At 38.1% G+C, this 51174-nt stretch carries 37 protein-coding genes and 1 pseudogene; 8 read left to right on the plus strand and 30 right to left on the minus strand.

Annotation, left to right across the window (positions count from 1 at the left end; genetic code table 11):
• The first annotated feature begins 144 nt into the window (after positions 1-144).
• Complete coding sequence (locus tag ACFOUY_RS14125; protein WP_378961481.1) at positions 145-1104, plus strand: HAD-IA family hydrolase; 960 nt, start codon at positions 145-147, stop codon at positions 1102-1104.
• 664 nt (positions 1105-1768) lie between these two features.
• Here the strand turns inward: ACFOUY_RS14125 and ACFOUY_RS21660 are convergent.
• The 9 genes and pseudogenes from ACFOUY_RS21660 to ACFOUY_RS14170 form a co-directional block, all read right to left on the minus strand.
• A pseudogene (locus tag ACFOUY_RS21660) lies at positions 1769-2017 on the minus strand (transposase); the annotation flags it as partial.
• Between the two features lie 587 nt (positions 2018-2604).
• A complete protein-coding gene (locus ACFOUY_RS14135; RefSeq protein ID WP_378961483.1) occupies positions 2605-3621 on the minus strand; it encodes a GntR family transcriptional regulator in 1017 nt (338 codons plus the stop codon).
• 46 nt (positions 3622-3667) lie between these two features.
• The gene (locus ACFOUY_RS14140; protein WP_378961484.1) at positions 3668-4483 is read right to left on the minus strand and encodes a phytanoyl-CoA dioxygenase family protein; all 816 of its coding nucleotides are present in this window, start codon (positions 4481-4483) and stop codon (positions 3668-3670) included.
• 6 nt (positions 4484-4489) lie between these two features.
• On the minus strand, positions 4490-5320 hold the full coding sequence (locus ACFOUY_RS14145) for a hypothetical protein (protein ID WP_378961485.1): 831 nt from the start codon (positions 5318-5320) through the stop codon (positions 4490-4492).
• A gap of 12 nt (positions 5321-5332) precedes the next feature.
• Positions 5333-6160 (minus strand): hypothetical protein, encoded by an 828-nt coding sequence (locus tag ACFOUY_RS14150; RefSeq protein ID WP_378961486.1) that lies wholly within the window; start codon positions 6158-6160, stop codon positions 5333-5335.
• A 54-nt stretch (positions 6161-6214) separates the two neighbouring features.
• Positions 6215-8746 (minus strand): right-handed parallel beta-helix repeat-containing protein, encoded by a 2532-nt coding sequence (locus ACFOUY_RS14155; RefSeq protein WP_378961487.1) that lies wholly within the window; start codon positions 8744-8746, stop codon positions 6215-6217.
• Positions 8747-9216: 470 nt separating this feature from the next.
• Positions 9217-11007 (minus strand): RagB/SusD family nutrient uptake outer membrane protein, encoded by a 1791-nt coding sequence (locus tag ACFOUY_RS14160; protein WP_378961488.1) that lies wholly within the window; start codon positions 11005-11007, stop codon positions 9217-9219.
• Between the two features lie 12 nt (positions 11008-11019).
• Positions 11020-14118: a SusC/RagA family TonB-linked outer membrane protein gene (locus ACFOUY_RS14165; protein ID WP_378961489.1), complete on the minus strand. Its 3099-nt coding sequence runs from the start codon at positions 14116-14118 to the stop codon at positions 11020-11022.
• Between the two features lie 72 nt (positions 14119-14190).
• Positions 14191-15879 (minus strand): CehA/McbA family metallohydrolase, encoded by a 1689-nt coding sequence (locus tag ACFOUY_RS14170; RefSeq protein WP_378961490.1) that lies wholly within the window; start codon positions 15877-15879, stop codon positions 14191-14193.
• Positions 15880-15997: 118 nt separating this feature from the next.
• Here ACFOUY_RS14170 and ACFOUY_RS14175 point away from each other — a divergent pair, with 118 nt between their 5' ends.
• On the plus strand, positions 15998-16828 hold the full coding sequence (locus ACFOUY_RS14175) for a hypothetical protein (protein WP_378961491.1): 831 nt from the start codon (positions 15998-16000) through the stop codon (positions 16826-16828).
• A gap of 140 nt (positions 16829-16968) precedes the next feature.
• Here ACFOUY_RS14175 and ACFOUY_RS14180 read toward each other — a convergent pair whose 3' ends face one another.
• The 7 genes from ACFOUY_RS14180 to ACFOUY_RS14210 all read right to left on the minus strand — a co-directional run bounded on the left by ACFOUY_RS14180 (position 16969) and on the right by ACFOUY_RS14210 (position 30738).
• A complete protein-coding gene (locus tag ACFOUY_RS14180; protein ID WP_378961492.1) occupies positions 16969-18960 on the minus strand; it encodes a glycoside hydrolase in 1992 nt (663 codons plus the stop codon).
• A 278-nt stretch (positions 18961-19238) separates the two neighbouring features.
• Positions 19239-22034, minus strand: coding sequence for an alpha-L-rhamnosidase (locus ACFOUY_RS14185; RefSeq protein WP_378961493.1), 2796 nt, complete (start codon positions 22032-22034; stop codon positions 19239-19241).
• A 60-nt stretch (positions 22035-22094) separates the two neighbouring features.
• Positions 22095-25337, minus strand: coding sequence for a glycosyl hydrolase (locus ACFOUY_RS14190; protein WP_378961494.1), 3243 nt, complete (start codon positions 25335-25337; stop codon positions 22095-22097).
• 130 nt (positions 25338-25467) lie between these two features.
• Positions 25468-26736, minus strand: coding sequence for a hypothetical protein (locus tag ACFOUY_RS14195; RefSeq protein WP_378961495.1), 1269 nt, complete (start codon positions 26734-26736; stop codon positions 25468-25470).
• Positions 26737-26814: 78 nt separating this feature from the next.
• Entirely contained in the window at positions 26815-28392 is a 1578-nt protein-coding gene (locus tag ACFOUY_RS14200; RefSeq protein WP_378961496.1) for a right-handed parallel beta-helix repeat-containing protein, read from the minus strand.
• A 218-nt stretch (positions 28393-28610) separates the two neighbouring features.
• The gene (locus tag ACFOUY_RS14205; protein WP_378961498.1) at positions 28611-29642 is read right to left on the minus strand and encodes a substrate-binding domain-containing protein; all 1032 of its coding nucleotides are present in this window, start codon (positions 29640-29642) and stop codon (positions 28611-28613) included.
• Positions 29643-29802: 160 nt separating this feature from the next.
• The gene (locus ACFOUY_RS14210; RefSeq protein ID WP_378961499.1) at positions 29803-30738 is read right to left on the minus strand and encodes a phytanoyl-CoA dioxygenase family protein; all 936 of its coding nucleotides are present in this window, start codon (positions 30736-30738) and stop codon (positions 29803-29805) included.
• A 493-nt stretch (positions 30739-31231) separates the two neighbouring features.
• Here ACFOUY_RS14210 and rhaT point away from each other — a divergent pair, with 493 nt between their 5' ends.
• From rhaT to ACFOUY_RS14225, 3 genes are all read left to right on the plus strand, one after another.
• Positions 31232-32278, plus strand: a complete 1047-nt coding sequence (gene rhaT / locus ACFOUY_RS14215; RefSeq protein ID WP_378961500.1) for an L-rhamnose/proton symporter RhaT — start codon at positions 31232-31234, stop codon at positions 32276-32278.
• A 24-nt stretch (positions 32279-32302) separates the two neighbouring features.
• Entirely contained in the window at positions 32303-33139 is an 837-nt protein-coding gene (locus tag ACFOUY_RS14220; RefSeq protein ID WP_378961501.1) for a sugar phosphate isomerase/epimerase family protein, read from the plus strand.
• A 69-nt stretch (positions 33140-33208) separates the two neighbouring features.
• Positions 33209-34654 (plus strand): PAS domain S-box protein, encoded by a 1446-nt coding sequence (locus ACFOUY_RS14225; protein WP_378961502.1) that lies wholly within the window; start codon positions 33209-33211, stop codon positions 34652-34654.
• Positions 34655-34788: 134 nt separating this feature from the next.
• On the opposite strand, the gene ACFOUY_RS14230 is transcribed toward ACFOUY_RS14225, so the two are convergent.
• From ACFOUY_RS14230 to spt, 14 genes are all read right to left on the minus strand, one after another.
• Entirely contained in the window at positions 34789-35103 is a 315-nt protein-coding gene (locus ACFOUY_RS14230) for a hypothetical protein (protein ID WP_378961503.1), read from the minus strand.
• A 461-nt stretch (positions 35104-35564) separates the two neighbouring features.
• Positions 35565-35885: an RNA polymerase sigma factor gene (locus tag ACFOUY_RS14235; RefSeq protein ID WP_378961505.1), complete on the minus strand. Its 321-nt coding sequence runs from the start codon at positions 35883-35885 to the stop codon at positions 35565-35567.
• Between the two features lie 61 nt (positions 35886-35946).
• A complete protein-coding gene (locus ACFOUY_RS14240; RefSeq protein ID WP_378961506.1) occupies positions 35947-36099 on the minus strand; it encodes a hypothetical protein in 153 nt (50 codons plus the stop codon).
• A 528-nt stretch (positions 36100-36627) separates the two neighbouring features.
• Entirely contained in the window at positions 36628-36885 is a 258-nt protein-coding gene (locus tag ACFOUY_RS14245; RefSeq protein WP_378961507.1) for a hypothetical protein, read from the minus strand.
• 167 nt (positions 36886-37052) lie between these two features.
• Complete coding sequence (locus ACFOUY_RS14250; RefSeq protein ID WP_378961508.1) at positions 37053-37991, minus strand: phosphatase PAP2 family protein; 939 nt, start codon at positions 37989-37991, stop codon at positions 37053-37055.
• Between the two features lies 1 nt (position 37992).
• Positions 37993-38613 carry a sterol desaturase family protein gene (locus ACFOUY_RS14255; RefSeq protein WP_378961510.1) on the minus strand — a complete coding sequence of 207 codons (621 nt, stop codon included), beginning with the start codon at positions 38611-38613 and terminating at the stop codon, positions 37993-37995.
• Between the two features lie 5 nt (positions 38614-38618).
• A complete protein-coding gene (locus ACFOUY_RS14260) occupies positions 38619-39893 on the minus strand; it encodes a DUF4833 domain-containing protein (RefSeq protein WP_378961511.1) in 1275 nt (424 codons plus the stop codon).
• A gap of 12 nt (positions 39894-39905) precedes the next feature.
• On the minus strand, positions 39906-42461 hold the full coding sequence (locus ACFOUY_RS14265) for a DUF5686 and carboxypeptidase-like regulatory domain-containing protein (RefSeq protein ID WP_378961512.1): 2556 nt from the start codon (positions 42459-42461) through the stop codon (positions 39906-39908).
• On the minus strand, positions 42462-42836 hold the full coding sequence (locus ACFOUY_RS14270) for a GtrA family protein (protein ID WP_378961513.1): 375 nt from the start codon (positions 42834-42836) through the stop codon (positions 42462-42464). It abuts the gene before it with no gap.
• A gap of 5 nt (positions 42837-42841) precedes the next feature.
• Positions 42842-43294, minus strand: a complete 453-nt coding sequence (locus ACFOUY_RS14275; RefSeq protein WP_378961514.1) for a phosphatidylglycerophosphatase A family protein — start codon at positions 43292-43294, stop codon at positions 42842-42844.
• 2 nt (positions 43295-43296) lie between these two features.
• Positions 43297-44622, minus strand: coding sequence for an inositol-3-phosphate synthase (locus ACFOUY_RS14280; RefSeq protein WP_378961516.1), 1326 nt, complete (start codon positions 44620-44622; stop codon positions 43297-43299).
• A gap of 22 nt (positions 44623-44644) precedes the next feature.
• On the minus strand, positions 44645-45616 hold the full coding sequence (locus tag ACFOUY_RS14285) for an NAD-dependent epimerase/dehydratase family protein (protein WP_378961517.1): 972 nt from the start codon (positions 45614-45616) through the stop codon (positions 44645-44647).
• Positions 45613-46734, minus strand: coding sequence for a hypothetical protein (locus ACFOUY_RS14290; RefSeq protein WP_378961518.1), 1122 nt, complete (start codon positions 46732-46734; stop codon positions 45613-45615). The genes ACFOUY_RS14285 and ACFOUY_RS14290 overlap by 4 nt, the downstream gene beginning before the upstream one ends.
• Entirely contained in the window at positions 46731-47936 is a 1206-nt protein-coding gene (gene spt, locus ACFOUY_RS14295; protein WP_378961519.1) for a serine palmitoyltransferase, read from the minus strand. Before spt ends, ACFOUY_RS14290 begins: the two co-directional genes overlap by 4 nt.
• A gap of 552 nt (positions 47937-48488) precedes the next feature.
• Here spt and ACFOUY_RS14300 point away from each other — a divergent pair.
• The 3 genes from ACFOUY_RS14300 (at position 48489) to ACFOUY_RS14310 (ending at position 50966) form a co-directional block, all read left to right on the plus strand.
• A complete protein-coding gene (locus ACFOUY_RS14300) occupies positions 48489-49397 on the plus strand; it encodes a helix-turn-helix domain-containing protein (protein ID WP_378961520.1) in 909 nt (302 codons plus the stop codon).
• Between the two features lie 162 nt (positions 49398-49559).
• Positions 49560-50390, plus strand: coding sequence for a carboxylesterase family protein (locus ACFOUY_RS14305; protein WP_378961522.1), 831 nt, complete (start codon positions 49560-49562; stop codon positions 50388-50390).
• Positions 50391-50417: 27 nt separating this feature from the next.
• On the plus strand, positions 50418-50966 hold the full coding sequence (locus tag ACFOUY_RS14310) for a GNAT family N-acetyltransferase (RefSeq protein ID WP_378961523.1): 549 nt from the start codon (positions 50418-50420) through the stop codon (positions 50964-50966).
• Positions 50967-51174: the final 208 nt, after the last annotated feature.

Raw genomic sequence — 51174 nt, forward strand, 5'->3', positions numbered from 1 at the left:
AATGAAAAAGCAGCTTAATATCCATTTTAGCGGAATCTAAAGTAATGCTTCTCAAAAAAAATAATCTGACAATAAAAAAACCTCTAGTATACTATTGCAATTCCATTCGTTGATTGCAACAAAATTCAAATCGGTAACAACGTAATGATTGCCTCCAATCTACAGAATTATACAGCTACGCATCCCGTAGAAACTTCTGAAAGGCTGGTTGAAGACTGGAAAGAAACAGATGAAATTCCTTATTTCCCCACTTATGCGCTTCCTGTCAAAATAGGGGACAATGTGTGGATCGGTGGTTGTGTGATTATTTCACCTGGGGTAATCATTAGCAAAAACTCTGTTATCGGGGCAGGGAGCGTTGTTACCCGCTCCATCCCTGAAAACTCTGTGGCATTCGTTAGCCCCTGCAAGGTAATTAGAAAAACAGTCCTAAATCTGACTAGACCAATAATAGAAATGAATAATATTAAAGCCGTAATTTTTGACCTCGATGGTACATTGAACAATACTCTACCATTATGCATCACTGCATTTAGAAAATCTATCGAGCCCCTGATCAATCAAACCCTTTCAGACGAAGATATTATTGCCACTTTTGGCCCATCCGAAGAAGGAACGATTATGGCACTGGTACCGGAACATTTTGAAAAGGGTGTTTCCAGTTATTTAGAATTCTACAAAGAGCTACATATAATGTGTCCTGTTCCGTTTGACGGCATTGAAGACCTCTTGATTGCTCTGAAAAATAAATCAGTGAGAATTGCGATGGTAACTGGAAAAGGAAAGCACAGCACTGAGATCTCATTGGAACAATTTGGTATTACTCAGTATTTTGAAGCAATCGAGACTGGAATAGCTTCTGGGCCAAGCAAAGCGGAGGGCATTCAAAGCATTTTGGATCTATTCAAGGATATAGATAAAAATGAAGTTATATACGTAGGTGATGCACCGAGCGATATCTCCGCCAGTAAGAAAGCAGGCGTTGCAGTAGTTGCAGCAGCGTGGGCTGAAACAGCAGAGTTTCAAACCTTAAAAAAATTACTTCCAGATATGTTATTCGATGATATCAAAGATTTTAGTGATTGGTTAATGTCAAGGGTATGATGGATCGCCACCTTCGATGATATCTTTTCGGCATAAGTTTCAGTAAAGACAATCCATAAGTCTTAAATTGCTATTATCTACCTCAATTCTCCAAAGTACCTAGCTATTAAATTATCGGATTTATCATATACGGCCGAATTCTTAGATACAAGTTTTACCGGTAATACATCTGGTCGGTCTATTCGAATGAATTAATTTTTTTGCAGCTCAATACATTTGCTTGGCGCAGCTTATCGTCGAATCAGAGTCTTTAATGAAATTTATGTACTGTGGCGTAGACATGTAGTTTGCAACCAAAGCTCATTGACATTGTTTCCTAGCATCTTGTTATACAGTGTTTTATAAGTTTGGCAGCAATCTCCAAACCGCAGGCATCAGATCTACAAATAGCTAACAAACTCGAAACTACTTTTATCAAGCCTTTTCAAAGGCGACTGTACCTTATGCATATATCCACCTGAATAGCAAAAAAACAAATCCAACGTTAAGCAAATAAGCTTGATCAGGATTATGGACAGTAAATTTATCTTCCGTTTCAAAAGTGTCCTTGAGCACCTCTGAAAGCCAGGTTTTAATAAATTAGTAAATGCACTTTTAACGATGACCGGGAATCTAAAATGTCTTCAGTTTTGATAATCGATTGGCATAATTAAATAGTCGAACCTTAAAAACCCAATTCGAATCTGATCATCCTATTAAAAATCCAATTTTTGCATTGGATGATCATATTTTGAAAAAGCACATAAAACGCTGTTTTCCATTTATTCATCATCCTCTTAAAATTAAATGCAGCTGCAGCAAGCATAATATTGATATTATCACCAATAATCCCTTTATAAAAGTTTCTTCCCAATCTGTGTTCTGTTTTTAAATGTCCTATTACGGGTTCTATTGCTGCTCTTTTGCAATTCAGGCAAGAGGTAAATTAACACGGACAATTGTTATTAGTGCGGTAAATGATTTCATGGTTATTCATTTGAAAGATAGTTAATTGATTCCGAGGAACACCTCCCACGCAATAAATAACTTTATATCAATGTTTTACAAGTAGTAAAACCCGAAAACTCATTGAATGACTCACTTATTTCTAAACTTGTAATTAGTTGCAATTGCTTATAAGATAAACTGTAGATAATGTTCGAATTCTCAAAGATTTTTCTGCGCAAAAACATTCACTCTATGGAATTTCAGCTAATTTATCAATAAGAAATTGATAACAATGTTCGCTAGCACGTGCTTGTATAGCTAATGTAAGTGGCTCTGTTTATTTCCAAAAATTTAACTAATTCAAAAAAGATGCGGCCACTTTTGGAATAACCTCCAATTTACCAATACGGCTTGCCAAGGTAAGATGATTAAAAGGACTAACATCAAAGTAAGTTAGCTACACCTCATCATCTAGCCGAGTTTACGAACCGCTGAAGGCCTTTTTCATTCGATCAATGAATCAGGTTTAAAAGAATCAGCCGACTGATTATGTCGCCATTTATTCCCATTACACTACAAAGAATTTCTCTTGATAAAACGAAATTCGTTTCTAATACTTTGAACACTTTTCCCCAAGATCATTTCTGCAGCAATACGGCCCATTGCAGAAAAATCAGTACTCACCACTGTAATACCCAGTAATTCTTTCAGCACTGTTTCGTTAAATGAAAGTATACCGATATCTCTCCCCAATTTATGTTTCGTCCCCTTGATCTTTTTGAGCGCCATAGCAAGTTCATCATCTGTTAGTGTAATGTAGGCAGTACCTTTTTTCAGGATTACCTTATCCGCATCTTCAATAACGTTGAACTCCTTCTCTTGCATTTCACAAAACGACCTCACCCCTTCAATTATCTCTTCGGGATGATTTGTCAATTTATTGAAGATTAAGGTAATGCCACTGTACTTCTCGAGGATTTCTTTTTCAACACTAAGCGCTTCAAAGATATCCCTTTCAAAATCCTGATATACGTTAACGACCTCATTTGCCAATTCCACCTTTTTATCCAGCACTATTAGCCCAGCATTTTGGATAGAATTCAACACTTCAAGATAACTTTGTTCTGAAGTACCCGCTGAGAAGTGGGGCATAACGACGTAATAATGGTATTCGCCCTCAGTTTCATGAATTATATCCTTAAAGAAGCTCACGTTATAATGATGGATTTGCATGTCAACTTTTGCCCGCCCCCCCATCGTCTCCAAAAACGCTTCATAAACCTCCTTTTTGAACGAACTTAGTTTGTTAAGGATAATCAAGATTTTCAACGTTTTCTGCGACTGATAGACCTTGGCCACAAAATTACCCTTGCCAGGAACGCCTTTGATATAGCCCGTTCGTTTTAAACTATTATAGGCCTTTTCAACGGTATCTCTTGCCACGATATGGCTTCTACTGAATTCATTGATCGAGGGTAATTTCGAGCCGTTCTCCAATCTTCCCGCCTCGATGTCCTTCTTGATAACCTCCGCGATTTGCACGTATTTTGCAATGCTCGAGGCCTTGTTAACAATGATCTGATATTTCATGCTTGGATAATTAAAAAACTAATAAAATACACCGTAGGTCATCACACTATTTGGAATAAATCAAAGGATTCTGTTCTTCATTGTTCAACACATCCCCAACCATAATCGTGTTGAGGTAACTTTCTGGAAGTATATTCCTCACCCCATTAAAAACATTCCCGTCTGGCATATAGGCACAAGTCATTGCTCGTCTAAAACCTGGTGTCATGTTCGCGTGCGCCCCATGGATGGTGAGCCCATTATGAAATGAGCAACTGCCAGCTTTCATGGGTGCAGCTACAGATCGAGATTGTTTAAATTCAGGGTACATCTCAAAAATTCCAGCCATATTCCTACCGAGTTCTACGTTCCGAAAACCTGTTGCCTGATGAGAACCTGGGATAAAGAACAGACAACCATTTTCTAAAGTTGCGTCATCAAGCGCTACCCAAATCGAGATGGCATTTCTATCCGAAAACGACCAAAAAGGTGTATCCAAATGCCACGCGGTGGGATTAGCCCAAGGCCTTTTGATTAATGCTTGATCATGCCAAATCCTAATACCATCAACACCAGCTAGTTCAGCTGCCATCTTACCAATAGACTTGTCTAGCATAAGGTCTTTGATTTGATCATTGGTTTGCCATAGGTTCAACAACTGGTCAAAAACGCTGTTAAAGTATTCAACGTCTTTATTAATCCCATCGTCTTCACCCATCTTAATCGCTTGTCCTGGCATCTTTTGACCATTTCTTTCCTTTACGGCGACTGTTAAAGCACTACGCCATCTTTCCAGTTCATCAGCATTTAAAAAGTCTTCTATAACAACGTACCCGTTATCTTGGTAGAAATAGATTTGGTCTTTTGATATGGTTGAGTTCATCGTAAACTATTTGTTTTTTATCTTCGTAAACTTAAATATCCCGCTTGCACTTCCTGTCTTACCTGGTAAGAGTTTTTTTGCAAGAAGAGGTGAGGCATGGACACAGCCATGGTCATCCTCGAAATTATTGAAGAAAAAGGCAACCTTGCCATCTACCTTGTTTTCGAAAAGCCATTTAGAGTCTGTTGAAATAATCGAGATGCACTTGCCGGTAAGACCTTGGGTAGAGATTACATTCCAATTCCTAATCCAAGGACTCTCAGAAAGGTTCACTTTGCTCTTGGCTACCGGATAATATTGCATATTTCTTCTTCCCGAGCCCTGTGTCTTGCGAACAGTAGCCAGTGTAATCTTATTACCTGCGCTATCAAGCACATAGGTTCTTTTCATCGACACATCTTTAAATAGCGGTGCGGAGTTCATGGTCCAGCAATTAAATGAAATTAAATCCTCCAAGGTTTCTTCACTATTATTCTTGAATGTAATCTTCCACTTTAATCCAATTGCATTTTTTGATATCACCTTATCAAGATGGATTTCATATGTATATTTTTCATCGCTGAGTTTCATGTCGGCGCCATCTTGGCGATAATTCCAAAATTGTTTGCTGTAATTGAAGTGTTCGCCCTTGCCAATCTTACTGGTAAATAATTCTGGTATTTCTAGCACAAACTTTTGGCCTGGCATTTCAGCCAGGGTTATGGCTATCGCAACTCTGCCTTGAGCATCGGCAGTTTCCATAGCGATAGCGCTTTGGGCAAAGGTAACCTGTCCAGAAACTTCATAAGCGAAAAATAATAAACCGAGCAGGCATAGCAAATATCGTATTCTCATCATCTGTTGTTATATTTAATTTTGTTGTTTAATAATGTTGATACTTCCACTTGCTACACCAGTTTTTCCAGGAGCAAGAACCGCAGCAATTAATGGTGAGGCATGGACGCAACCATGTGTTTTTTCGAAGTTATTGAAGAAATATGCTACCTGTCCATCAACCTCATTGCTCAGGACCCAATTCGAGTCATTGGACTTGATGTAGATCTTTTTCCCTGTCAGCATCTCCTTAGAATTAACATCCCATTGCTGAATCCATTGCGATTTGGACAAATCCTTGATTCCGCCCAAGGCAGGATAGAATTGCATCGTTCTTCTGCCTTCTCCCTGTGTCTTTGCCACGTTCTTGATCAGTTTTTTCTTTCCTTTCTGATCAGTTACCCATGTCCTGTCCAAGTTGTCGTCCTTGAACAAGGGAGCTAGCTTCATGCTGACGCAATTAAATGCTGCAAGATCTGCTAAGGCATGGTCAGAGTTGTTCTTGAACACTAATTTCCATTTTAAGGAGTACTTGTGTTTCGTTTCAACCAAACTGAGGTTAAGGGTATAGTTATAATTTTTATCAGACAGGGAAGCAATTGCTCCGTCGTTATTAAATTTCCATAACTGTCCGTTAAAATTACCTAAACCTCCTGGCCCACCTTCAAAACCCTGTAAGGTAAAAACCTCAGGCATGGTAAAAGTAAATATTTGACCAGGTAATTCATCTATCGTTAAGGCTATTGCTACCCTTGCATCATCAGTTGTATTAAGGTGCATTCTTTGCTTGGGTTTTTGCCCATAAGTATCATACTGAATACCTAAGAACAGTAGTATAATGGTTATTTTTTTGAGGAAATTCATGTTTTATTGTTTTTTGAATTGTTAAAGTTGAAATTTAAAAGTTTCTTAGGGCTATTATTTGACCAGTAACCTGGTCAAGTGCTTGAACTGGTTCGAACTGAAGCTGATTACGTATAATCCAGGCGTAATTTTTCTACTAAGTTCTATTTCGCTAATAAAGGCCTCTTTTCGGTATGGGATTACCGTTCGCTGCAATTCCCTTCCAGTAAAATCAAGCACGGAAATAACAATGTCGCGGTCGAATATCTTATTGAAATTAATATTGAACCGTTGGTTTAGCACAGGATTAGGATAGATCACTACTGGAAGTTCAATCTGTATATCCTTTTGATCTAATAATGTAGGTTGGCCACTGGAGTTATCAAGAGTTAGCCTATAATAATTATGGCCAACAACTGGATTCGGATCAAAATATTGGTATTTCATAGCTTCACTATTTATCCTAATTCTACTTAACTCCTTAAAATAAATGCCGTCAGCAGACCTATGAACAATAAAATTGCCATTATTATCTTTCGACGCTTCCCATTTCAGCTGATTCCCATTAATAGTTTGTGAAGCATCAAGTTTAACTGGACTTGACATCGCCATTAGCCCAGAACCAGATTCGTTTAAGGTGATTGCTGATGAATATACCGGAGAAGTTCCAGCTACATTCTTGATTTTAAAATAGACGATCTTTCCGCCATTACCTGCAGATAACAGATAATTAAAGTTAGGAGAATAGGCGGTCCATGCAGCACCCGTAAAGCTTGAACTTTCGCTTACCATATAACTCGCCGGTGTGCCATGAACCAATGAGTAGTCATTTTTTACTGGAATTGTCCTGTTAGTGGTAACCAAGTCACCATTTTTTAAAAGCAGGCTGGAAACCTGGGGTGCAGCTACCGAGCTGGCCAGTGCCATGTAGGTATATGGTAGACCCAGGAAAATAACCGTCAGGTTCGCATAGGTATCGTCTAAATAATACAGATCATTACTTGTGGCTGTGATATAGGCCCTGGTTGGCAAAAACGTGATGTTGATATTGTTCTTATTTTTCTTTCGCATGAACACCTGATTGTTCCTCACCTTAACATTGGAGTGCCCGTCAGAATCCTGCGAAAAAAGAAACTCCGTGGTAGAGGTACTATTTTTGACGTTCTTTGCAAAGAGGTTTTTCTGGATGATGATGTTCGAATTCCCACCAAAGGCCCCACCGTTCATTAAAAGGATAGAATGTCCATCATTGTTCAAGAACCTGGTGTTCTGTATGGTCACATTATCATTATTTGTCTCAAAGTCAAAGCCGCAACCATCCGGATTATTTTGATTAAGGAGCTCTGAAAATTCACAGTTATCCAAAACAATGTTCTTACTGTTTGAAAGGATGACCCCAGTAGTTCCATTTGGCCAGGTCCTGCCTGAAACGGCAGAGCCCATCGTTACGTTGACATTCTTGAATGCTCCCCAACCACTGGCATCAGGCTGCATCACGCCATTGGCATCCGCCACCGCGCCACCATTTACACAATCGAACCCAATAACACCATTAACGATTCCTGTAGAAGTTAAATTGGTGAGCTTAACCTTGTTTACCAGTTGTTGCCAGATGTTAGCGCCATCGGTATTGATAACTGGCCAATAAAACACTGACATGACACCAGCTATGGCTTCATTGAACTGGCAATTGGAAACCTCAAATTCGGCAAGTACGGTTGTGTGACTCCCAGATATGGTCTGTCCGCCTAAGGTCTGTCCACCCACAAATATGCCCGCAGGAAAAATATATTCACGTACCCCACCATCAGAACTACCAGAAACAGTTTCGAGATTCCCCTTGATGTTTGCAAGTTGTACACCGATCTCTACATCCTTATTGGGAGCAGAATTGATTGCGCTCATGACCGGATCGCAATTAATATTGGTGAAAGTAACGTTATTGACCAAAAACCCAGTGTTGGTTGTGCCGGTTACGCTTCGATAATATATTCCAAGCCGAGTATTGGCTATTTCGAGGTTCTGGACCTTAATGTAGCTGATGGATTGCGACCTGGTAGTTCCGGAGGTCTTATCCAGGTCGCAAATCAGTAAGCCGATATCATTTACGTTATTTGTCAGCGAAATTTTTGGTTTGTTCACACTTGTCCCATAGCTACCTACCTCAATCCAGTTAGCTATTGTTCCCGCACCTCTAATTTCTAGACGTTGATTCCAGGTACATCCCTTTTTAAGAAGCACCTTGGTACCGGCATTTTGAACGGTCTTGTTTACATTATCAAAAGTTCGCCATGCCTGAAGTTCCGACAATCCACTATTGAGATCACTCCCACTAACTGCATCGATATAATAAGTTCCCGCAAGTGGTACATAGGTCGTGAAATATTGCTTGGCAATCGACGATTTTTCAGCCTTTAGGTTCTTAAGTTTAAAACCGGTGAAACCTGTGCTGAAATAAGCGAAACGGGGGACTGGTGTAGTTGCCTGAAGAACACTTAAACCAGCAGAATAAGTTGTTGGACAAAAATATCCATTTACCGTAATGGAAATTACGCCGGTTGCATTCACCTGAATGATGAAAGAGTTATAAAGCCCAGGCTTAATCACCGTACTTTGATAATAGGATGCATTTGAGCTTAGAACTGTAGCTGGATAGACATAATTGGTGGCACATTGCACCTGCCACTTACTTAATTCGATAACGATTCCCTTCGCTCCCCATATCCCGTTGGAACTCAGCACCACAGTGGTATTTTCTCCACCAGATGAAATTATGGCATCAAACTTCAAAGTCAATCCAGCATAGTCATTTGACAGCAAACCACCAAATGTGGTTGCAACAGTAGCCAGACCAAAACCTGGCTGACTACCATCGAAACACAGTTCGTTATTGGAGTTTGTGGTCCATTGCGTGGTCTGTCCAGATTGCGGCCAAATATCAGATGGCAAAACAGCGCTGACCTCTTTGTTTCCAAACGTGAGGATAACCATTAAAATGGCTACAACCCTAAAAGCGAAATAGCTTTTCATACAATGTGGATTTAACTAAAGTGAATAGATTGAGCTATCAAACTAAGCTACCAGCCTGGATTCTGATGGAGGTCAAAATCTGGAATAATAGAAGCCTCACCCAATGGTATTGGGAAAATCAAGTATTTATCGGTCCAAGCATTACGTCTCTCAGTCACAAAACGATTGTAGGTAAATGCACCTGTAATAGGATCCTTAATAATTTCCATTCCCGTAACCACCTTATCTGTCTGGTCCAATATTTTCCATCTCCTCACATCCCAGAAACGGTGTTCTTCCATGGCAAACTCTACTCTTCGCTCCCTGCGCACCCTTACCCTGAACTGATCTTTATCTAATCCTACAGGAAGATTAGGCATTTGTGAACGATTTCTCACCACGTTAACTGCGGCATAAGCAGCAGCGGTAGGACCATTTGCCTCATTCTCGGCTTCTGCCAAGTTCAGGTAAATCTCCGCTAGGCGATATTTTTTCCATCTTGAATTATGCGGCTGGTTAGACTGAATCCTAGGATCTATAAATTTTCTTAAATAATATCCAGTATGGGTATTAGCCCTGTTTGGTGGATTTTTAATCAATTGGTCTGCTCCGCCCTGAAAAGTTTCAATAGTATGGATGGCGCCATTGATATTATCATACTGCGCCCCATTGAACCAAACTGTTGCATAAAACCTTGGATCTCTTCCCACATAAGGCCTAGCCCTTGCATAACCAGAAGCCGGTCCAGGACCAGAATTATTGATAATTGGCTGTAAGTGGTCCGCATCGGAATAACCCAAAATTGCTGGTTCCCCCGCAACACCACCAGCAATCGGATTGATTTGCATATCGTAAGCATCAACAAGTTCCTGTGATGGACATGAACCAGCCTTGAACATCCCTGGCTTACTTGGAATACTGTTAATAACTGAAAAAGTACCGTTAGACGCTTCATTAATTTCGAAAATAGTCTCTTTGTCACCCGGTGATGGGCTCAAATCTGACTGGTTCAAGAAATAATTCCCATAATTAGGATGAAGCGCAAATTGTCCAGTAGCAGCTAACGCAGCAATTGCCTCTTTTGAAGCATTTGCTGATGCCGTCCATTTTGCCACATCATTGGTTGGATTCCATAATGGGCTTGCATTGTAAAGCAGTGCCTGAGATTTAATTGCGTATGCAACAGCTTTTGTGAACCTCCCACGCTCGGTCTCTAAGGTTATCCTAAGTGGAAACTGAGGCTCTGCAATAGCTTCATCACAATTTTTTACAATAAAGTTCACGCATTCCTGGAAAGTAGGCCTTTTCAACGATGCATAATCAAAGGTAACTTCAAAAGGCTTGTCAACAATCGGCATTCCACCAAATTGTTTGATGAGTTCTAGGTAATAAAATGAGCGCAGCACTTTAGCTTCTGCAGTAAATCTTTTTCTATAATCCTCGTTAGCTACCGATGCCTTTGGGATATTCGCTAAGAAAACGTTACAGTCCCTTATGCCTGACCAATAGGTAACATACCTGCTGATTCCTTTACCTTGACCACCATAAGCTTCAAGTGGGTTGGTTGATAAACTTAGTGAACCCGTGTTCCAAAACGAGGCAATGTTACCCGCATTGTTACCTACGTCTGAGTCCTTGGCTTCATCAGTAATTCCAGCAAGAAAGGCGAAGAAACTATATTTCCAAAAATAATCTGGGATGCGGCTATATGCGGTGCTTAAGTATGCCTCTGTTCTATCCTTATCCGTAAAAACCTCTTCAAGGGTTATTTTTCCATCTGGTGTTTGATCCAATGGATCCTTCTTACAACTCACCACCATTAATAAGGCGGCGAAAGTTAAAAACAATATCTTTTTCATAATTATTAAATTTTAAAATGTAACATTAACGCCTAGATTATATACCCTAGTGATCGGATAGGTGAATTGCCCACGTCCAGATAAAGTTAGCTCAGGATCAAAGTTCTTGGTTGGCAACTTATCCCAAGTGTATAGGTTCAGTCCGTTAAAATATAACCTGATGTTTTTTGCGCCCACCTTTCCTGCCCAGTTCGTCGGTAGGGTGTAGCCTAACTCAACATTCTTTAATCGCACATAACTGGCATCAATCACAAAGAAAGAGTTGTAATTTTGGTTAGGAGACGTTTGGGTAGTCAGCCTTGGATAATTGATAGGAGCTCCACTTGCGAACCTTTCGGCTGTCCAGCTTTCTAAATGTTGACTATAGTAATTCGTACCCTCAAAAGTTCCGGCGCCAGCATAAAGATTGTAAATATTACTTACGCCTTGTACAAGTGCACTCAAATCAAAATTCTTGTAATTAATGCTGATTGCCCCTCCAAATTGATATTCAGGCACATTTGAATACCCTATAGGCCCATGATCCTTATCATCTATCACCCCATCATTGTTTAAGTCCTTAAACTTTAAATCCCCAGGACGAGACTCGTGGCCGCCAACACTTTGAACCGGAGAATTTGCAATGTCTTGTATACTTGTGAAATACCTATCTACAATATAACCGAACGGTTGTCCGATTCTATAGCCTGTTTGCCTATATCGATATGCAAAACTGGCAGGTAGCAGCGGTTCATCAGCAAATAATTGCTTGTTTCTCGCAAAGGAAAGATTCGCCCTTGTTAGGATAGAAAAGTCCTTGTTAAACACCTTCTTGTAGTTAAGTTCAGCTTCAAAACCTCGATTTTGAACCACGCCTATGTTTACGGGAGGTAACGCACTAATTGGTAATCCATTTAATGTAGGAATGGTTCCTCTTCTTCGTAAAATATTGTCCCTTTTCTCCGTGAATACGTCAACAGTTAAGTTGAGGGCATTAAATAAGCCAATCTCTAGACCAACATTCGCCTTCTTTGCGACTTCCCATGTCAGGTTCTCATTTCGAAGCCTATTGGTTACAATGGTATTTCCGAAACCTAGACTATTAGAATAGCCACCACCAGGTGCTACGATAATATCATCTAGGTACAAAAAGCGGCTTCCGCCAATCCTATCATTACCAACTTCACCATATGAGCCACGAAGTTTAAGTAAACTGATTGTTTTATTATCCTTTAAGAATGATTCATTTGAAATTACCCAACCTGCAGACAAGGCAGGAAAAAACCCAAACCTCTTGCCTTTTACAAATTGCTCAGAGCCATTATAACCTGCATTAAACTCAAAGAGATATCTTGAGTCATAAGCATAGGTTAAACGGGTTGCAGCACCTCTTAGATTAAATGGAAGTTGTGAGTCCACAATGTTTTTTTGTTGTTGGTACAGCACTAAGCCTGACACGGCATGCTTGCCAAACAACCTATTGTAATTCAAATAACCCTGAATATTGCTTAGCGTGGTAAAAAAGGCAGAGCCTGATATATCCAAGGGTGTATTTTCGTCGGCATTAAACTTCCTATATGATACCTCTGCAGTATTTGGGTCTATCACCTGGACAAATTTTTGATAACTTTTTGTGGCAAAAAGGTTATTGGTCGACCTGGCATCAAAAGATACAATTACCTTGGTAGACAACCCTTTGGTTATGAAATCCAAGGTTTGCTCCATCCCATAGGAAGCCAAAATGTTATTCCTAGTCTGTTGTGTATAACCAGCCCTATTAATCTGTCCATAAGCTGGATGGGGTACAATAGGATTAGTGATGACCTGACCATCTGGAGTTAAGGGTCCTGGGTCAGTACTATTCATATCGTTCATAAAAGTGAAGATAAAATCTGCCGTTGACTCTCCCGCCAGTTGCGAATTCCTATCTCCAAATGTTCTCAATACGCCCCCAGGCATATTTTGTTTCTCTAAATATCCCGCAACATTTAAGAATGCCTTAAGGCTGCTATTTAGCTGAACATCAATATTGGATCTGAAATTATAGCGATCTAATGCAAAACTTGGGTCATAGTTAAGCCCTTTTTCCGTATTGAACTGTCCACCCTGACTAAGGTAACCTGCATTGATAAAGTACTTCATTGACTTACTTGCTCCAGATACGTTCAGGTTATAGCGTGATTGTGATGAATAGTCTTTCATCAACAATTCTCGCCAGTTGGTATTTGGGTATCTTACTGGATCATCTCCCGTTCTATAGTGCTCTAAAGCTGCTGGCGAAAATGCTGGGCCTAGGCCATCATTCTGCTGGGCAAGGTTTCGAAGCGTGGCAAATTCATACGAGTTAACAGGCTGAAGTTTTCTGGTGAAATCTTGAAGCCCAGTTTCGGTCGTAAAGTTAATAGAAGGTTTTTCGGACGTGCCCCTCTTTGTGGTTACCAAAATCACCCCATTTGCACCTCGCACGCCAAATATCGCAGTAGAAGATGCATCCTTTAATATTGTCACGGATTCAACTTCGTTTGGGTCGATATAAGTTAGGTCACGTTCTATTCCATCTACCAAAACAACTGGGCTCTGCGCATTAACAGTACCCTGCCCCCTGATGTATAGATTGGTCAGATCCCTCCCAGGTTCCCCACTTTTCTGTATGGATGTTAACCCTGGTAATCGTCCAGCAAGTGTTACTGCTAAATTTGCGGCAGGACTTTGCTTTATTTCCTTGGTCTGGATTGAATTGATTGCGCCCGTGACACTCACTTTTTTCTGTGTACCAAACGCAACCACTACAACCTCGCCTAATTTCTGGCTGGCTGAATTTAGGACAACCCTGAATTCGCTTTGATTGCCAATATTTATGACCTTGGTCACGAAACCAAGATATTGGAAGACTAGATTATCACTTGCCAAAGCATTTAACCTAAACTTTCCATCTCCATCAGTCTGCGTTACGTTTTTAGTTCCCTGAATGGTAATTGAAACTCCAACGAGGGGTCGGGTATCAGCGGAGTCTATCACGACCCCACTGATCGTTTTCTGCTGCGCATAAACGGCAACATTGATTGTGGACAATAAGCACATGAAAACCAATAGTTTCAAGTGCCCATTTAATAAGTGGTAAATTTTGTTCATGATATTTGGTTTTGGTAATATGGTATCTAATTTAGAGCATTGTTAAGTTGTGGCATCCCGGTCCGTTATGACTCATCCTTCTTTTTTTATTTGTTGTAAAAGCATGTTGTAAAACGAAATGGATGTTGATAGCCTTTCGATAATCCCCTGATCTAATTCCTTCTTTGATCTTTCTTCCCGCAATAGCTCTTCGATACTTGCAATCTGCCTTGCTATTATTTCTGGCGCCCTCTTCAAATCATAAGTGGGCTTGCCATCTACGACCACATATACTGGGCTAGTATGGGCCACGGCACCGTTCTCACAGTTAACCACCGCGGCAATCCACTGACTACGCTTGATTGTATGCGAAACCTGCAACTCAATGGAATCCCTTATTTCCTTATTGCCAAGCTCTGCAACCAACCCTTCGTTAGAGTAGATGGCGATCCTACTGATGGTCCCAATCTTCGGATTTGACAATCCTTTTAACGAAAGCTTTAGCGTAGATCCCTTCAATTTCTTAATTTCGCTGCCCGGCATCTTTCCATCCGCAGTTAAGAACAATGCAGGGCCATTGGTAACAAATGTGTTTCCAGCCTTTAGACCCTCAAACCAAGCATCTGGAGTGAACTTTTTCCCCGTATAAACCATTGTTCGCACTTCGCCAATGGTGCTTGCCCAAGGGAAATCGCTGCCAGCAGCAGCGGTAATGCGAAACCCTAGATTGAGGTATTCATAATAGTCTAGCGTATTTAACTTAAGGAACTGAAGTAACTCGACGAAATCTATTTGATTGGATGTAATGAACCAAGGGAAGCCAGTTGTCTTGTTCTGAACATTCCAAGAAACATTCCAGGCAAAGTGAGCAAAGCCCACTACCGCCCCGGGTTGCATCTTTAGGTTTTTAAAAACAAGGTCATAGTAATCATAAACGGTAGTATCCCTTACTATCTGGTCTATATTTAGCCCTATGATATGTCCGAACCTGCTCCTGGGATCTTCCTGACCTGAAACTAACCAATAGTTTCCATCATTTACCCTAAACTTTTCACCAAATCCCGCCTGTTTAAAGTCAGTTCCGGAGTGTTCATGCCCCATGGCATCTACTCCAGTTTGGTGATGCCCCATTTCCAGTATATTAACTAAATGAAGGTCTTCTGATTTTGCATAAGATAATAAATAATCACGAAACCCTGGCTTGTTTGTTGGATGATGGACATGTACATCACCAGAATACCATCCTAAACTAGGTAAATCAATCCAGCGCCTCAGGGTAAATGACTTGGCTAACTTGGTTTCGCCTGCCTTAATCGTGAAATCTTGCTCTATTGGGATATATTCGTTCCCATGCTGTATACTGATTTTCCAAATACCCACTGGCAATTCAATGGTAAAATCACCAGAAGTCTGATACATCACTGGCGCTTTCCAGTAAGGAATCGAGGGCTGAACCCCATAAAGCACGCTCCTGTCTTTATTATCGCCAACACCAGCTGTCATGCGGATTGGCCCGACCCAATTTTTATTCTTATCAAATTCAACACCCTTGAAGAACACGTCATTGTCTGATGGCTTGCCGATATTTTCGCCTAATGGTGGTAAAACTGGCTGCTGTTGTTTACTGTTGGTAATACATACCATTGCTGGTGTAATTTTTTTGCTATCTTCTGTTAAAATTCGAATCGCTACTACAGATTTGAAGAGATTGTTAGATTGAGCGCTTGAGTGAAGCCCATTTAAGATGGCAATTATTAATAAGATAGCGTAATATCGTCTCATAAAACATTTTTAATAACATGATAAGCAATAATAATTAAATTTAAAATCTTCGCATCCTGTACAGGACAGTATGCCAATACTTATAGGTAATATAATTTTGGAGAAAATTAGATCTAACATGGCCCACAAAACAACATTAACTAAAAAGCTACTTTGCATATTTGCAATAGTTATAATTTCCACAAGCGTATTTTCGCAAAAAAAGGCTGAAAATTTAATTGCTTTTGAACCTGCTGACAAAAGCAACATCTCCATTTTTATCGTGCTTAAAGAATTGCCTGGACAACGTTTCCTGTTTACCGTACCTGAAATATTTACCGGGAAGAACCTAGAGAAGGGACTATTTAATGGCGACCTGAAACCTTGGACAATTAAGGAAAATCAAGGGCATAGGGCCGTTAAAAATTCTAAATACGGCTATAGTGTTAACTTATATTTAACCGAGCGTAGTAACGAATACTGGTTGACATGGAATATAAAGTTTACAAATAAAAGTAACATCACCCTACTTGATTTGGCTGCTTTTAATTGCCTTACAATGGATAGAGCCCCCTTGTTTAAAGACATCAGCATGGAACGCACTTGGGTAAAAGATGAATTTGATCAAACAATATCTTTGTCTTCCATTGAGAAAACGGCGGGTAATGGTAGAAGAACAATGCAATTCTATCCGGTTATAGGTGGAATCAAATTAGCTGAGAGCCCGTGGATTGCCAACTGGAACGTAAATGCCAACACGATCTTAAGCGGAAAAAGTGTCTGGCTGGAATCAATCGACAAGAGCTGGAAAATTGAAACAATTGTAGATGGGCAGCCAGCATTTTTTTTCAATAATTGGGAGCAAGATCATGGATGTATACATTCTGCTCCCCTGATAGCTAGGGAACTTAAACCAGGGCAAACAATGGAAGCAACTGGCAGTTTTAGGTTCATTAAGATCAAAAATTAAAAGCTAGGCATTTCCACCGAAAACACTGTTATCAATACAAAAATGGTTAGCAATTGCGGTAACGAACAGCATGCTAACCTTTTTGTATGTTAAATAATGGGTAATACAAACGAGGTTTGTTAATGCATGGTGGAGCAATGCTATTCAAGGTATATATCGAATAACTTAATACCTGTGACTGCAGGAATCTTTATCATGTTAACCGGTAATTTCTTACTAAATGCCTTTCCTTCGCTTCCATCCTCTTCTACCTCCAACAGCGTATAGAACTTCAGGTTTTTATTTTTCAGTATTGCCCTGACATCTATTTCAGATGTGGTTAAAGTATTTTCAACAACGATTCTCCAATTGCCGTTATCCAACCTAAATATTGTAACTGTTCCATTCGTGGTTATTGGCCCTACTTTCCTGAGTTGGTCGGTTTGCACGGAAATTAGGCTGTCTGCCTCAATCCTGGTCACTACCCCCTGCTCATCAATAGTTTTGGATTGTAGAAATCCAGAAGCAGTGAGATAAAAACCTCTGGGAGCGATATTAATGTTTTTTTTGCCAATTTTGTGCTTAATCGCTTTCTCTCCAAAGTTTACAAATGCCTGCCCCCCGCCAGCAAATTTGCTTTGTTGAAGGGTATGATCTTCATTCAAAAATTCGTGACTTAGCAATTCAGAAAATGAAACCCTCTTTTGAAAATTAGACACGTTGCGTATGGTTTGTGCAAATCTGCTCCGGTTTCTATCCCATCCATACCCTTTTTTATCCGCCCAAAGAAGTGGCATACTGCCATAAAGCATATTAAAATTATCCTTTAAATCGCTTATAGTTGGCGTTATGGCATAAAACCAATCACTGGAATCTCCCCAGTACCAAGTAGAGGACACACAATCGTTAAATACCAATTGCCAAAGCGGGATCCTGTTCCTGTAATTGAAACCATATTTCTTGAAATTGGCAGACATGTAGGTCGTATCCTTTGGTGGATCCAAGTATCCAGGCTTGTTTCCATCGTCCCAAAAAAAAGAGCCAGTCATTGTTCCCTCTGCATATTCAAGAATTGAGGAATTCCAGGCTTTACCATGCTCCCCTCCCAACACCAGGCCGAGATCTTTCCCAATGTATTCCTTAATCTTATTCTTGTATTGCTTATCTGCTTCCCTGTTGAAGGTGTGTAATGGGTGAAAGTCCTCAATCAGGAAGGCCGGTGTAACATCTAGGAACAGTCCTGTAAGGGGAACATCTTTTAAATAACTAGGCAAATAACTTGGTGCTGCAATTAAGGACCTTACCGAAGAACGAGAGTAATACTCCACCCCTGTTTTAGTCACCCAGCCTATAATAGGCTTGCCCTCAACAGTATGGTAAGCGGCTATCGCCATGGTATCTTTCATGTGACCTATAGGTCCTTCTCTCGTGCCCTCTAGGTTTTCATAGCTGGAATTTAAAAAACCTAAGCCGGTCATCTGCGTAATCTCATCTTTCTTGAATTTGCTGCCCATAATGATTGCCGTTTTAATTCCCATTGCCTTAGCTTCCTTTGCGAACTTTAAGCCACTACTGCCCCAAACAACAGCACTTCCTTTCAACCAATTAACCCTTGGCTTTACGATTGCCTTTTGAGCCAAAGTTTCAAAATCACCGCTTTGCTTGAGATAGTTTCTGTAAGCCTTAGCAAGAGAAACGTAATTACCTCCTGAAGTGAAAACATAAGAAACCTTTCTTTCATAGGAAAATTGTCTTAAAGAAGATGCCCAGGCTACATTGGGCCAAATCAAGCCCTTATCTTCACTAAAATCTATCTCTACATCATAGGGTGTATTTGCTAAAACCATCATCCCATCCCCTTTAACGGCATCATAAACCCCTACCCAAGGCATATCTAAGCCAATGTTGTCGTAAACCATCATTCGCTTTACTGGATAGCTAACGTCATTTTGCGCAATCTGGACACCACCTGAACGATAGTTGAACACCAAAAAACCCTTTTCATAGTTGGTTTTCATGGCCTGAGGAAAGCTTAACTGATCTATGGCAATTGATTTCTGGCTTGTTGATATGACAAAAGATAAACTACTGTCAGTCTCTAGGGTAACTAGGCTAGAAAAATTAATCCCTGAAGAAGAATCGAGTAAAGACATCTTAACTTGACTAGGAGATACGGTTGAGGCACTTAAAAACTTTACCTTCTTGAAAGGTAATGAAACCCAGGAGCGCTTACTCTTCCTATTCTCCACACTGAATTGGCCATTTTCACTGTTTACAGCAAAGCTTAATTGCGAATTAGAAATCTTTATGGCTGGTTGAATTTGAGCTTTCACCGCAAAACAAATCAGGAACGTCAAGATCAAGGTAGGAAACTTTTTTATATTGAATTTATTCATGGTCTAAAGGATATTTTAAAATTTGGTTTCCCTATTTAAGGTTTCTGTAAAAGATCAAGTTTACAGCTGAAGGTGTATTTTCCAGAAGCAACCTCAACGTAAGTTTTGCCATGCTCGGTATGTAGATATCTGATTTCATTTAGCTCAGTAAGCTTTTTATTGTTCTCTAGAATTGCAGTAAATGAACTTACTGGAAAAGTCAGGATAGCCTTGCAATTAGAAGGGATACTCACTTCCCAGCTAAAGTTTTCATCATTCTTCTTCCAATTAGAAACGATTTTTCCATAAGGTGAAGTGGTACTCGCATATACAAAGGTGAGTGCTGGCGCCAAGTAAGGGTCCATTATGATTTTCTTGAAGGCAACATCTTGTTGATCTGTCTTGATACCTCCCAAATATTCATAATTCCACACCAATAAATCGCCTAATAGCATAACATGGTTACCAGAATTCATAGCAGGATCAGCAGTATTGCCATTCCATAGTTCCCAAATCGTAGTAGCACCCTGTGCTGCCATATAACCCCAGCTTGGATAAGTTGTATTGGTTGCTATTTTGTAAGCAAGATCGGGCCTGCCATTATCTGACAATCCTCTCATCAACCATTGCCCACCAATTAGTCCTGTGCTTACATGCCCTTGATATAGATTTAAGGTACGGTCCACTATCTGGCGGAAGACTTTTTCCCTGTTTTGCTCCTCAACGATTCCAAATGTAAGCGGTAAAAGGTTGGAAGTAACAGTGTTATTAGCGTAAAAACCTCCCTCACGATTATAAAATTTGGCATTAAAGGCTGCCCTTACCTTTTTAGACATCCCATCAAACAGCTCGTAGTCGCCTGAATTCTTTAAGCGATTGGCATAGTTTTTCATTAAGCTTAGTGCATAGTAATAGTATGCGGCACCAATTACGGGTCCCTTTGTATTCCTATTGGTATCAAGTGAAAAAATAATGTTTAAGTTTTCAGGTGGCAAACACCAGTCGCCGTAAGTATCTTTTTGCACCATTCCGTCTACCTGGTATGTATCCCACATATAAAGCATCCATTTTTTCATGTTGGGATATTGCTTTTGATAAGTTACCGTGTCTCCAAATTGCTTTCTCAACATTTCTGGTATCACTAGAAATGTTATTGGCCAAGTTACATTATCGGTATAATTTTTCCAGTAGGTGGGGGCGACGTCTGGGATACTTCCACTTTCCTTTTGCGCAGATTCAATATCTCCCATCCACTTTGCATACAACCTTGAGTTATCGAAAACAAAGCTTTCGCCATAAGAGCTTACAGATCTATCGCCCAGCCATCCCATTCGCTCATCACGTTGAGGGCAATCAGTTGGCATACCTCTATAATTACCAATAATTCCCCAATATGCGTTTTTGTAAACCTGGTTGATAGTTTTGTCCGAAGTTTGAAAAGAGCCAATGGTTGGCAAATCATCATAAACTACCCGGCCTGTAAAATCTTCCTTTTTTGGCTGATACTTCAACCCTCGTACTTCAGCATACCTAAAGCCATGAAACACAAAACGGGGTTCCCAAATTTCCTCACCCGTACCCTTGAGCACATATTTATCGGTTACTTTGGCACTCCTTATATTTGCTAGGAATAGGCTATCTGCATTTTTTAATGTTTCCGCAAATCTTAGGATGATCGTATCACCTTTTTTTCCCCTTACTTTAATTTTTAGCCAGCCCACCATATTTTGCCCCATATCTAATATATAGGTCTTGTTTTTGGTTCGATGAATTGTTTTAGGCACAAGATTGTCCTTTACGGCAATATTTTCATTGGTCTGTGTAACTAGCTTAGTTGCAGAGGGGGTAACCAATGTTGCTTTTTGCCAATTTCTGTCATCAAAGTTAGGCGACGACCACCCAACTAACTCCTTGTTTGCGTCATATTCCTCTCCATCAAACTCATTATTTGCAGTGATTGGCCCGTTTGAGGTAACTTTCCATGTTTGGTTACTAGTAACGAGCTCTTTAGCTCCATTGGCGTATTCCAGCAAAATCTGCATTTTCAACATCGGGAAACCATAATGTGTACTTGGCGCATTGCCAGCTGCCATACCCCCATCTTTGCTGTACCGAACGGTAAAATATCTTCCATTGCCCAGAATTACCCCAATGGCGTTTCTACCATCGTTAAAATGACTTGTTACATCCAGTGTGTTGTAAGGAATTTCTTTATTATATTCTTTAAGTGTTGGGGATAAAACGTGTTTTCCTACTTTTAATCCATTTATATATAACTCGTAAAGTCCCATTCCAGCGATGTAAGCCGTTGCCCGAATTGGCTTTGACGAAACATTGAGCTCCTTTCGCAGGTATCGTGCCGCAAGGCGGGTAAATGGATTGTAAGGATCTTCTGTTTTTAATATTTTCTCTGTACCAATCCAGTCTGCCTTCCAAATCGAATCATTCAGTATTCCCATACTCCACTTGCCTGTGGCACTCCATCTTGAGGCTCCCTTGCTCGTCCATACACGTACCCTCCAATAATAAGGCCTGCAGCTCAAAAGGTTTTCTAAAGGATAGGCAATATTGATGGACTGATTAGAATTTACTTTGCGGCTATCATAAACATCACCCCTGTTCTGCCCAATGGTCGTCATCGAACTGGCTACTATGATTTGATACGCAGTCTGGCTCACGTTTCGCTGTGCGCTTTCAATTTGCCAACTTAGGCGAGGGTGTATCTTCGTTAAACCCTCCATCACATGTAGCCCCTCTACCGTAGTACGGCCCACAGTAACAGTAGCCTGACGTGCAAATATGGTTATTGAGCAAAAGCTGCTAAACAAAAGGAGCAATAGGTATTTTTTCATTATGGTTATTTTTATCTTAAATTTCGGATTCAGCAAAGCTAATTAGGCTTTAACACATGACTAATATTTGATTAGTTTGATGCTTACAGGGCCTAATAATCCCGATGGAGTTAAAGGGTCTGTAGGATTGAAATAATTGTTAGCTAACCATGTTGGCCTATCTTTTTCCGAAAGTTTGCTATCTCCAATCATTCTGTTAACCCAAAGGTTTACCACTTCAATTTCAACTGAATTTTTGCCGTTGCTTACGAATTTCGTAATGTCAATATGCCAAGGTGCTGTCCATAATCCGCCCACTGTTTTACCGTTTATTTTAACCATAGCCATATTCTTTACATCTCCAAGGTCTAAAAAAATACGCTCGCCAGAAAGGGGAGCTTTCCCGATGAAAGTGTTAGTATAGGTGGCGGTGCCTGAAAAGTATCTGATTTTTTCATCAGGGTGTTTAGACCAGTCCTGCAAGGTTGCAAATTCAACTTCGGCTGATGGGCCACGCCTATTGGCTTGAAATTTAACGGACCAAGGAGTGGTTATTTCCTGTTCAATGATGGCTTCAGGAAAATTTTCAGTTGCCGTACTTTTATCGTCATCCGCAACAAATACGATAAAATAACTTTCAGCGGGTTCAAACTTTAATGAAAGCGCTGTGCCGGTAGAAGTTGAATTGAACTGGGGCAATTTCCTAGTTGTACCTGTGGTGGCATCCCAAAGTTCTGGGTGTTTACCCTTTACCCTAAATGTAATAGTTGCTTCCTGCCTATCGTCACTTTGGTTGGTTATAAAATAGATTTCCTCTTTGGCAGTTTTTCTATGCGTAAATAATAATGGTTTACCATTCGGAATCACGATGTCTGGATAAATCTGAAATTGCGCCAGCGCCCTATCTAAGTTAATACCATTTAAGACAAATCCCTTTCCCAATGCATTCGTGGTTTGATCTTTCCGATTGGTATCGCCCCATAACTCATCGGCCAATGTTCTTACTTTTTGATCAGCATTAGGGTAATTTCTTAAACTCGGTGACTTTGATGGCTTAGGACCTAAGATGATGCCCCCACCAATCACCAACTCCTTTATCTTTTGCAAGAGTTCTGGTGTCATTGTCGTTAAGGGAGGCAAGACCATCATACTATAACTCATCCCATCCGGCAGTGTTAGTTTGCCGTCTTTTACAGTCATTTTGTTTAAGATCACATCAGCGTTGATATAATCATAAGAATAACCTGCCGGAATTTCGGGATCTCTACCACCGGCTAGCTTCGGTGCATCCTCACCTATAAAATAGCAAATGTCGTTAACTGGTTTTCCTTGTTGTAACATAAACATACTTCGCCTTTGGTAATCTATCCAGGTTTTGGACTGCTCAAACCAAGTGTTTTTCCTATTAAACTCTGTCCCAAACCAAGCGTTCATACCTGGATCTTTATCTTCATATGGCTGATGAATATATACATGCAAAAGCACATGATTAATACCTTCTGTAAAAGACCAATCTCCTCGTTTTTTCAAGTAACCTGGGTAGCGTTGATAGGGTAAACCACCTGCTGTATAACTTTCGGCAAAAACGCGGTTGTTACCATATATATGAGCTGCAGAAGAAGCTGCTCTGCACTCTACGTTTCCTAAGGTACCTTCTACCCAAAATTCACCAGCAATTTCACCTCCTTGTCCACCATATAGCAAGAATTCTGAAGGGAAGCCCCAATGCCCATAGTTTTCCGACCAAACCTTTAATCCATTTTTCTGACTGATATCCCTTAATCCACCAGCATAGTCGTAGGCTATGCGATCGGCAATCAGGCGTCTTAGATCCCAAAGAAAGCGATCTGATTGTTGAGGGCTATTCACAATTGTTCCCGATAAGACCGGTAACCATACGATTGGGTCATAGCCGTATTTCTTCTTAAAATCTTCTGCCAAACCTTCCGTCCAGTTCTGCGGGCCAACTTCATAACTATCCAGCACAACGTGCTTGAATGACTTTCTCTTTTCGGCAGGTAGTTCTTTCAAAAACTTACCTAAGTAGGCGTTGAAATGCTTTTCCAAGGCTACCCGATTCATCTTATCCACTTCAAAGCCAGTGGCTTCTGGAGACGCTGGGGCATTTTTTGTACCAGTTGGCACCAACCCCACCCTTTTAATTATCCATTTTCCCTTTGGGGCATTCCAGTTGAGTACGCCGTTATGGTCTAAAAATCTAGAGATATTAATAACGCTACCAGCACTTACCCTCATGTTATTGCTTCCATCATCTAATTGGTTTTCCCACAGATACTCATTCCAAGATAGTGTTGGCACTTGTAGCATTTTGCCCATTTGCTTTTCAATGTATCGTTCTAGTTTTGGATGGTTTGATAAGACAATCTCTTTAATACCCCCTACTTTCTGTTGGCCTTGTGGATTACTTAGCTCAGAAAATAGCACCCTAAAACTTGTAGCACTTGTAACTGGTAGGGCAATGCAGATCTCACCGTAAACGTTTGGACCTACCGTAATCATATTGTTGCTCCGATCCATCAGAAACTTCCTAACTGACTTATAAGTACCATTGATTAGTGCCTGAACCTCTACCTGTGCTGATAATTGTACCGTATCCGGATGAATGGTGATGCTTCTTGCGGTAAAACTTTGCTCAAGGTTAAAATCAATGGTTAATCCATTTTTCTTCGCTTCTGGAGTAAACGCAATGGCTGTCTTTAAATTTTTATCGATTAAGTAGTTACCGTTGATGATGTTAGTGGAAAACTTTAAGCTAGGTTTAAAATCCGCAACTGTCTGTTCTGGAATGGACGAGACAGGATAAGCGATTACCGCCATATCTTGAAAGCCTTGCTGTGCTGCCGGAAGTTTCATCTTTATGTTTTTGCCCCCAGCGACGGATACCTCAGTTGAAACAAGGTAGCGCATCGCTTCGGTAGGTTTTACCCATGGCCCGCCAGATTGGCTCCAACCTGGACTGTTGAAAATACCTATGTCAACTCCCAAGCGCTGACCTTCTGTAATGGCAAACTTTGTCAGTTCCCACCATTCCTTGCTTAAAACCTTTACCTTGCCATAAGGCACGGTAGACAATCCAATGTTACCTATGAAGGCCTCCCCTATGCCAACTTTGGCCATGGCCTCCAGGTCTTTGGTAATTCCGATTTTCGAAATGTTGTCACTTACCCAGTACCAATAAACATAGGGTTTCAATGAGTCTTGCGGCACCTTAAATCCCTTCCTGAACGCATCCAGTGAAACTAGTTTGGCCTGTTTGGTCTGCGCCAATGTTGTTGAAACCGGCATTAACAGGTTGAGGAACACAATTAGTAAAAAATAAGTAGTTAGGTTTTTAAGCATAAACATCTTTTATAGATTTAATTAGCAATCTTAAATAAAGGGAATAGTTTCGGCATCCTGTTGCGTTATGTCTTTAAATTTTTCTGCATTTTCATTAATATATACCTTGCAAATATCCTTTAAAATCTATCCAATTATCTTCGGTTACCTTATAAGTAGTTGGCTTTGGGCTTAACCACTGTATTATTTTATCCTTAATAGAATAGGCAAAAAAATGATTTCCAGTAGGGTTATAATGTCCTAAAAGATATCTTCCATAATAATCTTTCAAATTAAGGTTAAACTTTTTAAAGTCTTCAACATGTATCAGGTTCATGTCAAAGAAATTAAATTGACCTTCCTGAAGGTAACGCACAACTTCTTCATCATACCTGTTTCCTGTTTCTACCAGCGAATTGGTAACCCGATAAGGATCAAATAACACAATCATTAATTTCTTGTCATTTTTCTGTGCATAAAACTTCAATTTTTCTAAGATATGCTTGGTTGCCGCAAACGAATATTGATCTAACAGGTAACTGGCATTTTGCTCAAGGTCTGCATAGTCTTTTAGACTGATGTTAAGTTGCAAATGCTTGGCTAGCTTCTGAACATTTTCTAGGTCCAGACTGGCAATCTCCTTATTCTTAAACAACAACAGCTGAAGCGCAATATCGTCTTTCACGTTCTCCCACATCCAAGTGGTATCAGTCATTTTATACAATTTACGTTTTGTATTCAACGGATTAGGTTTCTCGATGAACCGGCCACTGCTTAAGTCCATCTCCAAGTTAGGCCAAAAGTTACCATGAAATTTAAATCCTGGTTGATTCTTTTGGTTCCATTGTTTGATGGCCAAATACCTACAGCGCAATAAACTTCGGACATGGTCATCTCCCCATATATAAAATATCAAGTAATCGGCGGCATTTTTTGTATTTTCCTCTTTCAATAACCTCTTATAAGACTGGAAAACGCCATAACCACCCACACCAAAATTTCTAATTGGTTCACCGAGATGGGCAGCCAGGTACTCTTGCCATGTTTCGCCATCTGAAACCTGTTGACATTGGGTGAAACTATTGCCATAGGTGTTGATTCTGCAAGGTCTGTCGCGATACATTTGCATGGTTCTGAAACCCTTATGATCCGTAGTTGAAATGTTTAAGCTGTTATCAATTCCTTCCCGAGGTATTGAGTTTCCCAAGATATAACCGAGCTGAGTATCATACTTTGCCCAAACCCCACTACCACCTAAGAAAATATCAAGCTCTTGCCTATTTGGTATTGCACCCTTTACATACGCTTCAAAGGTGGGTAGTTTCGCTGTCTGTGCGGTAGCGGTTTTCCCCAATAAGCACAACAAAATAAGTACAACCCGCATAAATGCCAATGAAAAGATCCTTTTAAGAGATTGGAGACAATATTGCTTAAACATTCGCTGGAAAATTGGTCTTAATCATTATTGTTCAATTTTTAGGTTCGAAGAATTTGTCAGCATGAAATTCTTTAGGTTCATGTTTTTAAACCAATCCAAAAATTCATAGGCAGTGGTGTTTTCAATTTTGTTGTTGCGGAAAGTAAGGTTGTCAACCGAATAGCCACTCAAAATACAAGGATTGAAGATTTTGAACGTATTTCGCTCAATTAAGATATTTCTGTTATATCTACTTTCTGCTTTCTTTTGCTCCTCAATGCCAGAACTCACCATGATCACGCCCAAGCCCAGCATGAAACCGTAATTACAGTTGTCGAAGGTATTGTTAGTGATGGTTAGGTCCCTAACACCCGATTGTTCAAACCAGTATCGGCCATCGCCCTCTAAATTAATAGCGGCACAGTGTGTATGAAAGTAGTTGCCATCAATCCTTATTTTACCTCTTGATCCCAACAGGATGCCACGAGCCCTGTTCTTTTGCACAGAACAATTCTTCATTAACACATCTGGATATTGCTCACTTGAAGCGATTACATCTCCAACCTTAACCTTAGAAGAAAGTGGATTTTTCATCGTAATTCTGGTGTACTCCTTATTTAGCCGCTCAGCTTTCACAACCGTTGTTTCACCATAGGTAATTAGGCTTTCTGCTTCAGTGATTTCAATTTTTGAATTTGGCGCAAGGAAGTCAAAGCCAAATTGTTGGTAATGCATCAATTTCACAACCACTTCATTGGGTGAAATTATTTGCATGATCTTCACATAGACTCCATGGATATTCGTGGCGTCATCCATCATGCTCTCAAAGGTTGAGTGTTGTAGCGTTATCTTTCCACCACAATTTACGAAGTGTGTGGCATCTGCAGCCGTACTTACCATTCTGCCTGGAGCGGCAATTACCTTTACGCTATCAATTAAAATATTGTTACTGCGCTGTGCAAGTATACCTACCCCACCTGCATGGAATATCGTCACGTTACGCACACTGATGTCCTCGCTATCCGAAACGGTAAAACCTGGAACCATTCTGTCTGTAGCATTAAAGATCAAGGTATTACCTACAGAACCCTTTAATCTCGGAAAGTGAATGCGCACACGTCCAGGCCCTAGGTCTTTTACCACCATATTTTGCACATTAAGATAATCAAATGCTGTTTGTACTGGCTCACGTTTAACTGCATCAAACTCCAAAAGGTGCCAAAATGGATAGTTAACCCTTTTAGGTTCGCCTCCATTGTCTTTTCCAATAACCTGATCTCCAGTAAACATCAACTTGTTGTTTTGAACGTTATAGGGATAAGCGTCACTAAAGGCAATATCCAAACTATCCTTATAGGCAGCTATGATGGTGCCCTCTGAATGAAAAGTACGCTTAAAGTCAATCGAGAGGTTTTTAACTGTTATTTTCTTCGAACGTTCAATTAAAAAAGGGCAAAGAAATCCATTAAATATAAACTGAGAACCCTGTCCATCAATCTCTAGATTTCCCATTCCCGATAGGTCAAACACAAAACGTTTGAGTCCCTCGTCGTTATTACTTACAAACACATATTTCTCTGGGGCAAAATTAGGTTCAAAAGTGTACGTTCCCTTGGTGAACACTAATTTAGTGGCCTTCGTTGCCCTACACTTTTTTAGTGCGGTAATCACCGAAAGCGTAGCATCCTCTCCTTTTGAACTAGGCCTAACATAGACTGTTTTATCTTGGGCAAGAGTGGTTTGGCAAAAGAAAATTGTTATCAGGGTCATTATGCTCAAGACCTTTATTAGAAAATCAGCCTTTAAGACTTGATTTAAATGTCTTTGTTGATAAGTTATGGTCATAAAGAATCTCTTAAAATAACATTGAAAGGAACTGCATGTTTTGCCTTGCTATTGTTTAATACAGCTTGCGCCGCCATATAGCCCATCATTTTGAAATCTGTAGAAACGGTGGTGATCCCATTGAGTATGTATTTCTTTAATGGGGTTTCATTATAGGAAATTATCCCAACGTCCTTGCCCACTTCAAGTCCCAAATTAATGACTTTCTCTAATAGTTGAACAAGGTCATCTTCCATCACATTGATGTAAAGGTCTCCCCTGTTAATCACTTCCTTTTCCATATTATCTACAACTACAAAATTGAACCCATATTGATTACAGAATAGCTTTATGCCTTTCAGTATCTCCTTCGGATAATAGCTTTTTTTAGGGAATACAATCTTAACGGCCCTATATTTAGATAGGTTTGGCAGTACAGTAGTCAACGCTTGATAGATATCTGTTGCGAAATTTTCATAAATCGAAGCATAATCACCATTAACACCCTGAACTTGTTTATCTAGGATCAATAGTTTTTCCTTCGGAATAGAATCTATGATTTCAAAGGCATCTTCCCCACCATCCACAAAGTGAGGAATGATCACATAATGTGAATAATCGTTTTTAGTGCTCTTAATAAGCTTTTTGAAGATTGCATAGTCATTGTTATAGATATAAAAATCTATAAAAGCTTGATCGCCCAGCGCATCTGAAAAAGCATCATATATTATCTTTTTATGCGCCGAGAGTTTGTTAAAAAGTAGGCAAACCCTGATGTCCTTTTTATACTCTGAATTGGAAATGTAGTAACCTTTACCAGGTATAGAATTGATAAACCCAGTATTTTTTAGATATCTATAGCCCTTTTCAGTCGTATCCCTAGAGATATCGAGAATATAACTTAAGTCGTTAATAGATGGTAAAACATCACCTTTTTTAAGTTTGCCGCACTCTAACGCAGAAACTATGCTATCTCTAACCTGTAAATATTTAGGGGTAGCAGAACAGGTATCTATTTTTAGAAAATTAAAACCTTGCTGTTGTAACATACCTTTTTAAATTTGGTTGGTATAGCCACTCGGTTAATTGTACCGTATGGCGCTAATGATATTTCGGTGCCAAAACTTTGTCCCCGTGCAATTACAATCGAATTAATACTAGTGGGGTGAAGAAAAAATCAAATCAACTTCACACGCAAGTCTTCCTCCACTAACCCATTGTTGTGGGGTGTGGATTTTCGGGTGTGCCAATTGTTGCTGGGGCAGATTGATCAATTTCTAGACCTAGATCCTTCCAATAATATTTTAAAGGATCGTTCGCCGGCCATTTTTTATATAAACCGTCCCAATCAATACAGTGTAAATGTGGGCTTCTAACTGCTACCGGGCCAATTTTTTTCTCACTCAAGGCCTGGAACCTACAGTCCATGGATAACCTGATCCTGTCAACTGAGTTGTTGTCGATTCCCTGGTGAACAGTGTGGCTATGGAACATCAACACATCTCCCGCGGCAAATTCTCCAATTACCCATTTAGAATCGCTCGGCACATTAATTCCAATTAGACCTGCCCCCTCGGCAGGGTGTTCGGGTAATAACCCCCAGTTTTGCGATCCGGGAACCAAGGTTAAGCCACCTAATTCTTTATCGCAGTCCCCGAGTGGAATCCAACTTGTCCAAGTATTTTCAGTTCCACGTACGTGGAAATAATCCTGGTGAGGTGGTGTTGTATGTTTTTGCGCCTGCGGAAAAATGGTACGTAAAATTTTTAAAGGGTGAACCAGCGCTTCCCCATCAAAAAGGACGTTCAATGCCTTTAATAAATTAGGATGATGAGCTAAAGCGTGAAACGAATGTAGTTGTTGAATTTCTCTGTAGTAATTTAAATAGGTAGGGTTAACTGATGATTCCAAGATCATGAATCCGGGGGCTGCGATGCCATCTGTTAACGTTGTTCCATCTTTCAAGAATCCGTTTTTTTTACAGATTTCGAATACGTCTTTCCGTAGCTGAGCTATTGATTCTGCAGGTAATAAAGCTTTAAAGAAAAGATAGCCGTCTTGTTCGGCAGTTGCCCTTAGTTTTTGGGGGTCGTTAAGTAAATTAGTTGACTCTTTAAAAGGCGCAACATCTTGCACATCGTTCATTGCCATAATTATATTTGGTTAGGTTAGTTAATAGTGATTAAAAAAAATTTTATTCACATTTTCTACGACACAAATAAGGAGCAATCAGGATTGAATTCCAATTTTGAAAAAATCTGGACGGCTAGTTTCGATAGATAAAATAGCAAAATAGCCCGTACTGAAACCATTTCATAAACATATTTAAAAAATTGATTGTCAGAATATTATATATATTTAGTAAATACACAAAATCAGTTTAATCACAAAAACCAAATATGTCTTTTTCGCAGGCAGGTAAAGAATTTTTACCGTGTGGTTCAATTGAATATTTAATTCCATAATATTAATCAAACTATTCATTATCAGCTAAATATAATGTTATTAAAAAGTATGCACAATCTTTTGTATACAGTTTGGAATGCCCTAACTCAAAATGGCGGACAGCTGCTTTTTGTTTAGTTCGAATTAATTATATTGATTTGCATCCTAACCAAACCAACCATTAATTCTAAATATGAACTTTATCTTAGGCCTAGTATTGCATGCCATCGGCGGATTTGCCTCAGGCAGCTTTTTAATTCCCTTTAAAAGGGTTAAAGATTGGGCATGGGAAAGTTCTTGGCTAATTAGTGGGGTGGCTGCATGGATTATCATGCCATGGTTAACGGGCTACCTTACCATTCCCGACCTCTTTAATCTATTCCGCGATGTGGATTCTAGCACATTGTTATGGTGCCTACTTTTCGGTTCGCTCTGGGGCTTAGGCAGCATGACCTTCGGACTTTCTATGCGCTACCTGGGCTTCTCTCTAGGTTTCTCAATTACCTTGGGCTTATGTGCAGTACTGGGCACACTGGTACCGCCAATTTTTTATGGGACATTTTCGCAGCTTCTAAATAATGTGTCTGGCTTAACTACGTTGGCAGGTGTTTTCATTTGCCTTTTGGGCATCGGTGTTTGTGGATGGGCAGGAATTTTAAAGGAACGATCATTATCTATCGAGAAAAAGAAAGAAACGATCAAGGAATTTAATTTCGGTAAGGGCATCGTAACCGCACTCTTTTCAGGTATTTTAAGCTCTTGTTTTGCATTTGGCCTAACTGCGGGCAAACCCCTAGCAGATCTGGCCATTAGTCGAGGTGTTGCCCCATTGTGGCAAAATAACGCGGTCCTAATCATGGTACTGATGGGGGGATTTGTAACCAACATCGTTTGGTGCATAGTATTGAACGCAAGAAACCGAACAGCTGGAGACTACACAAAAAAGACTGATTTTCAGAAGAGCAATTACTTTTTTTCGGCACTGGCTGGCATAATATGGTATCTGCAGTTTATGTTTTACGGAATGGGTTCTACTAGGATGGGAGATTATGATTTCGCTAGCTGGAGTATCCATATGGCATTCGTAATCACGTTTAGCAACCTTTGGGGTCTTTATTTCAAGGAGTGGAAAGGATCTAACTCATCTACCATGAAAACCATATTTACAGGGATAGCTATCGTCATCATTTCAACACTGGTAATTGGTTATGGCAGTTACCTAAATTCAACCGGGCAATAATTATCATCATTAACAACACTCACTATGAAAATTAATTTCTTTTGCCCCATCTGGGGTATGGTTCCCGATTATGTCCATCAGCTGAATGGTTCTTTGGAAGCTATTTTTGAAGAGATAAAACATGCTGGTTACGACGGCATAGAAATGGCGATTCCACTGAACGACAAACAGAAATACGAAATCAATAAGCTTAAGGCAGACTATGAGATGGAGATTATTGCCTTGCAATATGCCGCCCATGGCAACACCCTTCCAGAATTCATCACCTCTTACGGCGAGCACATCAGATCTGCAGCTGATGTTAATCCCGTGCTCATCAACTCACACACCGGAAGTGACTTTTTATCATTTGATGATAATTGCGCATTAATTGATGAATCTATGGAGTTGGCCAAAGAACTTGAAATGAAGATATTGCATGAAACGCATAGGGGAAGATTTTCATTTCATGCAGCAGCCATACAACCCTACCTAAAAGCGTTTCCATCTTTAAAAATCACAGCAGATTTTTCGCATTGGTGTAACGTTTCTGAGTCTTTTCTAACTGACCAAGGTGTACACCTTGATCATGCCATACAAAGGGCCGGACATTTGCATGCCAGAATAGGGCATCCACAAGCTTGCCAGGTAAATGACCCCAGGGCGCCAGAATGGAGAGACGCCGTTAATCATCATTTGAGCTGGTGGGATAAAATAATTGCCAATCAAATTGAGCTAAAAACGCCCGTTTTTACCATCACACCAGAATTCGGCCCTGCAGACTATATGCCCACCATACCTTATACCAGAAAACCCGTGGCCAGCCAATGGGAAGTTAACTTGTGGATGAAATCCCTGTTAAAGAAAAGATATTCTAGTTAATTAAATGGTTTTTTAGTTAATTTTGGTTACTACATTTTCCATGGCTTTTGTGTTTCGATAGATTATTAGATGAGTTTACCAGAAGAAGAGTATTTGACCAAGATTGTTTCTGCAATTGCCTTAACCTTAAATGAAGATTTAACGATTAGATATGTCAATCAATACGGGCTAAAAAAACTAGCTTCGGTTGATAGTTCACTTGTTGGGAAATCGGTGAACCAAATGGGCCGTAAACCCATTAGTGAAAGAAGTATTGAAGAAATCGATGCAGAACACTGGGAACAGATTTTTAATGCGATCCCAATGCCTGTATTTGTTAAGGACAGGCAACATAGGTGGGTTTTCTTCAATGACGCCCTTTGTAACCTCCAACACAAAACCAGGGCCGAACTCCAAAACAAGAACGATTACGATTTTTTTCCAAAGGCTCAGGCAGACCGGTTTCGGCAAGAAGAAGAAACACTTTTCCTGACCGGCAAGGAAGTTTTCTCAGAGGAATTCTCGCTTAGAAATGGTACTGATTCATATGTATTGATCAAGAAAACAAGGATTAAGATAAGCGACGGCCAAGAATACCTTTTAGGCTGTTGCATAGATATTACCAAGAGAAAGCAAGCAGAACTGGCTTTGATAGAAAGTGAACGAAGGTTTAGATCGCTCATTAGACATTCTCCAGACATCATTGCCATTGTTGGAAAAGACCACCTCATTCGTTACATCACCCCTTCTTTTTATCGATTATTTGAGCTTTCGGAGAACGACATCATTGGCACTTCAATTCTAGCTATTCTCCACGAGCGGGACAAAGACAATTACTTCGAAACCATTAACAAGGTGGTGGGCCCAAAATCTGAAGGCATTAAGGTTGAATTAAGGTTAAGGAGGTCAAATGGGCAATATGCTATTTTAGAATCCTTCATCAAAGATTTGAGCTTTGATCCTGCCATAAATGGGATTGTAATGAACTGTAGTGATGTAACAATGGTTAGGGCACAGAGTGAAGAAATTGAAAGAATCAACAAACTGTTAGATGCAGACAATAATTACTTGAAGAACCAGTTGAAAAATGAAATAGATGCCAGGATAGATCTAAAGCCCTTGGATTTCAACGAATTTAAAGAATTATATCCTGATGATGCTGCCTGCCTTAAATACTTGGCTCAATTGAAATGGGAGAATGGCTACAGATGTAAGAAATGCAGGCAAGAGAAATTCGGAGCTGGCAAAATTGAATACTCAAGACGCTGCTCAAAATGTGGTTATGTGGAAACGGCAACTTCAGGCACTGTATTCCATAGGATTAAAATTCCTATTCTAGAAGGTTTTTATATGTTTTTCTTATTGAGATCCAACCCAGACATAACGGCAAGGGAACTCTCGATATGCACCTCCGTGAAGGAAAACACTTGCTGGCTATTCAAGAAAAAGATCAATGCCCTGTTAAATAAAAACAAGGGTATGCAGAAGAACTGGGAAGCACAAATGTTGATTCCTATTACTTCAAAAAAACAATGAAAGAAGCATCTAAAATTAATGTTGAAAGTCCGTTTTGATAATCCATTATCTTACTAAGGAAATATGGCAACGATAGAAAAAAATTGCTTGTCCAATAGATTTCCGTAATCCCCATACCGTATCGATCGCAATACCTAGTTCAATTGCAAGCCAAAGACCATCCCAAGCCAAGGCTTACCCTGATAAATCCAATCTCCCTTGTTTTTATCCATCAAGAAATCAGTTCCAAGCGCTAGGCCAATGCTAAATTTCTTGGCATCATAGATCCCTGCCATCCCGCCTTGTAGCACAAAACCATCGAACTCGTAATCAATTTTATCTTGCGATACAAACGGATTCATCGTGACAGATCCAACCCCAAAAAACGCACCATACCCATAGCCAGTACCCTGTATTTTAAGCCTCCCTCGCTGTTTGGTAATTGAATAAGAATCGTTTCTCCTGCCCAAAAAGAGCCTTGTTTCTAATAATATTTTCTGTGAAGATTTAAGCTATCTAAAGTAAGCTTTTTATTAAGATAGGAATTACTAATCACATCTCTAAGTAACTCATTTTTTTCAAATTTACTGGCTGCTAAATTATTTATATTACTTTTTGATAAAATGAATTCTTTAATGTTTTTATCTTCATTAACTATTTTTAAAAATGAATTAACATTATTTATCTTTAAATCATTTGAGTAATATATACTTTCAATCCTATCAAAAAGCAAAGATAGGTCTGCAATATTTTGTTTATTTTCTAATATAATTTTTTCAGAGGGAGCTTTACCTCCACACTATTCGGCAACAAATCTTTACTACAGCTTGTAAGAAAAATAAGGATTGATAAAACCATCGAGTAAACAAATTGTTGAGGTTTTAAAGTGTTAATTTTTGTCATAGTTTGAGTTTTAATTTATAGTAATTATCTATTTTGTTTCCTTTAGAGCTAAAAACCTTTGGGTTTTACCAGAAAATTTGGAAAAAAAATAAATTAAGCCCTTAATTCTTCCCTTAGCGTACAAATTGCAGTATAAATGTGATTGTAAGATGGCTTCATAAGACAAATCATCAAAAAACTTTAGTTTGATGCTCTCTCTCTGCATAGGAGTTAACTTGTTTATGGCTTGCCACATCTTCACTTTAGCAGCTGCATCAGTTTCGGCCGCAATTAGCAATTGCTCGTAAGAATTCTCCGTTAAGTGTGCAAAATCCTGGTCTTTAATTTGATCTGTTTTTTGATCTAACAATAACCTATTTTTTTTTTAAATAAGAACGTTGAAAGGCTGAAGGAAATACTTTCTCTTAATTCTAATCCAAACCTGAATATTGAAAATCTCTGAACTGAACTTCTCCTTCGCCTACGGAAAATAATCCAGGACGTAAATAACCCCATCCTCCTAAAATATTATGATGATAGCCCGATATTTCTGTAGCGACAGAGATAATTCTCGAATTGAGCAAGTTTAACATCAACTACTCAAAACAAATGTGGAAATGATGAAAAAATAAAGGCTATGGGCAGAGAACTTGTTCATCTAAAGGAAATTGCACTCCTAAATAAGAGATTCATAAACTTCATTTTCAAAAGATGAAATAGAAAGAAATATCAATTTGAGAGATAAATTCCTCGCGGAAATCTAATGGGAATACCTAGAAAACGTAGAAAATACCAATGATTGGTAGTCTCAAAATTTCCATTTCCAGACTTAAAAATCCCACATTCTGACGATATATCAAAAAATCTGTACTTTGTTCAAATCGAGAGAAGAATTTGTAATTAAACAAAACACCCTCATACTGCTAGAAATCGATGATTTTTATGACGGATATTTTTAAAAATCGTTGACAAAACCGTTGACAAGGCTTGCTGGAAACGTGTTTTTTTTTGTATATTTGAAATAATTAATAATGCTTTGAGGCGTGTTTAAATCCACTTTATTTGGCTGTTACATTACCTTTTCACTAGCCAATATCGTGTTTTATTTATGTTTAAAGGGGGTTTTTAGTAACTCTATTGACAAAACCGTTGACAAAATCGACATAAGGCAATTCCGCCGCAAAAAGCTGGTCAAGTTCTGATTTGACTAGCCAATATTGTGTATTTTTCATGCTTTTAATGAATATAAAAGGTTTTTTTATTCGATCGTTGACAATCCCGTTGACACCTTCTCTAGGCATACGATTTAAACCTTCTAAATTTAAAGCAGTATGAGAACAAATAATGCCAAATCTCAGTCCGATAACCATTTCATAATGGAACGCCACCGAGGTCAATCTGTCGATCCCCGCAAAAATAACACATTCCTACAAACCTTTCATATATTTTTATTGGCCCAATCCGGACAATTACGCCACCATTCGAAGGACAAGAAAAGTTAGAATTGGCGAGGTTATGAATCTGTTTAATTATTTTATTATATAATGCTCCTTAAAAATCGATGGAACCAAAATTTGAAAACTTTTATACCAAAAAAAAGATTTAATGTTACAATCGCTACTATTGAACACATTATTCCTGCTAAAACATCGAGTATATAATGATGACTATTGTAGACCGCAGCAAACCAAATCCCAAGCATTACAACAACAAAAAATAGATTAACAAGACCTAGCTTATTTTTAATTCCATAATAGAATACAATGATTGGATAAGCAGAATGCAATGACGGCATAGCAGCAAAAACATTAGAACCTTTTGTATATATCCCTTGAAAAAGATGAATATTAAAGTAGTGATCAAACCTAGATAGACCAGCCGTATTACCGATTGTTCCTGGAATAAATTTAAAACCATGTTCTTGCACATACCAAGGAGGTGCTGCAGGAAACGCATAATAAATAACAAAACCCAACAAATTAACCCATACAAAAGTTAGCGAGAAATAAACAAACTGTGTTCTATTTTTAAAAAAAAGATAAGTTGCAAATGCCAGTGGAACTGGCACCCACATCAGGTAAAAAAAGCCTGTAATTACGTCCAAAAAATGACTGGTATTTAATTTCCAATATTCATTCGGAGTGAGCAACAATCCATTTAAATGTATTCCGAAGAGTTTTTTCTCTAATTGATATAAATCTTCTAGATGAACATGGTTAAAAAGATAATTTGGAAAGGCTTTCATGTAATCGAATAAAATCCAATAGACTATAAAAATTGAAAAACCTAAAATGAATTTTCTGGTTTCAGAAGAAATATAAAAAAGCGAGTTAAAAATCAATAAAAGTATCAGTTGGTCGGTTTTAAAACCAACCAAAACAGAAGATAGCAAAAGATAAGTCAGGGAAATAATTGCTGTGAGAACAATCGTTCTAAGCTTATAAAATGAATTTTCCTCAGCTATATTTTGTTGCATATTATTTTTTATCAAAATTGGAATTGAAAATATTATCCCAGAAAGTCCAGCTTACACCATAACCTTTAGTAGAATCTGAATAATGATGTAACATGTGATGTTGCTTTAATCTTTTCCAAAAACCGCTTTTAAAATTAGCATGATGCAAAGCATAATGAACCATATCATAAAAAAGGTATCCAATCATAAATCCCGAGAAAAACGGATAAACTTTCGTATTAGGTAATAACCAATCGAAAAGCAGATAAAAAGCTAATGCCATCGGAATGCTTGCTGACGGCGGCATTACCAATCGGTTTGCATCATTTGGATAATCGTGGTGTACACCATGAAAGATAAAATGAATCTTTTTACCCCATTCGGCGTGAGGTTCGAAATGAAAAACATAACGATGTAAAAAATACTCAGTTATTGTCCAGATGGATAAACCAAACACAAACCATCCTGCAAAATTCATCAATGAAATATCCGTTTCTGCAAAAGATTTATAGAAAAGATAAGCAATAACAGGTATGTAAACTATTAGCGGCACATAGTATTTAACCTTCGAAAGACTTTCCATAAAATCACTTTTAAACATCCTGATGGATGATGATGAATTTGAAACAAAATTCTTTTTCATACTTTTTAAATTTTAATTCGCTCTACTAATACTTTTGATGGTTGGTTTGCGTCAAACCCCTTAATTTCTACATATTTTACATTTGGCAACCAAAAGCTACCACCTTCAATTCTTAAAAAAATACGTTCTACCTGAACTTTCTTATTGTTAATCGTGGCAAAAACATGGTATCTTTTATCTGCTGCCGATTTATTAAGATACATGGGCAGCTTTTTATGTGAGGTAAAACGAAGTTCGAATTGTCCGTTTCCAAAATTTTTAGTTAAAATTCCGTAAGCAAATTTCCGCTGAATGTAACTTAGTTCTTTCTTTTCTCCATTATCATCGTAACGCATCCAGAAAACATTCACCGGATTAGTGGTATTAACTTCGCCATGTTTATCTACATTCAACTGGCAAATGATGGTATTGGTATTGGGGTCGCGTTGCAGATAAAAAAGTTGATTGGTAATATCTTTTGGAACCGGAAATGTAATTGGTGATGGGTCTTGCGCATTTGCAAATTTGCTTGTTCCCACTAACCCGATTGAAAGCATAACACCAATAATTAACGCAGCTTTATTACTGGTATTCTTTTCTTCTTGTTCCTGAGCCTCCAAGCCTTTTTTCGCCTCCTGCAATCTATTTACCGCTGTAATATTGGTTAATAATGCCATTAAAGTTATTGGCAAAGTAAATATCGACATGGTTTCAAAAACATGAAAAGAGATACCAGAAATATAAATTTTGTAATCGCCGCCGATAAAATGGCCAGCTACGCCACAAGCAATGGCAAATACACCAATGGTTACTACACGTTCTGGTCGCTGCATTAAACCGCCTTTACATTCTACACCAAGCCCTTCGGCTCTTGCCCTGGTGTAACTCACCATCATAGAGCCAATTAAAGCGATAAAAGCAAATAACGAACTCAGAAAATAATGATGGGCCACAAGATAATAGCAAATCCCCAAAAACATAATCATTTCACTGTAACGATCAAGCACAGAATCGTAAAGCGCACCAAACTTAGAACTCATATTTCCAAGTCTTGCAACTTGTCCATCAAGCATATCAAAAAGTCCGGCGAATAACACTAAGGCACCACCCCAACCAATGTAAGACATGTCGCCACGGTTTGTTTTTTCTGCCCCTAAAACAAAAATTACGGCCACACCGACATTAAGAATTAAACCAATAGTGGTAACGGCGTTTGGCGTTAAACCTATTTTAATTAATCCTCTTACAAATGGATTAATGATTTTATATATGCCCTGCTGAAGGCTGTCTCTCAAGTTCATAATCTGTTTTTTTTAAAAATCGAATTTTACCCTAGCTCTTATTCCCCATTCCGAAACCTCAGGATGATTTAAATAATTAAAGCGCTTAACCAAATCCACACGGAGTAGTTTAAAGATATTGCCAACTCCAACACTGCCTTCCATATATGGGTCGTTCCCTAAAGCATAAGTTCTCTTTGCACCATTTTCATAATCTGGTAACTGATATAAATTTGAATTTAAAGAAGGATTATTTTCATCTCGAAGGCCGCCATATAATGCTTTAAATGAAACGACTTCTCTTAATTTAAGCTTTTTTAGTAATGGGATTTTGTTAAAAAAGAAACCGTTGAAATTATGGTCAATATTGATGCTTACATAATGATCGCTCACAAACTCAAGAAAGTTCATTAGGTTATAAGAATTAAGCTGATAGGCATAAGTTTGGTTTGCCCTATGAATATCTAATAGCGGAAAAGGAACCTTGCCTGCAATGTAGCCACCCTCTAAGGTTACATCGCTATAACCGAGTTGCGAGAGGTAAAATCTTTTATCAATACTACCCATTATATTGTGATAGTTATATTCGCCACCCAAAACACCTTTTAAACCAGCAGTGTATTTAAGGTTAAAAACAGGATAGCGGTCGGCAATGGGAACACGATAAATTTTTCCCTGATAAAATTTCTCGTTTGGAGCGTATCGCAACGACAAAGAAACCTCACTAGTGGTTAACCTATTAACGAATTGATTTGCATCGTTTTTATAAAATAATCCTCCGGCAGGCGTTTGGCTCCATTTTTTTAACCCAACGGTATAAGAAAAATGATTTTCAAATTCCTTTACATAATCTACACGATAAAAATCGTTGTATAATAACATATCATTTACACCCCGTTTAAACGAAAGCAGAAAATTATCTTCCTGTACAAACTGCAATTCCTGTCCTGGTATTTTAGTATCCCGTTGAAAACTTGCCCGAAGATAATGTTGCGGAAACTCGTAAATTGATTTATTATTGATAGAATAAGTTGCAGACAAAAAGAACTTCCACTTTTCATCTTTAAAGCCATAAGCTGCATAATTTTCGAAATAATAACGTTTACTCAGTTCGGGTGTAGTTCTTCCGCCTAAACGCAAACGCAGTCCTTCTACATTATTAAAGCTATAAAATGTATTTACAGGTCCGATTTCGTAAGGGCCAAGATTTTGATAACCGGCAAACAACAAGGTAACAACTTTCATTGTTCGCTTAAATGATGGCAGATTTTGCAGCGTATCTATGTTCTCATAAATTTTTAACTGATTGGCAGAAATGGTGTCCAATCTATTCTCTTTCCAATATAAATCGTTCTTTTTACTCGCATCAGGCAATACAACTGTACTTTTTCCTTCAAAAATTGTGTTTGGTAAAGCCACATCGAACTGATATTTTTTAAAGGTTACGGTGCGCTCTCCGGTAAAACCAATGCCTTTTGTTTTGCCTATACCAAAATCTGCAAGTAACTTACTTTGGCTTAAACTATATTTCCCGGCTGTGTTGGCTTCGAAATTTAAATCGATTTTCAATGCCCTAACAAAATTCAGATTGATATTTTTATTAACACCAAAAGATGCTCCCGTTATGGCGTAATTGCCATCATTAGTTACATATATTTTGCCTTCAAAAAGCATATCGCCCGTATTGCGTGGCGTAAATGAAAGCTCAATGATTTGAGGCTTTCGATTTTTTAAAATGTCGGTAATAAAAAATTTGTAAAACGTTGGTGCTCCATCAGCAATGGGACTTAAAAAATCGTTACTGATAACAGATATATTGTTTTTATAAATATCAATATCCTGATACATCCTATCGAAATAGGTTTTCATTCCTTTATTATCAATATAACGGCTATCAAATTCAACTTGTTTCTGTGCAACAACAACCGTTTTATTTTTTTCTGGCTCCTTATTCAAATACTTATCAGACAGGCTCTCTTGTATGTAAACAGGCAACAAATTTTTTCCACCAATTAATGTAGAATCCTGTTCCTGAAATAGAAACTGATAATTTCGGAACATTCTCTTGCTCTTAAATTTTTCGGAAACATTACTTACCGAAAACAACATTTTCTCATATTGTTGATAGCTTACTGTTTGATAACTCTTTATGCGGTTTTCATCTTTATGGGCAATAACCTGCCTAATTAATTCAACAGCTGGATTATCTTTATTGCGATATTTAATCTTTTTTCCGCCGACAATGATTACTTCATCAAGCGAATTTGAGCTTGGCACCAACATTACATCTCCGTGCTGAGTTACCGATGGCATAATATTTTTATTGGCTACCACATAACCAACGTAATTAAAGCTTAATGCATTTTGCGGTTCGGGTGAGCTGATGGTATAATTTCCATTGATATCTGTTTGCGTACCTATTTTTGTGTCTTTAAAAAAAACGGATACATTGGGCAAGGTTTCTTTGGTTACGGCGTCGCGAACAGTTCCAGAAACCACTGTTGATTGTGCAAAAACATCGCCATTAAACCACAGTCTTAATAACAAAAACAAACCAATAAAAAATGAAATTTTGAATTTGTGCTTCATCTAACGGGTAAAAATAAACTGCTTTTGCATGTAATAATTATAGCTCATACCAACTGAAATTGATACCAGCATTTTGGAGAGCATGTAATTGATATTAAAAAAAGTGGTGAGTAAATAAACTCCAAGGGTAACGAGTAAAAAGTTGCCAATCCAAACTAAAATATATTTAAGAACCTGCCATTTAAGTACACTTTTAGTGGCAATAAAAACCCAATTTCTATTAATGTAGAAATTGATTATCCCTCCTGTTACCGTCCCTGATATACTTGCACTCAAATACCAGAAACCCAAAAGATTTACCGCAGCCAGCGTAACTAAAAAATCTACAGCCGTGGCTGTTAATGATGATGCCTGAGCCTTCAGATACCTAAACATGGAGTTTAAAAAAATTCGAAACTGATGAATATCTGGAGCACTATGCTTGAGTAAATCCCAGCCAATACATCATCTGCCATTACGCCTAACCCACCAGGTAATGCTTCCATTTTCCGGATGTACAAAGGTTTCAGAATATCAAAAAACCTGAAAAGCAATAAACCCAAAATAATATAAACTGGCTTTAATGGAACGCCAATCAAAGCGATGCACATTCCAGCAACTTCATCAATCACAACACGTTGATGGTCTTTACCCCATTCATTTTCCACTACATTAGCACTAATTGTACCGATAAGTGTTAAAAACAAAGTGACAAGAACAGGCCATAAATATGGGTTTGTATAAATCGTTTGCGAAAAATACCAGCAAAGGCAGGTCGCTATTGCAGCGATGGTTCCTGCCCCTTTGCCTATATACCCAATTCCCAGGCCTGTAGATATGATTTTATGGAACAACACTACAAAGTTTCTACAAATTCTTCTTCGTAATCTTGCCCTAAGTGCGTAATCAATTCCTCATCCATGATGTAGCGCAAGGTATTTTGAAGTTTCATTAACTGTTTGAAAATATCATTTTCTGCAGGCACACCCGGAATGGTTTGTGGCGATTTCAGATAGAATGATAACCATTCCTGGATGCCAGACATATTTGCTCTCTTAGCTAAATCCATAAACAAAGCCAAATCCAAAACGATTGGTGCTGCTAAAATCGAATCGCGGCACAAAAAGTTAATCTTAATCTGCATTTTATAACCTAACCAGCCGAAAATATCAATGTTATCCCAGCTCTCTTTGTTATCTCCATGAGGCGGATAATAATTGATGCGGATTTTATGGTACATATCACCATATAAATCAGGGTTTAGTTCTGGTTTAAAAATATCTTCGAGTACACCAAGTTTAGAAACCTCTTTTGTTTTAAAGTTATCTGGGTCGTCTAAAACCAAACCATCACGGTTTCCTAAAATATTATCAGAAAACCAGCCATTAACGCCTAAAGAACGGGCAGCTAATCCTGGTGCTAAAATGGTTTTCATCAAAGTTTGACCTGTTTTAAAATCTTTACCAGCAATTGGTGTATTGGTTTCTTTAGCCAATTCAATTAACGCCGGGATATCCACAGTTAAGTTAGGCGCACCATTGGCGAAAGGAACACCCAATTTCAACGCTGCATAAGCATAAATCATACTTGGCGCAATAAGCGGGTCGTTATCTTTTAAACCTTGCTCAAAAGCGGCAAGAGATTCGTGAACGGCAGATGGTTCGAAATAAATTTCGGTAGAGCCACACCAAACCAAAACAACACGATCGCAGTTGTTTTCGGCTTTGAATCTTTTAATATCTTCCATTACCTCAAGCGCCAATTCGTATCTGTTATCGGCCTGTTTTACATGTGTGCCCGTTAAGTTTTTCACATAATTTCTATCAAATGCAGCACGCATAGGCTTAATTGCCTGTAATTCTTCACGTACATCACGTAAAAGATTGGCATCTAAAACCCTTGCATTAAGTGCAGCCTCGTAAACATTATCTTCATATACATCCCAACCTCCAAAAACCAGGTTTTCGAGATTTGCCAAAGGCACAAAATCTTTAATTTTAGGTTCTTTCTTTTCGGTTCTTTTACCAATACGGATTGTACCCATCTGGGTTAACGAGCCAATTGGTTTTGATAAACCTTTTTTTACTGCGGCTACGCCAGCAATCATGGTAGTTGCAACAGCGCCAAGACCAGGCATCAATATTCCAAGCTTTCCGTCAGCCGATTTTACTTGTTCTCTCATTCTAATTTTTATTTAATTTTATTTATAACCACTTATTTTCTTTATACCAGGCGATTGTTTCATTTAACCCGTTTTCCAATTGATATTTCGGTTCGAAGCCAAAATCTTCCTTTAAATTTTCGATATCGCAAGCCCAGTTCGATGCGCTCAAATCCTTTATTTTATCCATATTTAATGCTGGCACCTTGTTAAATAAACTGTAGGACTTCTCCATACTCCAGGCTAGCGCCTTTACAGCACTTAGTGGTAAACTAAGCGTAAAAGGCTTTTTATGCAACGCTTTGCTGGCGTAATTAGCAAGCGAAAACTTATCGTAAACCATCCCGTCAGAAACGTTATAGGTTCTATGAACAATTTTAGAATGCAACGATTCTATAATTATTTCGGCCAAATCTGTTACATAAACAAAGCTTAATTTTTGTTGCTGTTTACCCACATAAAGCTCTAGACCAGAGTTAATGCTCTTAATTAGAATTAATATATCTTTCTCACGTGGGCCATAAACTGCAGTTGGGCGAAAAACAATTAGTGGCAAGTCAGTCATCTTGCTTAAGTAAGTTTCTGCAAGGGCCTTGCTATTTCCATACAGTGTTACAGGATAAGACAAATCTGCATCATCTTTTAAAGGGCCTCGAGCAGCCAAGCTACTCACGAAGACCATTTTCTTTATTTTATGTTTTGATTCAGTTGCCGCAAGCGCAAGATTTCGGGTGTATGTTGCATTAATACGGAAATATTCTTCCCGATTTTTAGCTTTCGTTGTTGCAGCTGCATGGATAATATAATCGTACTTTTTCTCATCAATATGATTTCTCAATTGATAAATCAACTCAAAATCTAGATGAACATAATTTATATTGAAATCTTTAAGATGGGCAACGTTACTTGATGAACGAACACTAATATATACCTCAAGTTCATTAGCTAAAGCCGCTTTAATCAGATGATAGCCCACAAATCCGGTAGCGCCGGTAATCAACACCCGCTTTTTCATATCGCTTTCTCTAGGATTCTGTATTTTCGGTATAATACGCCACCGATATCTTCAATTGGCCTGTTAATCATGTCGTTATGTTCAAGCGTCCAGCTGGCCTCCGCATACTTCATTTTCTTGGCAGAAAAACTCTTGATAATATTGCCATACAAACAAGCCTCAATACCCATTTTACGGTAACCATCAATTACACCAAGCAGCAAAATTCTAATGCCATCAATTTTTTTCTTGCCCGTTAAAAGCTTAATTAATCCTGTTGGAAATAATCGTCCACGTTTTATTTTTATCTGAATTTGGTTGATATCGGGAATAGCTAAAGCAAAACCTACAATTTTACCTTTCTGTTCCGCCAGAATGCAAAAATCGGGATCGAGAATAAGCTTTAAGTCTTTTGCTGTATAATCAAATTCTTTATCCGTCATCGGTACGAAACCAAGATTTTTATCCCATGCTTTATTATAAACCTCTCGGATAGCTTCTTTATCTGCATTGAAATTTTTCATATTGATTTTGCGGATCACAATATCATTCCGTTGCAAGCGCTCTTCAATCTTATCTAAAAGCTTAACCGATCGTTCGCTGTAATTACCCGTTGTGTAACGATAAGCTCGTAAATCAACATTTTTCACAAATCCTAATTGCTCTAATCTTTGTAGATAATAAGCTGCATTATAAGGCATCATGGCAACCGGTGGTCCGTCAAAACCTTCAATTAATAATCCGCAGGTTTCATTTGTAGATAAATTTACAGGACCTAAAATTTTATTGAATCCTTTAGTGCTGAGCCAATCTTTAACAGCATCCATCAACAAACTAACTACCTCATGGTCATTTACAGCATCAAAAAAACCAAAAAAGCCTTCTTTAGTGTTGTATAACTTATTGTGGTTCGTATTATTAATCGCAGCAATTCGCCCTACAATTTTGTCCTCTTCGTAAGCTAAAAAAAGTTGAATTTCTGAATGCTCATGAAATGGGTGTTTGCCTGGAGAAAGTAAATCGCGTTGCGCAATAAACAGCTCGGGCACATAATTAGTATCATTTGCATACAGCTCGTGCGGAAAATCGATGAATGCAGCTAACTCTTTTTTAGTGGATACCCTAATTATATTTTTCATAATTGTGCGCCAACCAAATCAACATTAACGGCCTTAAATGCAGCTGTAAGCTTTTCTATTGCGATTTCTATCTGTTCGAAAGTGTGGGTAGCCATTAACGAAAATCTGATTAGTGAAGAATCTGATGGAACAGCTGGAGAAACAACCGGATTTACGAACACTCCATTTTCTTGAAGTAAATTGGTAATTATAAAAGTTTTGGTGTTATCCCTGATGTAAACCGGAATAATTGGACTGTTACTATGGCCAATATCGAAACCAGATTCGGTTAACAGTTTTTTAGCATAATTGGTATTTTGCCAAAGTTTATCTATGCGTTCTGGCTCAGATTCTACAATATCTAAAGCGGCAATTACGCTTGCAACTGCAGATGGTGGCATACTTGCACTAAACATTAAAGCACGGGCACGATGTTTTATAAATTCGATAGTCGAAGTATCGCCAGCGATAAAACCACCTAATGAAGCGAGCGATTTACTAAAGGTCCCCATTACTAAATCCACCTTATCTGTAAGGTTAAAATGAGATGCCGTACCAGAACCATTAAAACCAATAACACCTAAACTATGGGCATCATCCATCATTACATTGGCTCCATATTCATCAGCAATTTGAACTAATTCCGGCAAATTGACCAAATCACCCTCCATACTAAAAATACCGTCAGATACGATTAACTTAGCTGCATCCTCAGGTAATCTACTTAGCTTTTTTCGCAAATCATCCATATCGTTATGGGCATATTTTATCGTTCTGGAAAAAGATAAACGGCTTCCATCTATAATCGATGCGTGGTCATATTCATCTAAAATCAAGTAATCATTTCTATCAAGTAAGCAAGAAATTACACCTAAATTGACTTGAAAACCAGTACTAAAAAGCACTGCAGCCTCTTTGCCAACATAATCGGCTAAGCGATTTTCTAAGTTTAAATGAATATCTAGTGTACCATTTAAAAATCTGGAACCTGCACATCCAGTTCCATATTTATCAATCGCCGCTTTTGCTGCTTCCTTTATTTTAGGATGATTGGTTAAGCCCAGATAAGAATTCGATCCAAACATGAGCACTTTTTTCCCATCAATAATCACTTCAGTATCCTGAGCAGATTCTATTGACCTGAAATAAGGATAAAGTCCTTTCTCTTTTATAGTTGATGCATCCGTAAATGCGTCGATTCTATCTCTTAATTTTTTGCGCATACTGAATTGTAATTCTGCGTTATTTTAACATTTATTAAAAACCCGGTTACACTATTGCTTTTACTTGCATTATAGTAATCAAGTGAAATCAGATCATTATTCTCGAACAATTTGATAACGCAATTTTAACATGGAACTCACCTAAAAAAAAGGTTCAAAAGTGGGAACTATTGGTCAAAATGGTGGATTTAAAAAATGTGACATTTAAATGAATTGACCTTTCGACCTATTGACTTTTATTATAAAAAGGTAAAATGGCAAAACACAGGCTTTAACGATATAAAAAAGCATTACACATATAATAAAAAACTATATATCAAGCAGTTATTAAATACCAAAAATCAATCAAAAGATTAACAACTAATCATAAATTAGTCATATTTAAAAAAATAAATTTAAAAATTCGATTGATATATTAGATTTGTTTGCGTTAAAAAAATCAGATATTTAGGGTAAAATCAGGAATAAGCAGTGGCTTAATTTTCCTTGAGAAAAGCATAGATAAGAGTCAAAAAATATCTGTTAAAAAATTGTTACGAGTTAAAAAGATCTATGCAGCAACAGCTAATTAATAACAGCAATGAAGTTGTTAATATCGACAACAATCTTCCTTCAATAGAAGATTTAGAAGTTAGCACTTTACAAAATCAGATTCCCAGTTTCTGCCTTAACCAAGCCTTTCGTGCCACATCGTATGCTTTTATACTTATTATTAAAGGAAGGCTTAATATTAAAACTAATTTCATACAAGAAACCTTAAAGGAAAAGGATGTTCTGTTTATTTTCCCTGATTCTATTTATGAAATAGATAACGTAAAAGATATATCTTTTATTAAAGTTGGTTTCAGCAAAAAATATTTAACAAACCAAGGTATATCTCTAAATACTGCCCAAAACTACAGGATATTTAGAACTCAGGGCATCAATAAATTTTCACTTAATAAAGAAGAATATACCGACCTCTATCATGATATATTAGCCTTGCAAAAAAAGTTAAAGCTTCCTTTAGACATACCTCAGAGAAATGACATTGTTCGAAATAGTTTTATTGAAATACTTTTTGATATGATATTGCTGGGAAATAAGAGATTTAGTTTAGAACCAGCCAAGAGAGATAGCAAACTAGAATTGACTACCAACTTTTTAAATCTCCTTTCTGAGCAATTTAGAAAGGAAAAGCGGGTAATTTATTATGCAAACAAACTATGTATTACACCAAGGCATCTTTCGCAAGTTGTTAAATATGTTACCGGAAAGACAGCTGGCGAACTCATTGATGAAATGGTTATAGGCGAAGCAAAAATACTACTCAATAATTACTTTTTAAATATTTCCGAAGTTTCATTTTCATTAGGGTTCGCAACGTCTTCATTCTTTGGAAAGTACTTCAAAAAACAAACTGGAATATCGCCTTCTGTATATAAATCAGAAAACAGGATTCCGAGGACAAGTATATTTTAAATATTAACTTTAAGGAAATAAGATTTAAAGCTTTTTGCCTGAAGTTGTAAAGCGGTTTGCAGTAATTAATAGGCCTTATTATAATTTTAACAGATAATCTAATCTACTTAAATTTCTATATTAGGCACAAATTAACAATTATACATCGCTTCAGACGGCTCTATGCAAAACAAATTCTTTTATCTATTCACTCTAATTCTACTAAATACCTCTATTGCAATAGCTCAGATCCGAACTTCGGATAATTTAAAAGTTGATAGTTTAACTTTTATAAATGCCAGAGCAACTTTAAATAAAATATCTAATGATAATTTCGAAAAGCGAATTTATAAACAAGATAATCAGGAATTACCTTACCGACTTTTACTTCCAAAAAATTATGATAAAAGCAAAAAATATCCGCTTGTTATAACTTTTCATAACTCTTCACGCATTGGAAATGATAATGAAAAACAATTAGAGCCATTATCAAAAATCTGGTTGAGAGATGAGATTTTTGAAAACTATAACTGCTTGGTTATTGCACCGCAGTTTAACGAACGTTCTTCAAATTATTCGGAAAATGAAAATGGTATTTTGGTATCTAAACCCAGCAATAAAATTAATTTAGTTCTGGATTTATTGAATGCTTTAGAGCAAGAATATTCCAATATAGACAAATCTAGAATATATTTAATTGGATATTCGATGGGTGCTTCAACAGCACAGAACCTGTCAAGCATAGCGCCTAAAAAATTTGCAGCTATGGTTTCAATTGCAGCTGTTCCCGATTTTTCTAATTTAAAAGCTATGAAAAACAAAAATATCTTTCTTATCCACGGTGAAAAGGATGTTGAAAATCCGTATAAAGGAAGTGTTGAGCTATTTGAAAAATTAAGGAATAGTAAAAAAATAACATTCAAAACTTATACAGAATTAAACCACGATAACATTAACATTCCATTGCTTTTAAATGATGAAATTCCTAAATGGTTGTTTAGGCAGAAAAAATAAATCTAGAAACCGATCAAAATCGAGAAGATGAAAATATTTGCAGAAACCGAAAGATTCATTTTAAGAGAGTTACTATTAACAGATGTTGATGGATTTTTCGAGCTTGATACTAACCCAGAAGTGCATAAATATTTAGGAAATAAACCAGTTAAAAACAAAGACCAGATTATTGATAATATTAATTTTATAAGGACTCAGTACTTAAGTAATGGCATTGGCCGTTGGGCAATAATTGACAAGAAATCAAATGAATTTATCGGCTGGACAGGCTTAAAATTTATTACAGATGAAACAAATAATCATAAAAACTATTATGATCTGGGTTATCGCTTAATTAAAAAATATTGGGGACAAGGAATTGCAACAGAAACAGCACTAGCTTCTTTAACATATGCTTTCGAAGAGCTTAATTTGAATGAAGTTTACGCTATTGCAGATTGTGAAAATAATGGATCGAACAAAATTTTAAAAAATTTAGGTCTAAAATTTATTGAAATTTTTGAACTTGAAGGAATAGCACACAATTGGTACAAAATAGAAAAGGCTGAGTTTGAAAAACAATCAAAACTTTCATAATAATCAAAAGCACTAATTGAACATTGTATTTTGTACTGCATTGGCAATTTTCGAATATGTATTTATAAGCCTTAACAAGATGGAAGTAACAAATGACTTTCATAAAAAAAGGGGCTGTATCATAAATAAAATGATCAGCCCTTTTATTTTGCTTAAATTTTTTATATTTTTTTATGTTATTTTTTGGTTTAAAGTGTTGATTTTCATA

It is taken from the genome of Pedobacter jamesrossensis (assembly GCF_042650905.1).
Taxonomy (GTDB): Bacteria; Bacteroidota; Bacteroidia; order Sphingobacteriales; family Sphingobacteriaceae; genus Pedobacter; species Pedobacter jamesrossensis.

What these genes read in the sequence shown, in the direction of transcription:
- ACFOUY_RS14285 (WP_378961517.1), bottom strand. Translation starts at nt 45,616, where the DNA reads ATGAAAAAGCGGGTGTTGATTACCGGCGCTACCGGATTTGTGGGCTAT.
- spt (WP_378961519.1), bottom strand. Translation starts at nt 47,936, where the DNA reads ATGCGCAAAAAATTAAGAGATAGAATCGACGCATTTACGGATGCATCA.
- ACFOUY_RS14125 (WP_378961481.1), top strand. Translation starts at nt 145, where the DNA reads ATGATTGCCTCCAATCTACAGAATTATACAGCTACGCATCCCGTAGAA.
- ACFOUY_RS14160 (WP_378961488.1), bottom strand. Translation starts at nt 11,007, where the DNA reads ATGAAAAAGATATTGTTTTTAACTTTCGCCGCCTTATTAATGGTGGTG.
- ACFOUY_RS14165 (WP_378961489.1), bottom strand. Translation starts at nt 14,118, where the DNA reads ATGAACAAAATTTACCACTTATTAAATGGGCACTTGAAACTATTGGTT.
- rhaT (WP_378961500.1), top strand. Translation starts at nt 31,232, where the DNA reads ATGAACTTTATCTTAGGCCTAGTATTGCATGCCATCGGCGGATTTGCC.
- ACFOUY_RS14185 (WP_378961493.1), bottom strand. Translation starts at nt 22,034, where the DNA reads ATGAAAAAATACCTATTGCTCCTTTTGTTTAGCAGCTTTTGCTCAATA.
- ACFOUY_RS14150 (WP_378961486.1), bottom strand. Translation starts at nt 6,160, where the DNA reads ATGAATTTCCTCAAAAAAATAACCATTATACTACTGTTCTTAGGTATT.
- ACFOUY_RS14265 (WP_378961512.1), bottom strand. Translation starts at nt 42,461, where the DNA reads ATGAAGCACAAATTCAAAATTTCATTTTTTATTGGTTTGTTTTTGTTA.
- ACFOUY_RS14170 (WP_378961490.1), bottom strand. Translation starts at nt 15,879, where the DNA reads ATGAGACGATATTACGCTATCTTATTAATAATTGCCATCTTAAATGGG.
- ACFOUY_RS14250 (WP_378961508.1), bottom strand. Translation starts at nt 37,991, where the DNA reads ATGCAACAAAATATAGCTGAGGAAAATTCATTTTATAAGCTTAGAACG.
- ACFOUY_RS14225 (WP_378961502.1), top strand. Translation starts at nt 33,209, where the DNA reads ATGAGTTTACCAGAAGAAGAGTATTTGACCAAGATTGTTTCTGCAATT.
- ACFOUY_RS14205 (WP_378961498.1), bottom strand. Translation starts at nt 29,642, where the DNA reads ATGTTACAACAGCAAGGTTTTAATTTTCTAAAAATAGATACCTGTTCT.
- ACFOUY_RS14260 (WP_378961511.1), bottom strand. Translation starts at nt 39,893, where the DNA reads ATGAACTTGAGAGACAGCCTTCAGCAGGGCATATATAAAATCATTAAT.
- ACFOUY_RS14270 (WP_378961513.1), bottom strand. Translation starts at nt 42,836, where the DNA reads ATGTTTAGGTATCTGAAGGCTCAGGCATCATCATTAACAGCCACGGCT.
- ACFOUY_RS14255 (WP_378961510.1), bottom strand. Translation starts at nt 38,613, where the DNA reads ATGAAAAAGAATTTTGTTTCAAATTCATCATCATCCATCAGGATGTTT.
- ACFOUY_RS14310 (WP_378961523.1), top strand. Translation starts at nt 50,418, where the DNA reads ATGAAAATATTTGCAGAAACCGAAAGATTCATTTTAAGAGAGTTACTA.
- ACFOUY_RS14220 (WP_378961501.1), top strand. Translation starts at nt 32,303, where the DNA reads ATGAAAATTAATTTCTTTTGCCCCATCTGGGGTATGGTTCCCGATTAT.
- ACFOUY_RS14135 (WP_378961483.1), bottom strand. Translation starts at nt 3,621, where the DNA reads ATGAAATATCAGATCATTGTTAACAAGGCCTCGAGCATTGCAAAATAC.
- ACFOUY_RS14280 (WP_378961516.1), bottom strand. Translation starts at nt 44,622, where the DNA reads ATGAGAGAACAAGTAAAATCGGCTGACGGAAAGCTTGGAATATTGATG.
- ACFOUY_RS14290 (WP_378961518.1), bottom strand. Translation starts at nt 46,734, where the DNA reads ATGAAAAATATAATTAGGGTATCCACTAAAAAAGAGTTAGCTGCATTC.
- ACFOUY_RS14300 (WP_378961520.1), top strand. Translation starts at nt 48,489, where the DNA reads ATGCAGCAACAGCTAATTAATAACAGCAATGAAGTTGTTAATATCGAC.
- ACFOUY_RS14145 (WP_378961485.1), bottom strand. Translation starts at nt 5,320, where the DNA reads ATGATGAGAATACGATATTTGCTATGCCTGCTCGGTTTATTATTTTTC.
- ACFOUY_RS14175 (WP_378961491.1), top strand. Translation starts at nt 15,998, where the DNA reads ATGGCCCACAAAACAACATTAACTAAAAAGCTACTTTGCATATTTGCA.
- ACFOUY_RS14305 (WP_378961522.1), top strand. Translation starts at nt 49,560, where the DNA reads ATGCAAAACAAATTCTTTTATCTATTCACTCTAATTCTACTAAATACC.
- ACFOUY_RS14210 (WP_378961499.1), bottom strand. Translation starts at nt 30,738, where the DNA reads ATGAACGATGTGCAAGATGTTGCGCCTTTTAAAGAGTCAACTAATTTA.
- ACFOUY_RS14140 (WP_378961484.1), bottom strand. Translation starts at nt 4,483, where the DNA reads ATGAACTCAACCATATCAAAAGACCAAATCTATTTCTACCAAGATAAC.
- ACFOUY_RS14195 (WP_378961495.1), bottom strand. Translation starts at nt 26,736, where the DNA reads ATGCGGGTTGTACTTATTTTGTTGTGCTTATTGGGGAAAACCGCTACC.
- ACFOUY_RS14245 (WP_378961507.1), bottom strand. Translation starts at nt 36,885, where the DNA reads ATGGTTATCGGACTGAGATTTGGCATTATTTGTTCTCATACTGCTTTA.
- ACFOUY_RS14180 (WP_378961492.1), bottom strand. Translation starts at nt 18,960, where the DNA reads ATGTCTTTACTCGATTCTTCTTCAGGGATTAATTTTTCTAGCCTAGTT.